We start from the raw sequence: 57,671 nt of genomic DNA, 5'->3' as shown, positions 1-57,671 counted from the left end.
TTTCCTTCCTCGGCATGACGGTGCCGCGCTTCCTGATGGCGCTGATCATCGTCTATCTGCTGGTCTTCCAGTTCAACGTGTCCGAAATCGGCAGCTTCTTCTCGCCGCAATATGGCGGGGCGCCCTGGTCCTGGGCGAAATTCGTCGATCTGGTCCACCATGTCTGGCCGGTCGTGGCGATCGCCACCTTCGGCGGGCTCGCCTATAATATGCGGGTGATGCGCGGCAATCTGCTCGATACGCTGAACGCCCAATATGTCGAGACGGCCAAGGCCAAGGGGCTTTCCGGCGGCGCGGTGGTGATGCGCCATGCGGTGCCGAACGCGCTTCATCCATTGGTGATGTACCAGGGCGTGGTGCTGCCCTACATGCTGACCGGCGAGATCGAAACCGCGATCATCTTCGCGCTGCCGACCGTCGGCCCGGCGATCGTCGGCTCGATGGCGATCGGCGACGTCTATGTCACCGCCACCTTCATGATGGTGCTGTCGGCGACGCTGATCGTCGGCAACATCATCGCCGATATGCTGCTGGCGCTGCTCGACCCGCGTGTCCGCCAATTTGAAGGAGCCTGAGATGCTGGCTTTCGACTCCTCGCCGCCACCGCCGACGACGACCGAACCCTCGGTCAGCAAGCCATCGCGCGGGCATGAGAGCTATATCGCCCTGGTCTGGCGCCGGCTGCGGCGCTCCTGGACCGGCATGGCTGGGCTCATCCTCGTCGGGCTGCTGCTGCTCATGGCGATCTTTGCCGATTTCGTCGCGCCGATGGACCCGAAGGCGACCGATGTCGGTTTCGCGCCGCCGCAGATGATGAGCTTCCACGACAAGGACGGCAATTTCGTCTTCCAGCCGCGTGTCTATGGCCTTGCCGATTCCGAGGCGCTCGACCCGGTGACCTTCCAGCCGATCGTCGGTGTCGATTACGACAATCCGCGGCTGCTCGGCTTCTTCGTCAAGGGTGCCGAATATCAGCTGTTCGGCCTGATCCCGGCTGAGCGCCACTTCTTCGGCACCACCGACGGCCAGCCGGTGCATTTTCTCGGCACCGACAAATTCGGCCGCGACGTGCTGTCGCGCGCCATCATCGGCTCGCGCATCTCATTGATGATCGCGCTGACCGTCGTCTTCATCGTCACCGTCATCGGCACCACGGTTGGTATGGTCTCCGGCTATTTCGGCGGCACTTTCGATGTCTGGCTGCAGCGTTTCGTCGAGCTGGTGCTCGCCTTTCCGCAGCTGCCGCTCTATCTGGCGCTGACCTCGCTGATCCCGGTGACGGCGCCGACCAATGTCTTCCTTGGCTTCGTCATCGTCGTCATGTCGGCGCTCGGCTGGGCGCAGATGTCGCGCGAGGTGCGCGGCAAGACCCTGGCGCTCGCCCGCATCGATTATGTCCGGGCGGCAATGGCGGTCGGCGCCACCGACCGGCGCATCATCCTGCAGCATATCTTTCCGAATGTGATGAGCCACGTCATCGTCGCGGTGACGCTCGCCATACCAAGTGTCGTGCTGCTGGAATCCTTCCTCGGTTTCCTCGGCTTCGCCGTCAAGCCGCCGCTGATTTCCTGGGGGTTGATGCTGCAGGATACCGCGACCTATTCGGTGATCGGCTCCTATCCCTGGATTCTCTCCCCCGTCGGCTTCGTGCTCGTCACCGTCTTCGCCTTCAATGCGCTGGGCGATGGACTGCGCGACGCGGTCGATCCTTATTGAGGTGATTGATATGGCTCTTTCCCTGGTCAATTCCTTCGCCCCGTCCCACCGCCACGATCATGACGGCCGCTCGGACACGCCTGTTATCGACGCCCGTAACGTCGCGGTGAATTTCAAGGTCGAGGACGGCATGGTCGAAGCCGTCAAGGACGTCTCCTTCCAGCTCTATCGCGGCGAAACCATCGCCATCGTCGGCGAATCCGGCTCCGGCAAATCGGTGACCGCAAGAACGGTGATGGGGCTGCTGTCGAAGCGCGCCGTCGTCTCCGACAAATCGACGGTTGCCTATGACGGCAGCAATATCCTGAAATTTTCCGAGCGGGAGCGCCGCAAGCTGCGCGGCGACCGCATCTCGATGATCTTCCAGGAGCCGATGAGCTCGCTGAACCCGATCTATACGATCGGCAGCCAGATCGTCGAGGCGATCCGCGTTCACCGCCGGATCAGCAAGCGCGATGCGCAGAAGCGCGCTCTCGAATTGCTCGAACATGTGCAGATCCCCGATCCTGCCGCGCGGCTGATGCAATATCCGCATCAGCTTTCCGGCGGCCAGCGCCAGCGGGTGATGATCGCCATGGCGCTTGCCAACGATCCCGACGTGCTGATCGCCGACGAGCCGACGACGGCGCTCGACGTCACGGTGCAGGCGCAGATCCTCAACCTGATCCGCAACCTGCAGAAGGAAATGGGGATGGCCGTCATCCTCATCACCCACGACCTGACGGTGGTGCGGCAGTTTTCCGATTACGTCTATGTGATGCAGCATGGCGAAGTGCGCGAGCACAACACCACCGAAGCTTTGTTTGCCAATCCGCAGCACGCCTATACCAGGCATCTGCTTGCCTCCGAGCCGCGCGGCGAGGCCAATCCGCTGCCGGAGGGATCGGATGTCATTCTCGATGCCAAGGGCGTGCGCGTCGCCTTCATGATGCGCCACGGCACCTTCCTGAAGCCGGCGATGCGCGAGCTTGTCGCCGTCGACAGCCTTGATCTGACGCTGCGCCGCCACGAGACGCTCGGTCTCGTCGGCGAATCCGGCTCCGGCAAGACGACCTTCGGCCAGGCGATCCTGCGGCTGAATACGCCTGAGAGTGGCGAGATCCATTTCGACCATCAGCCGATCCACGGGCTTTCCAGGGCCGAGATGCGGCCTCTGCGCGCCCGCATGCAGGTGGTGTTCCAGGACCCGTTCTCCTCGCTCAACCCGCGCATGACGATCGGCCAGATCATCGAGGAGGGCCTCGTCGTCAACCGGCTGGGCGCCACCAGGGGCGAACGGCAGGACCGAGTGCGCGAGGCGCTTGTTGCAGCCGGCATGCCCGGCAATATCCTGTCGCGTTTCCCGCATGAATTTTCCGGCGGCCAGCGCCAGCGCATCGCCATTGCCCGCGCCATCGCGCTCGAGCCGGAATTCATCCTGCTCGACGAGCCGACATCCGCCCTCGACCTTTCCGTCCAGGCCCAGATCATCGAACTGCTGCGCAAGCTGCAGGACGAGCGGGGCTTAAGCTACCTCTTCATCTCCCACGATCTGAAGGTCGTCCGGGCGCTCTGCCATCGCGTCATCGTCATGCAGCATGGCAAGATCGTCGAAGAGGGGCCTGTCAACGAGGTTCTCACCCATCCCAAGACCGCTTACACCGAACGGCTCGTCAAAGCCGCTTTCGAGGTAGCATGACTATCGAATGCCGGAGGTTATAATGGCAGCAAATCCCAAGATCACATTCATCGGAGCAGGCTCCACCGTTTTCATGAAGAACATCGTCGGCGACGTTCTGCAGCGTCCGGCCCTTTCGGGTGCGACGATCGCCTTGATGGATCTCAATCCGCAGCGGTTGGAGGAAAGCGCCGTCGTCGTCAACAAGCTGATCTCGACACTCGGCGTCAAGGCCAAGGCCGAGACCTATTCCGACCAGCGCAAGGCGCTTGCCGGCGCCGATTTCGTCGTCGTCGCCTTCCAGATCGGCGGCTATGAGCCCTGCACGGTCACCGATTTCGAAGTGCCGAAGAAATACGGGCTGCGCCAGACGATCGCCGATACGCTCGGCGTCGGCGGCATCATGCGCGGATTGCGCACCGTGCCGCATCTCTGGAAGATCTGCGAGGACATGCTCGCAGTCTGCCCCGAGGCGATCATGCTGCAATATGTCAACCCGATGGCGATCAACACCTGGGCAATCGCGGAGAAATACCCGACCATTCGCCAGGTCGGCCTCTGCCATTCGGTGCAGGGCACGGCAATGGAACTGGCCCACGACCTCGACATTCCCTACGAGGAAATCCGCTACCGCGCGGCCGGCATCAACCACATGGCCTTCTATCTCAAATTCGAGCATCGCCAGGCCGATGGCTCCTACCGCAATCTCTATCCCGATCTGCTGCGCGCCTATCGCGAGGGCAGGGCGCCGAAGCCCGGCTGGAACCCGCGCTGCCCGAACAAGGTGCGCTACGAGATGCTGACGCGGCTCGGCTATTTCGTCACCGAAAGCTCGGAGCATTTCGCCGAATACACGCCCTATTTCATCAAGGAGGGCCGCGACGATTTGATCGAGAAATTCGGTATTCCGCTCGACGAATATCCCAAACGCTGCATCGAGCAGATCGAGCGCTGGAAGGGCCAGGCCGAGGCCTATCGCAGCGCCGACAAGATCGAGGTGACACCGTCGAAGGAATATGCCTCCTCGATCATCAACTCGGTCTGGACCGGCGAACCCTCGGTCATCTACGGCAATGTCCGCAACAATGGCTGCATCACCTCGCTGCCGGAGAATTGCGCCGCCGAAGTGCCCTGCCTGGTCGACGCCTCCGGCATCCAGCCGACCTTCATCGGCGACCTGCCGCCACAGCTGACCGCGCTGATCCGCACCAATATCAACGTGCAGGAGCTGACGGTGCAGGCGCTGATGACGGAAAATCGCGAGCACATCTACCACGCCGCGATGATGGACCCGCACACCGCCGCCGAACTCGACCTCGACCAGATCTGGTCGCTGGTCGACGACCTGCTCGCCACCCACGGCGACTGGCTGCCCGAATGGGCCCGCACCAGTCGTAAAGTTCAAGCCGCCTGACCTTTTTCTCCCGGGTTAGGCGTTAAAGAGCCCCGCGGTGTGGCAACGACCGCGGGGCTTTTGTATGGGGGATAGGCGACATTGGATCGGAAACTACAAATTCCGGAGCCATCGAGTTGCTGGGGGTCGTCGTCTTCCCAGAGCCAAGGCATCGAGGCGCGATTGGAGAGGGCATCAGCATCCAACAACAAACTTCGGCTCGATGTCCGCTGGACAAGGTGTGACTCTTACATTGCGCATTGGGCGCGGACCATTGTAGGTTGCCCCACAGCAATGGCGATGAAGTGTACGTGAAAGCAGGTCCACGCCGGTCGTCTATCAACCTTCTAGTGCTACAAGGGTAGAAATTGACTATCACACCGGGACAGCAAGAAGAGATAAAAGCGGCGCGCTCGGGCGTCTCAAGAACACTACGCCCTACGGTGCAAGCAGTCGAAGATATCCTCTTCCATATTCGTCCGGTGTTGGACCACGGCTTCGTTCGCGTAATAGACTACATGGGCGACGATGCTGCTGTTATACAGGCTGCGCGGGTATCCTATGGTCGGGGAACGAAGAAGGTTTCCGAAGATCGTGGTCTTATTCGGTATCTCATGAGGCACTCTCATAGTACCCCGTTTGAGATGGCCGAAATCAAGTTGCACGTGAAGCTGCCGATTTTCGTTGCCCGGCAATGGGTAAGACATCGTACTGCGAGCTTGAACGAATATTCGGCTAGATATTCGATCCTTGATCGCGAATTCTATATTCCAGAAACAGCGCAGATTGCGGAGCAGTCCAAAATCAATCGCCAGGGACGAGGTAACGCGCTCAACGAAGAGCAGGCCGCTCAGATCATAGCTCTTTTGAAGGAAGATGCGGAGAGAAATTACAACAGCTACGCTTGGATGATCAATGAAGACGAGCGCGGCGAAATGATCGAACAGAACAGGTCAAGCCTCTCTCGAGAACTCGCCCGCATAAACCTTACCTTGAACACCTATACTCAGTGGTACTGGAAGGTGAATCTCCACAACCTCCTTCATTTTCTGCGCCTGCGGGCCGACCCTCATGCCCAGCACGAGATACGCGTCTACGCCGACGAGATACTCAAGATCGTCGCTTCCTGGGTGCCGCTAACCCACGAGGCTTTCCTCGACTTCAGGCTCAATTCGGTTACGGTTTCAGGGCAGGCGGTTAATGTGTTGCAAGCGTTCATGAGCGGCAACCATGTGTCGCGGGAAGAAAGCGGACTTTCCGCCCGTGAATGGGAAGAGTTGGTCTCCCGTTTCCCAGCGCTGAACAATCTGTCAAACCCATGAGTGCAAACGGGGTTCTGGCAGGCACTACGCTGCAAACGTCGAATGCGGCAACCGAGAATCCGCGAGCTGGTCGGATTTCCGGAGTGCGTGCGGGTGATGGGGGAAATCCCTGGGTTTCCTATCCAGTCGACACCAGTCTGGAATTCGACCGTTTTGTCGGCGACTATGCCGTTAACCAAGTGCCGATCCAAGTTTCATTTCGAAACCTGGTGCATTGGATTAAAGGGGAACGCGCCAGTCATTATATCCACCCGTATCCGGCGAAACTGCTAGCGCATATCGCGCACTTCTTCTTGGCCGCGCGGAGGCACGTTCCCCGTGGCGCTGTTGTATTGGACCCGTTTAGCGGGTCGGGCACGGTTGCCCTCGAAACAGTCCTCGCGGGCAATGTCGCGTATTGGTCTGACGTAAATCCTCTGGCGAGAGCCATCACCAAAGTGAAGATTACGCGTGTCGATCTTACCGCCCTCGATAGCGCATTTGCCAGAGTTCGGGCTAGGTATATCGAAGCGAAGGACGTCGCCCCGCCTGAAGTGATAAACATCGGTCTGTGGTATAGCGAAGGGACTACGCGTCGCTTGGCTCGACTGCGATGCGCGATCGGAGGAGAACTCGAAGGCGATGTAACCGACTTACTGTGGGTGATCTTCTCTGGTGTCGCCAGAACCTGTAGCCGCGCCGACCCTCGCTTCTCAGTTCCGGTTCGCCGCAAAGCCGGGATCGTTGCCCGTGGACGGACTGTTGAAGACGATCCCGACGTCTGGGAATTGTTCGAACAAACATTCAAGATAAACTCAGGCAGGATCTCCACCCTTGCACTTGAAGATGGTCTGGGAGCAAACGCCTGCGTCGGCGACGACGCTCGATGCCTCCGCGATCCGTTGGTTCAGGGGGGTAATCTGCCGGCTGCCAGCGTTGACGTCATCATAACGTCTCCGCCATACGCGGGAGCCCAGAAATATATAAGGTCCTCCAGCCTTAGCATCGGATGGCTGGGAATGGCGTCGGTCCGACAAATGAAGGCTCTGGACTCGAAAAGCATAGGGCGCGAGCGTTTTTCAAAAGACTCGCTTGGCAACTTCGCCGAGACAGGAATGCCGAAAGCCGACGTCTTCATCCGCAGGATCGCTGAGAAGAACCCCATGCGAGGTGCCGTCGTCTTCAACTATCTCGCGGAAATGAGCGAAGTCTTCGCCGAGTCGAGGCGGGTTCTACGCCCCGGCGGACGATTGGTGATGATCGTGGGCAACAACACGATCTGTGGAGAGAACTTCGAAACATCGGAATACATGAAGCTGCTGGCGCTCCAATCCGGCTTCGAGGTCCAGCTGGAGTTGGTCGATACCATTAAGGGAAGAGGATTAATGACGGCGCGAAACAAGACGTCAGCAGTGATAACGCGCGAATGGGTCCTTGTATTCGAGAGGCAGCCGGATGAGTCTGATCAGTGATATCAGTTCCATCCTTCCCGAGCCCGAGGACGACGAACCTGTTTCGACGAAGAACGGGCTGCTCGATAGAATAACTGTGCTGAACGACAGGCTTTGGGAAGGTAGGATTAACCGACCACTTGTCGAAGAATGGCTGAAGAATTTCGATGGGAAGACGGGAAATGACGTAGCCACAGAACGTCTGCATGCTCTCTACTGGCTTTCCCAATTCCTCTATTATGGCAGCGTGGAAATCAGGGTGCTGCTCAAGACCCTCTTCCGCGACCTATTTCTAGTTCCACTCATCCAGGAGATCAGGACATCGAATGGAGGGAGCCGTGACCTTGGGGTCTTGGGCCCACTGCTCACTGAGAAAATCAGGTCAACCAGATTTCTCGGTATAGGAAACCCGTCGGAAAGCGGGGTCCATCTGCTTTACTATTTCCGGCAGGAGAATTCGCTTTCCAAGGGAAATTTCCTGGACTCAGGGCAGATTATCGAGAGGGTTGCACTGCACGATGGAAAATTCACGCGAAAGATCGCCGACGAGAAGGTCGAGCAGTACGTATTCGTGGACGATGTCTGCGGATCGGGGCAGACGGCTATCGAGTATTCCCGAAATCTGCTCGCTGATTTGCGGGACCTGAAGTCGAACGCCAAGTTCTGCTATTATTCTCTATTTGGTACAAAGGCCGGTATCGACAAGGCGAGGAAAGACAGTCTTTTCGGTGACAACTGCTCTGCCGTCATCGAGCTTGACGACTCATACAGGTGCCTGTCCGACCAATCGCGCTACCTGAAAGTAGTGCCGTCCGGGATAGATGCCGGAATTCTTAAAACACTTGCGCTCCACTACGGACAGCTCATATGTCCAGGGCACGCCGGTGGGTTCGAGGACAGCCAGATGCTCTTCGGCTTCCACCACAATACGCCCGACAACACGCTCCCTATAATTTGGGGTGAGCGGGGCAACGGCGCGCAGGTGGAATGGGTTCCCGCTTTCCGGCGTTACCCGAAGATCGGAGCACTTACATGATCACCCGCCTTGAGGAAAATCCCTTTGATCTGGTCAAGGCCTCGGACTTTTCCGCAACGGAGATTGTCGATTACTGGGTGGACATTTCCAACAACGACGGCGGACTAGTGCAATTGCTTCAACCCAAATTGCGGACGCCGACGCTCATCCTTGGAGGAAAGGGAAGCGGCAAGACCCATCTGATGCGATATTGTTCGGCACCTGTGCGCGCTGCCTTGTGTGGTGGCGATTTGGGCGTGGCCGTAGCCAACGACGGTTACCTTGGTATCTACATTCCTGCCGAAGGGCTGAACTCCCACAAATTCGAGGGGAAGGGCCAGCACCCCGACCTTTGGCTGGCGATCTTCAATATGTACTTCGAGCTGTGGCTGGCGACGACCCTGTTGGCATCGATCGGCGAATGCGTACGCAGCACCACCGTTGGGAAATTCGACGAGAAGGCCTTCGTGAAAGGCATAATGGAGCTTTTCGACATAGAGGTTAATCTGGAATTCGATACTATCGACGGGTTGATCGCTTTTCTGACTCGGTTACGGAAAAAGATCGACTACGCGGCTAATAATGTTGCCGTCACCGGGCATATGGACCCTATTGAGATTCCATTCTCGCCCGGAAGACTGGTGTTTGGCATACCCGCGGCTCTGGCGAACGTAAGCGTAGCTTTCTCCGAGACGATTTTCACCTATCTCATCGACGAAGCGGAGAACTTCACGCCCGAGCAGCAGCGGTTCCTCAATACCTTGATTAGGTATCGATCCGGAAACACTACCTTCCGCATCGGCGCGCGACTTTACGGCATACGCACTTATCAGACTCTAGGCTCGGGAGAGCCAATTAAGCGTGGGTCCGAATTTCTGCAGCTGGAGCTGGATGCCTTTCTGCGCGACCACGAGCAGGAATATAAAATCTTCGCCTCCAAGCTCGTTATAAGACGTCTCCAGCAATCAGGCTCGACTGTCGCGACCGGTCAAGCAAATCTGAGCGGTTTTTTTGAAGAGCTCGATAGAGAGAACCATTATCAGAAGCCCCTTTTGAAGCTGCTGGAAAATCGGGACAAAGATGGAAAGGAAAGACCGTACTTTCGCAAACTGAAGAAGCAGCTCTCTGAGCATTTCGATCAGCCCGCCGAATGGCATAAGCGGTTGATCGACAGCCTCACCGTGCGTGACAATCCGCTGCTTGAAAAACTTAACATCTTCCTGCTCTATCGCGATTGGTCGGAAAGCGCGTCAAAATTGATGCTGACAGCAGAGGGCATCAAGGAACTGACGGAAGCATATCTAGCTGGCGGCGACCGTAAATCTCCAAAATACGGAGACGTCCTAGCCCATTTCGACTCGGACTTGCTTGCGCAGTTGTATAGGGATTGCGGGCAAAACGTACCTTACTGCGGTCTGGACACACTGATCCATCTTTCACAGGGAATTCCGAGAAACTTGATCGGGATACTGAAACAGATATACCGTCGTTCGCTGTTCAGCGGGGAGCGGCCGTTTGTCGGGGGCCACGTCATAAGTGTGGAATCTCAGTCTCTTGGCGTGCTGGATAGTGCTGCTTGGTTCTGGGAAGACGCTCAGCCAGATGCTTTCGGGGTCGAGGCGAGAGAGAGCGTCGAGGCGCTCGCGGTCCTGTTCCGCACGATCAGGTACAGCGACAAGCCGTCCGAATGTGATCTGTGCACATTCGCTGTCGATGAAGAGAAGTTGACCAGGAACGCGAAGGAAGTTCTGCAGGCTTCGGAAAATTGGTCTTACCTGATCAAAGTGCCATTGGGCCACAAGGGTAAGACCCATCGCGATCTTGCCGGAAAATATCAGTTGGGTCCGATGCTTGCTCCACGTTGGGGCGTGTCGGTTCACAGGCGTGGCACGTTGCAGCTACAGATGGATTTGGCGAACGCCATACTCGATCATGAAAAGAAGGATGACTTGCGCGCCTTCTTCCTAAAACGAGTAAGCGGAATGTTCATAAGCAGCACCTCTGACGAAAAGCAAAAGAGTCTGCTGTGATGCTGGACATTGGTCATCTCATAGACGCCAAGCGCGGGTTCGATGCCGCGGAGCAGGGGCGGCAGCGCGGCATATTCATTTCCGCGTATAACGAGAACGAACGGGTTTCACAACTTTTTACGAAGGTCTTGGCCAACCGCAAAGTCTGGTGGATTCTGCCTGAATATTCATATCTGGCGCACGAGTATCCTGCCGGAGAGATAATCGACGGCTTGCCGTCTTACGAGGCTGATCTCGTTCGGGTCGGATTAGAGAAAAGCGGGTTCGATCCAGCAGATCCACAGCCAATCTGCGTGGACATTACGGGCTTCCTTCATCCCCACATCTTGCTCTTCCTGAGGTATTTCAAGATGTACGGCGTGAAGGATGTAGAATTCGTCTATACGGAGCCCGAGCATTACTCTCAGAAGGTAGACACCCAGTTCTCGCTCGACGACAAATCGGACGTCAGACAGGTTGCGGGGTACGAAGGTGCTCATGTCCCTGAGATGGAGCACGATGTCCTTATGATGGGTGTCGGCTACGAACATAATCTGATGGGGCAGGTCATTACCAAAAAGGAATCGGCACGGCTGGTCCAGGTCCACTGTTTTCCGCCGCTAAGTCCGGATATGTACCAAGAAAGCATATTGCGGCTTGACCGATTGGCGTCTGCTTCAGCTAGGAGTACCGAAGACCTCAACTTCTTTACGACGGCCAATGACCCCTTCGTCACTGCCGCCGTTGTTGGCGAGGCAGTCAACTCCTTGTTTTTACGCAAGAGAGTTACCAATCTTTATCTGTGTCCGCTATCTACCAAGCCGCAGGCTCTAGGTTTTGGGCTTTACTATCTTTCTGCACTCGAGGGTCGACCTGCTAGCATCATATATCCCTTTGTGCAGAAGTATTCTCGACAACACAGCCAGGGCATAGGCAAATCTTGGATTTACCCCGTCTTTTTCTAGGTCGAACGCGCCCCAAAGCAGTTAGGAAATTGGCCGAATTCCCAGTAATTCTTAACGCCAACTTCAACTGTACGCCAAACGATGTGAATCTGAATCCATCCTCCCGAGAAGAGAGGTCGTCGAGAACTATTCATACGTTCGCTCGACGCTGTGACAGCACCCGTTGTCCGTCTTCGCAGCAGGATGGAACACGTCCTGCAAAAAATCGATGGTGCCGACTTGCGAAATTTACCTAAATCCATAGATTGCAGAATGAGATATTTTCCACTATCTGCTCGTCACACTACGCGGAGACTACTTGTCGTTGAAAACGACAAGTAGACAACGTATTTCGGTCCCTATTGCTCGATTTCTCCTAGCTCTATGTCAAAATGGATTCTGTAATATTCGCACTTAGTGCAGACGTTGCTCCGCAAAGAGATGATCAGCTGATCATAATATGCCCGTCTGGGGATCGATGGAATGACTTCGGCTTTCGCATTCGCGTCGACATATTTGTTCCCGACATCTACTCGCCAAGATCTCCGTTAAGGTTGCAGGGGTTTCTGGGTTTTTCTGAGAACAAAAGAACTCAGCCTGACGTCCGTATGCTGGTGGAGCGGCTTAACACGTCGCCCCAACAATGGCTCGATTCAAGCGAATTTCCATCGTTCTTCACGATGCTTCCGGAGATCGGCCTCTACCGAGAATTGGTTTCAAGATTCGGCCCTAAGGATGCAACATCGTTGCTGAACCGCGCGCATGACATGGTGGCCGCAACGCAAAAGGCGGGCAACGGCAGTTGGTTTCGAGAGGCTCAAGAAAGCAGTCTGTTCCGGAAGGCGTTTCTACGTACTTCTGAAGCTTTTTTTGCGTGGACGAACGCTGGCGTCCTGCTACAGGGGCTGGAATTCGAAGAAGTCGGGCGTATCTCAAAGACGTTCAATATCGGGTTCCAACTTGAAGGTCGCCCTAACGAACACAAGCTCAGTTTCGACTTTGATGTGAACGATAAAGTGTTGCCAAAGCGTTTTGCCGTGGTCATAGGAAAAAATGGGGTGGGTAAGAGCCAGACGTTGGGGCGGATCGCAAGAGCTGCACTCGACGGAGATGGATCGCTCACGGACGGAGATGGCGGACGTCCATCGCTCAATCGCCTTTTAGCTTTCGCGTCGACATCGACGAGCTCATCCGCTTTCCCGCCGGACCGCCGTCAAAATCCAAAAGTCTGGTATCGCCGCTTCACTCTTAACGCATCCACAGGCTCACGGTGGGCCTCCACCACGGCAAACATGATTGTCAGTTTGGCTCGTTCGAATGAACAAATCCAAACGATTGATCGGCTGGGAATTTTCCTGCAGGCGATCTCCGCCATCGACGATTGGCGCGAGCTGGGACTTCAAACCTTCCCAGAATATGGAAACATTGTGCCGATCGAAAGCCTCAGCCAAGGGGGAGAGATGGAAAGGCTTGATCGCCTGAGCACGATCGATCTTGCGCGCAGCCCATTGCGCTTGATAAACGGCCGAGCGTTTTCTCTAAGTAGTGGCGAAGAGGCATTTCTACGATTTGCTGCAATTGCCAGCCTCTATATCGAAAACAGCACCCTCGTTCTCCTGGACGAGCCTGAAACTCATCTACATCCGAATTTTATTAGCCAGTTTGTTGCGGTGCTGGACAACATATTGGAGCAGACGGGGTCGGCAGCGATCATCGCAACTCACTCCGTCTATTTCGTGCGTGAAGCGTTCGAAGACCAAGTGATCGTGCTAAGGTCAGGCGAGGATCGCGCTATTCTACCAGAGAAGCCGACGCTCAAGACATTCGGTGCCGATGTCGGCTCCATTTCATATTTCGTCTTCGGTGAAGATCAGCCATCCCGGCTTGCCAGCAAAGTAGAGACCCGTATCACCACGTCGTCGAAGACGTGGACTGAGACCTTCGAGGACTACAAAGACGAGCTCTCGTTGAAACTTCTAGGTGAGATTCGGTCCCGAATCGAGCCTCCTAAGGCAGCACGCGACCAGTGAACAGGCTTGACTTACAACCGTTCGACGACGACGCTGCGTTAGATGCGATTGCCGACAACCGCGCGTTGGCTAGCTATCCACGATTGAAACGGCATGTTCGGGCACTCAAAACCGCTTACGCTCAATATTTGCATGTAGATGGGAACGCCCGGGAAATTGCGCCCGTCAAACTCCCAAAGGTTACCGCGAAATTCCTGAGCGGTCATTTCAACTCGCCGCCTCAGGCAGTAAGAGAAATAGGGGATATCCGACGTAAGACAGGGTCAAGGACCTGCCCGATGTGCGGCTCATTGCACAGTGGTACACTTGATCACGTTATGGATAGAGCCAACCATCCCGCCTTCTCGATTTTTCTCCCGAACCTAGTGCCTGCTTGTAAGTGCAACAGCAAACGATCCAAGGCCCTGGTAGGTCAAAACCCCGGCGAACGAATTCTCCATCCATACTTCGACGACGTCCTTCGCGAGCGGATTGTCTCCGCGAGCTTCAGCGATCTCGGGCCTGCACCCCACATAGAGACAAGAATCATACTAGAAACTAATAACGAGAATTATTCCGCGGCTGTATTCCACCATGACAACATTCTCATGCGCACCGACATTCATAGCTATTTAATTGACCAGTGGTGTAAGCTGGTACAGATGCCCGACACTGTAGCGAGTGATCTCAAGATCAACCCAACCACTCGAGATGACCTTTTCGCGATTCTTTACGATGAACGCGATCGGATAGATCGTTCGAGAGGAAGTAAAAACAACTGGGACTCCGTGTTCATCTCGGGCCTGCTTGATGAGCACGTACTCGACTGGCTGTTCGAGAAATTCAGTCATCCAGGGCGGCTCTCAAACTCATCGCTTCTTTAGCTTCTCTCGTCGAACGTCACGTGCATTACACATTGTTTGATGGTGGTGGGCTTTCAGGAAACTGGCGCCGAGGGCGTATTATCTTTCCCATAGTTAGCGGGCAGTGGAGAATGGCGGATCGGTCGAGACCGACGGCGTGTGCTATATAAGAGGGACTCGGTCAAAGCGCTCTGAAACTGAACACCTCTGGCGCCTTGCAGCGGTTCAGGGCATCCTATGATGGCTGAAAATTGTGTTTAGGCAGTTGGAGGAATGCCGATGCGCTGCTTTACCGTGCTTGGACCTTCGCAGACCGGAAAATCGACAGTCGTGGAAAAGCTCGGCTCCCTGGAGGGGACGCCGAGAAAATCCAGTTCCCCTTATGGATTGAACCTCACAGAGTTCACCTTCGGAAACGAGGCGTGGTGTGCGCTGGATGCGCCAGGACCCAACGAAGCCTTGGCGCATGCGCAGCACGCGCTGCTTGCCAGCGACGCCTGCATATTGTGCGTTTCATCGGCACCCGAGGAGGCTGTGCTCGCCGCGCCCTATCTGAGGATAATCGAAGCCTCGGGGACGCCTTGCATCCTCTTCGTCAACCGGATGGACGAACCGAGAGGGCGGGTGAGGGACGTGATCGCCGCGCTTCAAGACTACGCCAGCCACACCCTTTTGCTTCGCCAGATCCCGATCCGCGAGGGGGACCGGATCATTGGCAGTTGCGATCTGATTTCGGAACGGGCGTGGCGCTACCGGGAAGGCCAGCCTTCGGCGCTGATCGCAATCCCCGAAAGCACTGCCGAGCGCGAGCACGAAGCGCGCACCGAGCTCCTGGAACAGCTGTCCGAATTCGATGACCGGCTTCTCGAGGAACTGATCGAGGACCGCGAGCCATCCAGCGACGCGCTCTATGCCATTTCATCACGGGTTCTCAGGGAAAACAGAATTATCCCGGTCCTGATCGGTGCTGCAAGTCACGGCAACGGCATGATGAGGCTGATGAAGGCGCTGCGCCACGAGGCGCCGCCGGTAGGGATTCTCAGGCAGCGTCTCGCGCAGAGGGGAACCGTCGATGAAAGCAAGCTGGTGGCCGTAAGCTTCCATGCCTATCATCGCCAGAATGTCGGCAAGACGGTGCTGGTGCGCGCACTTGGCGAGGGACTGCGGCAAGGCGCATCGCTGGGCGGCTCCAGCCTCGGCGCCGTCCAAAATCTCGCAAACGGGCGGTCCAATTCGGCGGTTCTGCCGGCACCCGGGGATGTCTTCGCGACCGTCAAGTCCGACCACCTGCCCGTCCCTTCGCTGTTGACCGCCGGCGCGGTGGTCGCCCCGCCTGAGTGGACGGAACCGCCCACGCCGATGCTTGAAAGGATCCTGGTTCCGGGCAGCGAGCGCGATGAAAACAAACTTTCCGAAACGCTGGCGAAACTTTCCGAGACGGATCGCGGCCTGAAAGTCTTGCAGGAGGAAGGCACGGGCGCCCAACTCGTCCGCGCCCAAGGGCCGGTGCATCTGCGTGAACTTTGCCGAACGCTGGCGGAAGTCTTTCACATCTCCGTGACCGACCGAACGCCCAGCCCAACCTACCGCGAGACGATCGCCAAACCATCGGAGGTTCATTACCGCCATCGCAAACAGACCGGCGGTGCCGGGCAATTCGCGGATGTGAAGTTGAGTATTCACCCCAACGAGCGCGGCCAGGGCTTCACCTTTGGCGAAACCATCAAGGGCGGCGCCGTTCCGCGCAATTACTTCCCCGCCGTCGAAGCGGGGGCGCGCGAAGCGATGGAGAAAGGACCGCTAGGCTTCGAAGTCATCGATGTCGGCGTAACGCTGTTGGATGGTCAGTACCATGCCGTCGACAGTTCGGAACACGCCTTCCGGACTGCGTCGAAAATGGGGGTGCGGCAGGCGCTTGCCGAAGGATCGACCGTCTTGATGCAGCCGGTCTTCCGCAGCGAGTTCCACATCCCGTCGGTCTATTCGGGCAGCCTCGTCCAGATCGTCTCCGCCCTCAACGGCCAGGTTCTCGGCTTCGACCGGGATGAAACCGCCAAGGGATGGGACATCTTCCGGGCGCTCGTTCCGGGCGGCGCACTTGACGATCTGGCGCGGGCGCTGCGCTCGGCGACGCAGGGCATTGGTTATTTTTCCAAGACCTTCGATCACTTCGAGGAACTATACGGCAAGGAGGCGGACGCCATTGTGAGGGCAAAGGAGAAATCAGGCAGCGCACACTGAAACCTCCGCGCCGCTTCATGCTCGCGCGCAGGTCTGCCGCCGGACGTCCGATACGAGCCGTTCTCGCGGAACGATTTCGCTCTGGACGCTTGCTGCCTCCTGGCCGATCCGCGCGGATAGTTTTGCGGCTGCCCGGACGAAGTTCCTTCCTGCTTGCCAAAAAACCACAATTGCCTCACTTAGTTCACACATCCACCCTCGGCATGAAGAATTGGATCAACGCTGCATGCGCATAGCTTACGTTTTTCTCGGTGCATTTCTTGCAATCGTACAGTCCGCCTCCGCTGAAGTCGCATCGCCGCCGGTTTTGGCGCCGCTGGAGCGACAGGCGGAAGCCGCTCAGTTGAGCGCGCAATTTCTCTCGCGCTATAGCTATAAGCCGGTTCCGCTCGACGACGCCTTGTCGGCGCGGGTGATGGATGGGTTCATCAAGTCGCTCGATCCGGACCGCATGCTGTTCCTGCAGACCGATATCGACAAGTTCATGGCGGAGCGCAGCGAGATCGACGATGCGATCGAGCGGAAGGATTTGAAGATCCCGTTTGCGATCTTCAACGCCTATGAACAGCGCGTTGTCGACCGCATGACCTATGCGCGCAGCCTGCTGAAGCAGGATTTCGATTTCAGCGGGCAGGATAATTATTCGGTGCTGCGCGAGAAGGCGCCCTGGCCGCAGTCGCAAGCCGAGAGCGATGAGCTGTGGCGCAAGCGTGTCAAGAGCGACTGGCTGCGGCTGAAGCTCGGCGGCAAGGCCGATGCGGCTATTCGCGAAACGCTCGACAAACGTTATGAAAACACGCTCGAGCGCGCTTACAAATTCAAGAGCGACGACGTTTTCCAGTCGTTCATGGATGCCTATTCGAACGCGATCGACCCGCACACGGATTATTTCGGCGCGGCCGCCTCGGCCGATTTCGATGTCTCGATGAAGCTTTCGCTGTTCGGCATCGGGGCGGTGCTGCAGGAGCGCGACGACTATACGACGATCCGCGAGCTGGTGCCCGGCGGGCCGGCTGAGCTTTCCGGCAAGCTGGCGGTCGGGGACCGCATCACCGGCGTCGGCCAGGGCAAGAATGGGCCGATCAAGGAAGTGGTGGGCACGCGGCTGGATGAAGTCGTGCAGATGATCCGCGGGAAAAAAGGCTCCGTCGTGCGCCTCGACATCCTGCCGGCCGATGCCGGCGCCGATGCCACGCATCGCGTCGTCAGCCTGGTGCGCGATAAGATCAGCCTGGAAAAGCAGGCTGCCAGGAAGACCGTGCAGACCGTGAAACTGGGCGATACCGAGCGCAAGATCGGCATCATCACCCTGCCGGTCTTCTATGAGGATTTTGAAGCCAAGGGCAAAGGCGACAAGGATTACAAGAGCGCCAGCCGCGATGTCGCCAAGCTGCTCGGCGAGCTGAAGGATGAAAAGGTCGACAGCGTTCTCATGGACCTGCGCAACAATGGCGGCGGCTCGCTGGACGAGGCGATCGATTTGACCGGCCTCTTCATCGGCAAGGGCCCGGTCGTGCAGCAGCGTCGCAGCGACGGCAAGATCGAGGTCAAAAGCTCGGATCTCGCCGAGCCTGTCTGGTCAGGCCCGATGGGTGTGCTGATCAATCGCGGCTCGGCCTCGGCTTCGGAGATTTTTGCCGCGGCGATCCAGGATTACGGCCGCGGCGTGATCGTCGGCGAAGGCAGCTTCGGCAAGGGCACGGTTCAGACGGTCGTCGATCTCGACCAGATGGTGCACAACAGCAAGCCCGAATATGGCGAGCTGAAGGTGACGATCGCCCAGTTCTTCCGGGTCAATGGAGGCACGACGCAGCTGCGCGGCGTCACCCCCGATATCAGCCTGCCGGGACTGTCCGATCCGACAAGCTTCGGCGAGACCAGCTATGACAATGCCCTGCCATGGGCGGAGATCAAGCCGGCGAAATACGCGCCGGAAGGCAATGTCGCGGCCTTGCTGCCGGCCTTGCAAAGCCGTCATGATGCGCGGGTCAAGGGCGATCCGGATTTCCAGCGCCTGGTGAAAGACATTGCCGACCTGAAGGCGCAGCGCGAGAAAGGCATCGTCTCCTTGAACGAAGCCGAACGCCGCAAGGAAGCGGCGGCACGCGAGAAGCGGTTCAAGGAGCGGGCGCAGGCGAGCGATGGCGATAACCCCGCTGGCGATGATGGCCTGGAGGCGGGCGAGCGCAGCCTGAGCGCCGATATCGCCCTGGAAAACGCCCGCAAGAACGCAAAAGACGCCCTGCTCGACGAGGCCGCCGCCATTCTTGCGGACGAGGTGGGTTTGCAGGACGGCGTGCTGAACGCAGCCACGAAACCATCGGGACAGTCGGACGGGAAATAGGCATATCGGCTGGGCGAGAGATAGCCGACAAAACGCGTAACGACGCCATCTTTACAGCGCTTGTAGAGATGAGTGTCGTTGCACTATGTGTCTGCTCCAGACAGGAGTTTCCCATGCCCTCCCTGCCCAGGAACAAAAGTCCGGAAGTGCTGCTCGAGCGGACCATGTTCACGGTCAGCCCCGAGATCTATGCCGAATACCTTGCCCGCTTCGACGCGCCAGCGCAGCCCAATGACCGCCTGAAACGGACCATGTCGACCAAGGCGCCGTGGGATGAGCCTACATCGCCGGGCTGAAATCCGCCGCCAGCCGCGACGTCCGCTAGTTGCCCCTCACCCTAACCCTCTCCCCGTTTTGACGGGGAGAGGGGACGTGCCCTGCGAGAGGTGGATGGAGACGGAGAGGTCGCGGCATACCCCTTCGCCCCGTTTACGGGGAGAAGGTGCCGGCAGGCGGATGAGGGGCGCCCTCGCCGATCTCCCAGCCGGGATGTCGCGTAGCTATTGAGATCCTGTTCGTTCCCGACCAGCGAAAAATGCAATCGCTTGGGCGCATCATCATGTTTTTTGCCGCTGGTGCAGAGCAGTCGCGTTGACGTTTCCGTAATCACGGGAAGTGCCTTTGCTTGCCGCAGCCGGCTCTTTCCTCGTAGGATTTCTGCGCCATGTCATGCCAGGGCAACCACACAGGGTTCGGTATGGACGCACTCGTCGAACAGCTTCTCAATCTTTCCGCACACACCGATACACTGATTGCGGTCTATGACGGCGATGACCGGCTGCAATATGCCAACGGCGCCTTTCGTTCGGCCTATTTCATCGAGCCGGAGGAGACGCCGCTCTGGCCGGATCTGATGCGGCGCAATTTCGAGCTCGGCCGCGGCACCGTCATTCGCACCGATAATTTCGAGGCGTGGCTGCGCTCGACCCAGTCGCGCCGCGGCAAGATCGGCTATCGCGCCTTCGAGACGGATCTCGGCGATGGCCGATGGCTGTGGATGACCGAGGCGGTGCAGAGTAACGGCTGGATGCTGTGCATCGCCAGCGACATCACCCGGCTGAGGGCGCAGGGTAGGACGGTCCGGCAGGATCGCGATCAGGCGATCAAGGCGTCCTATACCGACGAACTCACCGGCGTCGCCAACCGCCGCTTCGTCATGGCGAGGGTCGAAGACATGCTGGCCGCCGCCCGCAATGGCGGCAGCGGCTGCCTTGCCGTCTTCGACATCGACAATTTCAAGCAGATCAACGATCGGCTCGGCCACCACGCCGGCGATCTCGTGCTGCGCGATTTCGCCCATCGCATCCACCAGAATGTCCGCCGCAACGATTGTTTCGGCCGGGTCGGCGGCGAGGAATTCCTCCTCGTCATGCCGGCAACCAGCGCGGACGACGCCATCGCCATGATCGAGCGCATGCTGACGGTGATCCGCTTTTCCCGGCCGCTGCCGGACTCGCCCGATTTCAGCTACACCTGCTCGGCCGGCATCGCCGCCTGCCTGCCGACGGACAGTGCCTCGGAGCTTTACCGGCGGGCCGATGAGGCGCTCTATGCCGCCAAACTGAGCGGCCGCGACAGGGTGCGGGCGGCGTAGGGTGTCGGCGCTCGGACGGGCTAACCCCTGCGCTTATTGCCCGCGTTTTGCTGATTTAACGCCTTGACCTTTGCATCAAGGTTGTCGAGATCGCTTTGCGACACGGCCTTTGGTTTGGGAAACGTGATTTTCCCAGTCTCATCGAGTTCAACTGGAATTTCGTAATCGGAAGGCACAGGAGTGACATTTGGTACTGTCTCATAGACTGTGACGCCGCCAACGCCGTTTTTATGCCCGATCAATACATGGAACGTAGCGGATGGGTTTACTGCAACGTTCTCGAGTTTTGTACCCGTCTTAGTGTCCACGCAGGGCTTATCGCTAAGCCCGTCCTTTACTGTGATCGATGCGTAGGCTTTCGCAATGTAAACATCAACTTTATATGGCATAATTGCCCTCCCGTTGCTGTAGAATCGACCTACTCGTTATTGAGGCGACCATTGCGATGCGCCATCCTCAGGGTGATGGCGTAGGAACTAGGAGACCTCCTGCCAGGCAACTGCGAATCGAGAATGAGGGTCCTTGCGTTGCCAAAGGTAGTTGAGATTTCGAGGATTTGTTCAGATGCAGTGATCCGCCACATTTTGTAACCCAGCTTACGCAGCTCATCGTCAAAGCCGCAGCCCACTGCCTCCTCGGCAATCGGACCTGTAATAATAAAGATGCGGGTTGAATCCAGTCTGTAACAGTGGCCTTCGAAGGCGTAGCTATAAGCAAGCACTGTGTAGCCGGTTACTATTCCGGCATCAAGCTTCACTTGGAGCACTGCTTTGTTGACAAGCCCAACATCCAGATGGGCGACGCCGTTAGCGTCATTCAAGTCTATGCCGTAGAGTATGATCTCATCCGCGACATAGCGGGGTCCAGGCGGGGCTGGAATGCTGTCATCTGTCATCGATGCCTCCCGTTGGTTGGTTAAAGAATGCCACGCCACCTCATGCAATCGTCAAGCTGATCGAGATAAGAGATCCCGCGCCCGCGGCTGGCCGCCTCGAGCAAGGCCAGGGCCGCCGCCTCAAAAGTCAGGCTGTCGGGGTCGAGGTATCTCCAGGAGCGAATGAGCGCTTCGCCGATGATGTCGCGCGCCTCCTGCAGGGCGGCTTTCGATGCGAAATGCGTCAGCTCATACGACGCTGCCGAGACGTGAAGTCTTTCTTCCATCAGCGCCGGCGCCATCTGCTGGCGCAGATCGCTGAAGCGTCTCGGATCGATGTCGGATACGCCGCGCTCGAATAGCAGCGACTGGTAGACCTCGACGAGGCAGTCGAAGAGGCCCGCAGCAAAGGGCTTCGACTGGTCGTGCACTTCGCCGCTGACATCGCCGATGCGAAGCGAATTGTTGAGCGATCTCAGCTGCTTCTCGTCGCTGAGCTCGGCGAATTTGTCGAGTTCGTTGTGCAGCAGCAGATTGCCGCCGGTGCGGCGCAGCAGCCGGTCGAGCGCCGTGTCGAACTGCAGCAGTCCGAGCAGCGAGATGAAATCGGCGATCGCTTCGTGATAGGAAAAAAAACCGCAGTTCGATCCGTCGCCTTCGAGGATGCCGAGCTCGCTGAGCAGAATGAGATGGCCCATTTCATGGGCGACCGCGTCGAAATTCAGCGCGAAACAGGATGCCGTGCCATGCTCCTCGCTTTCGCCGAGCTCGAGAAAGCCGAAGCCGGATTGGGCGTTTTGCCAATGCGGGATGCGGGGAACGATTTCCAGCCGTTCCAGCATCGGCTGGAAGAACCAGACGATCGCGCGGCCGAGATAGCTCTCGCAGATATCGAGAACGCGGCGGGCGCAGGCATAGCTGTGGGTCGAAAGGAAGGCTGGTGCGCCCGGCCCGATGTGATCGAAATGGCCGTCGGGGCCGGGTTCGGCCGGCGGCTGCAGCAGGCCGGGATAGGGCGGGATGTAGGGCGCGGCATAGGGCAATTTCGGCTCGACCGGATTGGCGACATAGATGCGGCCGTCGGATGGCCCCGCCAGGATCGGTCCTGCCGATGGCCCGATCCACACGACTTCGGGCCTTTCGTAACCGGGAATGAAGGGGGGCTGGGGGAAGACAAGGAAACGTGTCCCGAGCGGCCGCTCTGGAGCTGCCCCGTGGCCTGCGCCCTCGTTCTGCGTGATGGCATCCACTGCTGCCCCCACCGCCCGTTGCCCAACGTCAAGCGATCGTTAACTATACCAGTACTACGTGCTATCAGGCAATAGACTATCGAGCATGTTGTAGTACTCCATGTCGTTGGCAAATGATTCCGTAAGTTCAAATACAAAAGGAAGGACTTCAGTCGGCCGGTTGATCTTTTGGTCGGCGAGATGTGTCAGAAGATTTACCGCATCGCGGTGTTTTCGGCTTGAAGATCCGGTTGGCAGCCAGGCCTTTAGTGCTTCGATTTCGCCGGCGGCGGCGCAATTGTTTTCAGCCGCCGCCAGGAGCTTCGGGAAGGATCTTTCGCTGAAGTGAAGCGCGCGCGCCAGAGATTCGAGCGCGCATCGCAGCCGTCGTTCGATGATGCCGGTGCGCTCGGCTCTTTTGAGCGTCAGCCTGATATCGATGAGAGCGTCGCCCAGGGCACGTGATCCGAGTGCCGCGGGGGCCATCGGCACCGTGACGTCGGCATCGTCGGCGAGCGGGTGCCTTCGGTACCATCGGTAGATCAGCCCGTGGCCGATCATGCCCTGGGGCGCGAGTTCGGCTGCCCTGAGCGCGCCGATGCTGGCGGCGCCATAGATGCGCACGCCGCCGGCCATCGCCCACAGGATTTCCTGGTGGCGGACGGCCGGAAGCTGGCCGAAGACGCCGTCGATCAGCACGATCGCCGCCGGCGCATATCTGGTGACGGCCCGCACGACATCGGCGCAGCCGACGGGGGGAAGATAGACCGCATCCAGATAGGTCCGGGCTTGCGCCTCAGAAAGGGTAGGCCCCAGAAAAACCACGATATCATCCCGCAAGATCGGCCTCCGGATTGGTTTCCAGCGGCGGAGCGACGACCCGGACGACGTGAAGCGGGACGCGGTCGTCCGAATGAAGAACGACAAGAGCGGCCGCTTTGGCGCCGGCCAGCTTCAAGGCCTCGATGATCGGCCGAAGGGATCGCGCTTCGGCCGTTGGACGGTCCGTGGCGAAGGAACGGCCTCCCTTTGCCAGTTGCAGACGCCAGGCGGCCAGCTCCCCGGTGTCGGCATGGGCGTAAAGCTCCGTCCTGATATCGTCGCGCGCCGCTGAAATGACGCCGAGGCGGGACTGGCAGGCTTCCAGCAAGGCGCTGGTCAGCGCCCTGTTATGGCTGATATCGCAGCCGAACCCTTCGGCCGGCAGCGGCGCAAAGGGGGCTCTGCCGCCATCTTCCATGACATGGCACCAGTAGATCGGCAGGGCGTGCGGCGCCGGGATCTGCCAGATGCCGACGACAAACCCTGCCTTGGAGAGCCGCCGCATGATGTCGCCCGCATTGCCCGATTGCACCGACCGGCTGTCGATCTGGCAGCGATCGAAGAAATGCGGGGTCTTCATCGCCGTGCATCGCGCCTGCCGCTCGAGGATCTCCAGGCAGGCATGCAGGACAGCGCTTTGCAGGCTCGTGCCGGCCGCCAGACCCGTCGTGTCCCGGGCGATCCAATGGGGATGCGGCGACGGGACGATGTAGGCGGTATCGACGAGGGCAAGCGGGACGGCCATTTTCCGCCCGGAAAAGAGATCGAGCCCGGCAATCCAGGAGAGCATCGCGTCGTCCCGGCCGGTACCGAGGTGCGACCAGTCTCCCCTTGCGTTCATGTCACGCAGGCTTGCCGTGAAGATCCTCTCCTGATCAATCCGCTCCGAGGCCCAGCCTTCCAGGGATTCCATCAGGCCCGATAGTGCCGCCAGGGGAAGGGTCAGCCCCTTGCCCTGGCTGACGGCGACGGAGCGTGAGCGCGGCCGCACGACCTGGACGACCGGAACGCCGATCCAGTCGAGCCCGGTGATCGAGCCGAGCCTGGTGATGCCATAGTCCTGTCTGCGCGCAAGGATGCGCGGCACCGTCTGCCGGGGATCGGGCGGTGAGGGCTGCCGGATATTGAGGATGGTATCGAGCGTCGCGTCGTCCATCACATCCTTCCGTCCGAGGTTAAAATACCGCCAGCCCGTCCAAAGTGCGCCTTGCCCTTGCGGCCAGCCAGCCGGCCTTCTGGCCCTCGGCAATCTGAATGGCGCGTGTCAGGTCCCTTTTTATCGACGCGGGCGGCTCGTTCAGATCACGCCTCAGCCTGGCACTGCGGCGGTAGAGCTCGGCAAGCCAGAAGGATTGGCCGCTGCTGCGCCCGACATTGATGGCATTCTGGACGGTCGCCAGGGCTTCGGCCGACCTGCCGAGATGCTGCAGCACCTGCGCATGCATGTCGCTGTGCATGGAAAAATTGTCGTCGGTGCCCAATTGCTGCTGGAGAGCCAGGCCGCCGGCAAAACGTTCTTCGCCGCCTGCCGCGGACGAGGTCATCAGCTCCGCCCAGCCGCAATACATGTTGGCCCGCGCCTGGCTTGCCGCCAGTCCGTGCCGCTCGGCGAGCGACAGCATCTGTTCGCCGAGCGCATGGACATCGTCATATCGGCTTTGGCAGCGGGCAAGCACCATGGCGTAATAGAGGGCGTGCACCATGCTGCCGGCATGATCGGTCGCGTTCGCCCATTCCAGGCATTGTTCGATCGCACTTTCACTCGCGCCGGTTTCGTCGAGCAGCAGGTAGGAGAGGGCGCTTTCGCCCAAGCCGCAGACTTTGGCATCATGTCCACCGAAGAAGGCTCGATTCCGCACCGCGCTTTCGGGATCATAGAGCGTAAGGCCTTCGGCGACACAATCGAGACAAAACTCATGCTCGCCGGCATGGAAGCTCGTCGCCCAGCCGCAATGATAGGACTGAAGCCTCGTCTCGCGATCCGCGACGATGCGCATGTCGCCGACGAGGATGCGCGCACGCGACTGCTGGGTCAAAATATTGGGGGCGGTGAACCACCATCCCCAATAGACCGGGAAATGGTTCACGCGCACGGCCGAGGACTGTTTGCGCAGAAGCTGCATGGCGCGGGCATAGACCCGCCGCGCGCTCTCCGATCCCTCGCCTTCGAGGGCGCTTGCCACCAGGCCTTGAAGTTCGAACAGGCTGAGCGCCAGTTCGGTGCGGTCGGGGTGGCGCCGGGAAAGGCTGTCGACCTCCTCGGCACAGAGTTCGAGCGAGACGTTTGCCTCCTGCATTGCCGAGCGGAGAACGCTTGCCTCAGCCGCCGCCAGGGCAAATCGGGCGGCCGCATCATGCAGTCCGGCCTCGGCGCACTGCCAGGCGGCGATTGCCGCCGGCAGGCTGGGTTTTCTTTCGCCGATCAGGAGATCTGCGATCCGCCGGTGGATGCGGCGCCGGTCGATCTTGAGAAGACTGCTATAGGCTGCTTCCTGCGCCAGCACGTGCCGGAACTGATAGGAGCCATGCGTGACGGTCGAGGGCTCGATGATGCCTTGAGACAGAAGCCGCTCGATATCGACGTCGACGGTGCGGCGGCTGCCCCCTTCGACGAGATAGGTGAGCAGCGAGACGCTGAATTCGCGGCCGATGACGCTGGCAAATTGCGCCGCCCGGCGTGCCGAACCGGTCGCGGCCAGCCGGGCGGACAGCAGATCGTTGAGCGAGGTGACGCCGCCTTCCCGCAGCAGCCCTTTCCATTCCGAGAGTGACTTGCCCAAAGGCTGCCTGCCGCGGAAGAAACTGGCCAGTTCTTCCGCATAGAGCGGCATGCCGTCGCATTGATCGAGAATGAAATCCGAGAGGCCGGGCGGGGGATGCTCTCGCCAGATCGAGGCGACCAGATCGCGAACCGCGGCAGCCGTCAGGCCCGGCAATTCGATCTCGCTTGCCACCGCGAGCGATCGTCGGATTCTCGATGTCTGAATGACGAGGATCGGAAGCCTGGCGGCCAGCGATCCCAGCCTGTCGATCAGCTCCAGCGTCATGTCGTCGGCCCAGTGCACATCCTCGAAGATGAGCAGCGTCGGGACCGCCTTGCATGTCAGAATGTCGGCGGCGGCTTCGATGACCTTCCGCCGGAAGGCGCGCCCGGAAAGATCGGAGACGCGGATATTGCGCGACGTTGCCGGCGAACGGTCGGCGGTGAAGGCGAGCATGGTGTCGGCGACGGCGGCATCGACGTCCCGGCCGGAGGTTTGAAGAGCCCGCATGAAGGCGTCGCTGTCGCCATCCTTCAGGACCGAGGGTTCGGCGGCCAGCCGTTCGAGAAACGAAACGAAGGGATGCAGCGGCTGGCTCTCCAAGCGCCTGCCGCACTGAAAGACCAGTGTCTCATGCGCCGTCTGCCGCAGGCTTTCGGCGAATTCGCCGACCAGCCGGGATTTGCCGATGCCGGCCTCGCCAACGACGGCGATCAGACTTCCCTTGCCGCCGAGGGTCGAATTCCAGGCGCCGGAGAGGGCGGCAAGCTCTTTCTCCCGGCCTCGGATCGGCCTCGCCTGCGCCTCGGACGGCGATGGCTCGGCGACCGATCGATCGCGCTCCTGCGGGCGCCAGAGGGCAATCGGATGTTCGAACCCTTTAAGCCTCGCCTCCCGCAGCAGGGTGTAGTCGAATTTCTGCCGGGTGAGCTGAACGGTGGAATCGGCGACAAGGACGGAATTGGGGTCGGCCTCGGCTTGCAGCCGCGCCGCCAGAACCGGCGCCGTGCCGACGATCTCATCGCCGGCCGTGGAGAAGACGACAAGACCGGTGGCCACCCCGATCCGCAGCCGGAACGGCCTGCGTGCCTTGGCCCTCGCCTGGGTTTGCGTCTGGGCACCGGCCACGACGCGCAGCAGTTCCAGAGAAGCGCGCACCGCGCTTTCTGCGGTATCTTCGGACTGTTCCGGATAGCCGAAGAAGCAGCATCCGCCATCGCCGAGCCGCTGATGAAGAAATCCCCCGTGCTTCTTGATGATCGTTTCGGCACTTTGATGTAACGCCGAGACAGACCGGAAGAATTTCTCCGGCTCGCTTCGCAACAAAAGTTCCGTGGAGCCGACGATGTCATAGAAAAGGGCAGTGACCTGTCGCCGCTCACCTGTGAACCGAATTCGTGCGTCGAGGGTTTTCATAGCGGGTCGCCCAACACCACAGAAGCCGTAGTCAGGACATCCGATTTATTGCCTGCATGCAAGCTTTTCCTGCGGGGATGCTAATATAGTGATCGGTTATTTCTGTCCGATGCTTCGGACAATTGTGATGGGCGCGGCCGCCCCATCAGGATACGGATGGATGAAACCGGTTCAGACAGGCTCCGCCGTCACGGCGCGCCCGCCTGTGCGAGCCATTGTTATGCCGCCAAGCAGGTTGCGAAGATCCGCCGCGATTTTGTTGGCGATGATGCCGAGCCCCAGGCCACCTGATATCGCCAGCAGATGAAAGAGGGGAGCCGGCAGCACGGCGGCTGCCTGCGGCATCAGCAGTTCCGGCACGAAACGGTGCAGCAGGTAGGTGGGAAAGGCCGAGACGGCGATCAGCGTCACCAGACGCCTGAGCCGCACGGGCAGGTGGATGCGCGGCAGGTAGAGAAGGGCGAGAAGTGCTGCGAAGATCGTCAGATATTTGACCGTCGTGCCGATCCAAAGCGTTTCCCAGAAAGCGAGATAACCGAGCACGACGGCGGCAACCGCCGACAGGACGAGCCGCTGCGCCTTCCTGCCGGCAAGGCCCGCGCACCAGCCGAACATGCCGAGATGCAGGCCCCAGTAGAGGGTGAAGATCTGCCGCCTGCCGATATCGAAGAGGAGCGGCAGGGAAAACCGCGCCGCGACCGCCAGCCCGAGCAGCGCCAGCGAGAAGGCAAAGGGTTGCGCCCGCGCCAGCCTGCGCACAGCAGGCACGGCGAAAACCAGCGAGAAGACGAGAAGCGTCTGCGCATAGGCCTCGATGAACCAGTAGAGATAGGGGAGCATCTCGTGGCGCTCCGGCTCGGCATGGCCGAAATTGCCGGTCAGCGTGACCGAGGCCCAGGGAATGGTGCGCCAGGCGAGCCCATAGGCGGCGACGATGAGAAAATAGGGAATAAGAACATGGATTGCCGGCCGCAGCGCAGGGCGGAAATTGCCGGCGAGGAAATGGCCCGACTGGAGGCGGGCCAGGCTGAAGCCGACAAGCAGCAGCATCACGCCCGATCCGCCGGGAATGGGCCAGAGCATCTCGTGATGGGTAACGACGAGCAGGATGGCGATCGCCCTCAGCACCAGATCGGTCGGCAGCCTCCTGACTTCGGCGATATCCGTCCGCGCAAGCTGCGGGGCGATGTCGAACTCGGCGATCGCCGTCCGCTCCCAGCCTTCCGGCAGCGCGATGCCCAGCCTGTCGAGTTCCATCGTCAATTGCAGGAAGCGCAGGGAATCGCCGCCGAGCGAGACGAAGCTGTCGCTACGACCAACACTGTGGGGGTAGAAGACCCTGGTATAGGCGTCGAGCACGCTGACGGCCGCGGCGCGGCACGTTTCGCGCGTCGCCAGCATCTCCTCGCGAAGGCCGGCATAGTCGATCTTGCCGGAGGCAAGCCTCGGAAGCTCTCGTCGCGTTCCGACGGAGACCAGGCTCGCCGGAAGATGGCTCGCTTCGACGAGCATATCAAGCGCCCGGTCGACGTCACGCGCATCGCTCACATAGGCCTGCAGACCGTGATCGTCACCGACAACGGCAGCCACGATTCCTTCCTCGGCCAGAACCTGCTCCATGATGTCGAAGCCGATCCGGAGCCCGGCGACCTTGGCGAAACGGCTCTTGCGGCCGACGATCCTGTAGAAACCGTCCTCGTCGCGCATGGCGATATCGCCGGTCTTCAATGCCGCGACCTCGGCGCCCCGCTGAAGATCGGCGCGGTCAGTGCCGTAGCCCATCATCACGTTCGGGCCGGCATAGACGAGCTCTCCGGCAACGTCAGGCCGGTCGAGCGGATGCCCGTCATCGCCGACGAGGCTGAGGCTGCCGCCGGGAATGGCGATGCCGATCCGTTCCTCATTGTCCGCGAGGCTTGCCGGCGGCACGAAGGCGATGCGGGCGGCTGCCTCGGTCTGGCCGTACATGACGAAGAGGCGGCCGCCGTTCGCGCGCATATGGTCGCGGTAGAGGCGGATGAGTTCGGGTGCCAGCCGTCCGCCGGCGACCGTCATGAAGCGCAGCGCCATCAGTTCATGGCTTCGGAAGCGCGTCCTTTCCATCAGTTCAAAGGAATAGGGCACACCCGAAAGATTGGTGCAGCCGCTTTCGCCGAGCAGCCGTGCAAATTCCTCGCTCACCACGGAGACGCCGGGAATGAAGATGCTGCCGCCGGCGACAAGATGCGAATGGAGGACGGAGAGGCCGTAGGAATAGTGAAGCGGCAGGACGAGCGCGGTTCTGTCGGCAGGGGAGAGCTCGAGATAGTGAGCGATCGAGCGCGCATTGGCGTCAAGATTGGCATAGGACAGGCGCACGGCTTTCGCGGGCCCGGAACTGCCTGAGGTCATCAGCAGCAAGGCCAGATCCGGATGCAGCGGCGCGGCACTTTGCCTTTGCCTTTGACTTTGACTGGGCCGGGTTTCCTCGACCAGCCGCCAGCGGCCGCCGGCGGGGCGGTAGGTGAAATCCGGCTGAAAGGCCGACAGAAACTCTCGCCACAGCCTGTCATCGCAGGGCGGCAGCATGGCCACCGCATGGCCGGCGCGCAACGCGCCGAGATAGGCGACGATCACATGTTCCGAGAGATCGGCCGAAATCGCCACAAGCCGCTTTTCCCCCCATCCCAGCCGCTCGGCAAAGCGCTGTGTCCGGGCGTCGAGGTCGGCATAGGAGAGCGCCCGTCCGTCGGCGAAGATAAGGACTGGGCGCTGATCGGCGCGAGCGATTTCAGAAAACAGGTCGGCGGGGATCATGCTTACGCTTCGAATGGCAGAAAACTGGCCGAAGCGGGTATAATCCTTGATAATCGCAGTCAAGTAATTTGCGGCTGTATAACCTCGGTGCGGCGCATTTCGAGCTCGGCCGCGGGAAGGGCGGCTCGCGCCCGGCTCAACGGCCGTTAGAACCTCAGGCCCATCTTATCACGCTCACCCGTCATACGACACCGGCCTTGCGTAACCCCTCTACGGCGAGCTCGAAATCGGCGGAATTCTTGAAGGGCAAGACTTTGCGGCGGTATTCCAGGGAGAAGTCGGGATTGATGCGCAGCACCTCCTGCCACGTCGCCCGAGCCTCTTCGAAACGGCCGAGGTGTCCGTAACAGGCGGCGAGAAGCGCGCGCGAGACATCGGTGACGGGATTGCGGCTCACGCGCTGCTGCAACAGGTCGACGGCCTCTTCGTACCGTCGCAGTTGAAACCAGGCCCAGGCCTGAAAGTGGAGAACGACATCCGGAAAGTACGGGTTCAGGACTCTTGCCCGATCGAAACAGGCGAGTGCCTCCTCGGATCTGCCTGAATAGAGCAGTGCCTCGCCGAGGCTGACCTGCCCTTCGGCGAAATTCGGATTGAGGACGATCGCACGCTCGGCCTCGCTGATGGCTCTATCGTGCTGGCGTGCGTAAAGCCTGACCACACTCAGTGCCCAGTGCGCCACGGGATCGCTATCGTCCCGCGCGACCGCCAGCGTCGCAGCCTCTTCGGCCTGCTCGATCGAGCGCTGCGGCGACGCGCTCCATCGGTTCAGGTAGTCGAGCCCGTGGGTCAGGGCGAGGAAGGCGTGCGCCGAGGCGAAGCCTGGGTCCAGTTCGACGGCCCGTTGCAAAAGGTCGCGGGCATCGCTGTTCGTCCGCTTCGTCAGCCGGTGCCACAGCTCCCGGCCACGCAAGAAGCAGTCATAGGCCTCGGGGTGCCCGGTCTGCCCCGGCGCCAGCCTTTTCCGATCGCGCTCCGTCAGGTTGACCGCCAACGCATCGACGATCTGCTGGGTGACATCGTCCTGAACCGCGAATATGTCGGTCAGGTCGCGATCGAACCGCTCCGCCCACAGATGCCCGCCGGTGGTCGCGTCGATGAGCTGCGCGGTGATGCGTACCCTGTTGCCCGATTTGCGGACGCTGCCCTCAAGCACATGCCGCACGCCGAGCTTCGTACCCACCTCCTGCACCTGGACGTTCTTGCCCTTGAAAGTAAACGAGGAATTGCGGGCGATGACGAAGAGTTGCGACAGTTTCGATAGCGCCGTGATGATATCTTCCGAGATGCCGTCGGCGAAGTAGTCCTGTTCGGCATCGCCACTCATGTTGACGAAGGGCAGGACGGCGATCGACAGCTTCGGCGACGCTGCCGCCGTCGGTTGGCCCCTCGCGGTTTCCGGGGTCGCGGCTGCCTTGATCCCGGCGCTGCGGACTTGCAGCGAATAGACCCGGATCGGCTCGGCGATGTTCTTGAGTTGCGTGTTGCCGAGATCGCTGACCGAGAGGTCGAGCCTCGCCTTGACTTGGCGATAGGCATCCTCGGACAGGCAGATCGCGCCCGCCGCGGCGACGCCCTCCAGTCGCGAGGCGATGTTGACGCCGTCGCCCATCAGATCGCCGTCGCTTTCCTCGACAACGTCGCCCAGATGGATACCGATCCGGAACTCGATGCGACGGTCCTGCGGCACGCCGTCATTGCGCTCCACCATACCGTTCTGCACCTCGATGGCGCAACGCACGGCGTCTACCACGCTGCGGAACTCGACCAGCGCACCATCGCCGGTCCGCTTCACCACCCGGCCGTGGTGCACGGCGATCGTCGGATCGATGAGATCGCTACGCAGTGCCCGCAATCTCGCCAGGATGCGCTCCTCATCGGCGCCGGCAAGCCTGCTGTACCCAACCACATCAGCGGCCAGGATTGCAGCCAGCTTTCGGGTCTCGCTCATGGCGCCGTCTCCTCCCTTTCAGGATAGCAGGGAGACAGGGGGCAAGAAAGAACTTTCAGCCGCTGCGGAGAGCGCTCTCGGTTGCGATCGAGCTGGACGCGGCCGGCGTTGCAGCCCGACGCATGGCATCCAAGCAAAGCCGATGTCGTCTACGCCGCCTACACCACCTCACCAAACTCCGCCGCCAGCACCGCATCCTTCAGCGCCCGCGAATAGGGATGCTGCGGATTGTCCAGCACGGGTCGGGCCGGGCCCCGCTCGACGATCTCGCCCTTGCGCATGATGATGATGTTGTCGCTGACGTAATAGGCGGTGGCCAGATCATGGGTGATGTAGATGATCGAGAGGCCAAGTTCGCTCTTCAGCCGGCCGAAGAGGTTGACGATCGCCATGCGCAGCGAGGCGTCGACCATCGAGACCGGTTCGTCGGCGACCAGCAGGCGGGGCTGCGGGATGAGCGCGCGGGCGATGGCGACGCGCTGCAGCTGGCCGCCGGACAGTTCGTGGGGGAAGCGGCCTTTTACTTCTTCGAGCGTCAGGCCGACATGCACCAACGCTGCATCGGCCATGCGCTCGGCTTCTTTCCGGTCTATGCGCTTTCCCGGGCCCGACAGATTGCGGGCGGTTTCGAACAGGTAACGGTCGACCCGCTTCAGCGGATTGAAGGCTTCGAACGGGTTCTGCAGGACCGGCTGCACCTCCTTCATGAAGGCCTTGCGTTCGGATCGGCTGTGGATGTGCACGGCCCTGCCGGAGAACTCGAGCTGCCCTTCCGTCGGTTCGGTCTGCCCGAGGATCATCGCGGCGATCGTCGATTTGCCCGAGCCGGATTCGCCGACGATCGACAGGATCTCCGGTTCCGCCCCGACTTCGAAGCTGACATCCTTGACCGCGGTGATCAGGCGCCGGCCGAGCATGCCGCCCTGGCGATAGACTTTCGTGACATGCGAGAGGTGAAGCAGAGCGTTCAAAGCTGATCTCCCGTAACGGCAAAACAGGCGACGCGCCGCTCAGGCTCGACGGTGACGAGCGGCGGCACCTTCTGCGAGCAGATCGCCATCCGTTTGGGACAGCGCGGGTGAAAGCGGCAGCCTTCCGGCGGCATGGCAAGGTTCGGCGGACGTCCCTCCAGTGACGGCCGCGTCGTCGCATCGCCGATCTTCGGCAGGCTGCCGACCAGATGCTGTGTATAGGGGTGGAGCGGCTTGCTGAAGAGTTTGGCGGTCGGTGCCTCCTCGACGAGGCGCCCGGCATAGACGATGCCGATGCGGTCGGAGACTGTGGCATGAACGCCCATATCATGGGTGACGAACAGAAAGGACGAGCCCATCTCGCGCTGGATTTCGCGGATCATCGACAGCACGTCGCGCTGGACGATCACGTCGAGCGCGGTCGTCGGCTCGTCGGCGATGATGAACTCAGGCGTCAGGATGGTGGCAAGCGCAATGGTCATGCGCTGGCGCATGCCGCCGGACAGTTCGTGGGGATAGGCATCGAGCAGATGCGGATCGAGCTTCAGCCGCTGCAGATGGGCGGCGACCTTTTCGAAGAAGACCGATTTGCTGACCTTCATGTGGCGGAAGGCGAAATCGGTGAAGGAATGGCGGATCCGGCGCACCGGATTGAGCACATTCATCGAGCCCTGCATGATATAGGACAGATGCTTCCAGCGCAGCGCCATGCGCTCTTCCGGCTTCATCGCGTAAATATCCTGGGTGCCGCCGTTGAAATGGAATTTCACGCTCCCCGACACGACCCTCAGCGGCGGCCGGATGGCGCCGGCGATGGTTTTGATCAGGGTCGTCTTGCCGCTGCTCGATTCACCGGCGACGCCATAGACCTCGCCGCGGCCGATCGTCAGGCTGATATCGTCGACGGCGCGCACTTCGCGATCGACGCCAAAAAGGAAGGCGCGGTAATAGGCTTTCAGATTCTCGATTTCGACCAAAGGGTCCATGCTAACTTCCCATCCGGTTCAGCCGGCTGCGCGGATCATTGTATTCGTTCATCGACATCGACAGCAGGAAGAGCGCCAGGAAGAGAATGACGATGACGGCGACGGGCGCGGCCACCCACCACCATATTCCCGATATCAGCGCCGAATGCGCATTGGCCCAGTAGATCATCATGCCCATGGTCGGCGTCTCGATATCGGTGAACCCGAGCACCGACAGGGTGATCTCCATGCCGATCGACCAGATCATGTTGTTCATGGTGGTGGCAAAGACGATCGGCAGCACATAGGGCAGGTGCTCCTCGACCAGGATCTTGCGCATGCTCATGCCGGAATAGACACTCTGGGTGGTAAACGGCCTGGTCTTCAGGCCGATCGCCACCGAGCGGATCAGGCGCGCATCGTAGGACCAGCCGAGCGAGGCCATGATGACGATCAGCACCGTCCAGGTCATGCTGTCCTTCAGCACGAAATAGAAAAGGATCAGCAGCGGAAATTGCGGGATGACCATGACGCTGTCGTTGATCGCCATCAGCACCCGGTCGACCGCGCCGCCGGCATAACCGGCGACCAGGCCGACGACCAGCGAGATGATGCGCGAGAGAAAAGCGACGCCGATGCCGAAATACAAGGTATTGCGGAGGGCAGTCGTCAGCTGCCAGAAAACGTCCTGGCCGCGCGATGTCGTGCCGAGCCAATAATCGCCGTCGGGCGGCATGTCGGGCGGCAGCAGATAGATGTCCGTCGGGGCGTAGGGCGAAAAATAGGAGAGGATGATGAACCCGACGATGACGGCAAACAACAGCAGGCCGCAGAGAAATTCCAGGTTCTGGCGGGCGAGGTCGCGGACGATGGTAAACATGGCCTATTCCACCTTGATGCGCGGGTCGATCAGCGGGCTCAGAATGTCGATGATGAAGACGGCGGCGGCGACGCCGACGATCGACAAGGCGCTGAGGCCGAGCACCAGGCTGTAGTCGCCGGCATGCACCGCCGAAATCAGCAGGTTGCCGATGCCGGGATAGCCGAAGACGATTTCGGTGATGACGGTGCCGTTGAAGATCGCCCCGAGCGACATGGCAAGCCCGGTGAATTGCGGCACCATGGCATTGCGGGCGATATAGGAACGGAGAATTTTCCGCTTCGGTACGCCGCCGAGCTCGGCGAAGACGACGTAGTCATCGGTGATGATGTTGGACACCAGCGCGCGCATGCCGATCAGCCAGCTGCCGGCGCCCACCAGGATCAGCGACAGGGCCGGCAGGATCGAATGTTCGAGAATATCGAGCACCAGCGCAAAGGAGAGATCCAGATTGGCGTTCATCTCATAGCCGCCATTGATCGGCAGCACCGGCCAGAGATAGCCGAAGACGATGAGCAGCACGAAGGCCAGGATATAATAGGGAATGGGAAGCAGGGCGATGCAGACGAGGCTGACGGCCTTCAGCACCATGTTCTTCCGGTAATAGCCGGCGAGCGCGCCGAGCGCGTTTCCGAGCACGAAGGTGATCAGCGTGGAGACCGTCATCAGCCCGATCGTCCAGGGCAGGGACCGCAGAATGATCGTGGAAACGGGCGTCGGAAAGGCCGACAGCGAGGGGCCGAGATCGCCGGTCGCAAGCCGCAGCCAGAAATGCACATATTGCTGCCAGATCGAGCCCTCCATGCCGTAAAGCTCGCGCAGCGACTGGCGCATCAGTTCGATCGCATTCGGATCGGACTGCCCCATCTGGGTGATGGCGCCTATGCTTTCTTCGACCGGATCGATCGGGGTCAGGTGGGTGACGAAGAAGGTGATGCTGACGCCAAGAAAGACGACAAGCAGAAACTGACCGAACCGCTTCAGCACAAAGATCAGATAGGGCGTCATAAGGCAGTGGTTCCTCTCTGGTTTTCCTTTGATCGATTGGACGGCATCGACGGGAAAGGATCGGCGGGCGGAGCCCGCCGATAAGGGGCCGGCGCGTGGCTAAAGCGCCGGCGTTGGGAGGATTATTTCGGTTGAGCCGGCTTCAGCTTGACCATCATCAGCCGGGAATTCGCCCAGTTCGGCACCGGGTCGGTATAGGGGTCCTTGATCGTCGGATAGCCGGTCCAATAGGTCGTATCCATCGAGGTGAAGACGTTATAGGACATCAGCGGGATCGACGGCATTTCGCGGGCGACGAGCTTCAGATAATCCTTGCCGAGCTCGATGCCCTTCGGATCGTCGGCGCTGATGCCGCGGATGCTCTCGATGATCTTGTTGAGCTCCGGATTGGACCAGCGCTGCCAGTTGCGCGGCGGCTGATTATCACCCTTCTTGGCCACGAACTGCGAGTGCCAGCTGTCGAGGAAGAAGGAGAGGTCGGGATCGCCGCCCCAGGTTTCGACGCTCCAGGCGATCGCCACCTGGAAATCGCCGGGCTGCAGCGCCACCTGCCACAGTTTCTCGGTGGGCACCGCCTTGGCGTCGATGCCGAAGGCGGCCCATTGCTGGGCAATCAGCGTGCCGGCGCGGGTGAAGACGGAGCGCGTGTCGCCTTCCACCGTCATCCGGATCCGGAACGGCTGGCCATCCGGGGTCATCCACTTGCCGCCACTCTTCTTGAAGCCAGCCTTTTCCAGCAGTTCGGCAGCTGCTTTCGGATCCGGCTTCCACCAACCATAGCCGAAGGCGTCGCTGATCGCCTGCGGGTCAGTCGGAATCTGGTCCTTGAATTTCGGCTGCTTGCGCAGGAGGTCGGCGATCTGCTGGCCGACCGTCGGATCATAGGGCTTGATCTTGCGTTTGCCGGTATCGACCTCGAAATCCTTGAGCCAATCCTGCATCGGCGCCTGATAGTCTTTCATGGCGCTTGCCGTCGGCGGCACGCCGAGCGCAGAGAGCGTCGCTGCCCCGCGGTAGCTCGCCATGTCGACGGCCTTGATGTCGATCAGGAGGGCAAGCGCCCAGCGCACATCGGCATTGTCGAACGGCGCATCCTGGGTGTTGAAGATCAGGGCCGGCAGCGTCGGGTCCGGGTGGGCGAAGGGGAAGCCCGGGAACCAGGTGTCGATGGTCTTCGACTTCTCCTTGAGGGTGAACATGCCCTCCGGCGTGTTGTCGTGAATGATATCGAGATTATGCTCGAGCTGGGCGATCGTCCGCTTATCCGGCGGGCCCGGATCGGTATAGGTGACATATTTCGGAGCCGGCTCGCCGAAGCGGGCAAGCGAGGTCCGCTGCCAGTCGTCGCGCTTCTCCCAGGTATACCATTTGCCCTGCGGGTCATAGGCCTTCAGCTTATAGGCGCCGAGCGAGACGGGATTGGCGAAATCATAGCGAAGCGGATCCTCCACCTTTTCGAATACATGCTTCGGCATGATCCAGGCGCCGTTCCAGCGCACGGTGAAGATGGCGTGGAAGCGCGAATTCGGCTTCTTCAGCTTGAACACCACGGTCTGGGGATCGGTCGCCTCGACACTTGCTACCTGCACCGTGAAGGCAGCGCTCCAGATCATGCCGGGATGATCCATCTGCGTCTTGACGGTATAGACCACGTCGTCGGCCGTGAATTCGACGCCGTCGCTCCAGAAGAGCCCCTTGCGCAGTTTCACGGTCATCTCGGTGAAGTCGGCATTATATTGCGGCTTGTCGGCGGCGAGCGAATTGTCCCAGGCCGCGCCGCCAAGCCCCTGTTCGGGGTCGATATACCAGAGCGTATCCATGGTCAGCTGCTGCAGACCGGTGGAAACCCCGCCGCCGCCATTGACCCAGATGTTGAACCAGCCGGGATTTTTGATCGTCCCTTCCGGATTTTCGACGATGAGCGTCTCCTTGCGCGGCAAGGAGGTATAGTCATCGGCCTTGGCCGCCGCCGTCAGGCCGAGTGCGGCCAGCGCGACGCCAAATGCGAGCCTCTTCCACTGTTGCATGAACTCCTCCCTAGAAAGCGACGATACGGCGGCCGCAAGGGCACGCATGGGCACGTCGCGGTTGTCGGTTTGCAAAGGCTCGGGACGTCAGGTCCAGGGCTCTCGCGAACCATCCCTCCGGCCCGCCTGCCTCCTCGCAGTCGAGCCGAGTCTCTTAAGCCGGGGCCAATCGGCCTTAGCCGGCAGCGGCTGTCACACCGACAGCCGGATGACGTTGTAGGACAGCGGCTTCAGCGCCGCCCGCAACCGTCCATCCTCGATCTTCGCGCTCTCGACATTGACCGGCGCGACCGTGTCTTGCCGCTGAGCCGTGTTGACGGCTTCGAGATCGCTGTGGGTCATCTCCACCTGTTCGATCACCCGCGCGGATCCGAAGCCTTCCAGCCGCACATCGAGATCGAGTGCTGCCTGCGGATGGCGGTTGACGGCAAAGAAGGTCAGGCTCCTGCCGTCTTCGGAATGGACCGCCGAGACGTCGAGATAGGGAACGTCGTTCTCCTCGTCGCTGTCATAGGTCGGGCCATCGACGACGAGCTGCAGCGCTGCGCCGCGGCCATAGCGGGAGGCGTAGTAGAAGGGATAATAAATCGTCTGGCGCCAGGCGGCTCCGCCATCGTCGGTCATAATCGGGGCAATGACGTTGACGAGCTGGGCGATGCAGGCGATGCGCACCCGGTCGGAGCGGCGGATGAAGGTGTTCAGGATACCGCCGACCTGCAGCACGTCCTCGAAATTATAGACGTCCTCGAGCAGATGCGGCGCATCCGGCCATTCGTCACGCGCCAGGATTTCCTTGTCCTGCTGGTTGGAATGGTACCAGACGTTCCATTCGTCGAAGGAAATGCCGATCGTCTTCTTCGAGCGCTTTTTCGCCTTGATGTAGTCGATCACACCGCCGATCGTGGTGATGTAGCGGTCCAGCTTCGTCGCGCGGGCGAGATAGTTCAGCGTATTCTTCTCGCGGTTGGCAAAATACATATGCAGCGAGATATGGTCGGCGCTGTCGTAGCACTGCTCAAGGACCTGAGCCTCCCAATCCGGATAGGTCTTCATGTCGGAATTGGACGAGCCGCAGACCACGAGCTCCAGCGACTTGTCGAAGCCGCGCATGGCCTTGGCCGTTTCGTCCGCCAGCCGGCCATATTCATAGGCCGACTTGTGGCCGACCTGCCAGGGGCCATCCATCTCATTGCCGAGGCACCACAGTTTGACATCGTGCGGATTGGCCCAGCCGTGTTTGCGGCGCAGATCGGAATAATAAGTGCCGCCGGGATGGTTGCAATATTCGAGGAAATTGCGGGCCGCATCCAGGCCGCGCGACCCCAGATTGACCGCAAGCATCGGCTTGGTATTGGCCTTCTTGCACCAGTCGACAAATTCGTTGACGCCGATCTGATTGGCTTCGCGGGTGCGCCAGGCAAGGTCGAGACGAACAGGGCGCTCCGAACGGGGGCCGACGCCATCTTCCCAATTATAGGCCGAGACGAAATTGCCGCCGGGATAGCGGCAATAGGGCGTGTCGAGATCCCGGACGAGATCGAGCACGTCACGGCGGAAACCGTCCTCGTCGGCTGTCGGATGTCCGGGCTCGTAGATGCCGCCGTAGATCGCTCTGCCGAGATGCTCGAGAAATGAGCTGTAGAGCCTGGCGTCAATGGTCGCGATGCGGAAATCGCGGTGGGCAACGACATTCGTCTTCAACGGATCCTCCCGTTTATGTATCAGGAATTTTGTTTTCTTGCCTCTAACTTGATATCAGGAATGTCGTTCTGTCAACCAACCCGAATCTTTTATCATACTAATTTGAATTTTATAAAAAATCGTTGTATTACAATATGTTATATTGATTTAATGACGGTGAAATCCGGAAAGCAGCGCCATTTTTAAATCAATATTTCCGATATTGATTTGTCACACATGCAGCCGCATGATGATGTCGCGCCCGTGATTGCCGAAGCCGCGGCCGAAAATATTGACGCCGCCGGTATGACCGGCATTTTCGGCGATGCCGACCCGCAACCGGATGGAGGAGTGCTGGCCGAGCGCCAGATCGCCGAGCGTGACATTCGATGCAGCGAGGCCATCGATGAAGGTGCCGCGCGTCGAGATGCGCCAGGTCTTCATCATCCCATATTGCGAGCCCTCGAGCTTCCACCAGGCCGGTGTGAAGGCGCCGCGCTTGTCGCCGTAATCGCCGGGCGAGGTCCAGGTGCCGATCGCCATGCCGTTGACCCAGAGCGTGATGTCGGAGGGCCAGTCCGCATTGGTGCCGGGCACTTCCGACGACAATTCCAAGGAAAATTCGATGGCGCGGATATCCTTGTTCAACACCTTGGCATTGTTGGGGAATTTATATTCGACATAACCCCGGCCGAACCAGACGAGCCCGGCCTGCATGCGCTGCGGATCAAGGAAATAATCGGGCACATCGAGAGGACCGATGACGCTTTCGCTGGAGCAGAGGCCGCACGGCGCATGCACATCGCAACTGGTATAGAGCCCCACCGGCATCTCGACTTCGATGATATTATTGGCCCGCTGGGCGGCGCTCTCCTCGAAGCTGATCAGGATTTCGCTATAGACCGCCGAGCAGATCTTCTGGTTCCCCTTCCGCGCCTTCGCCAGCCGGGATTCGACGAGGCCGGCCTCTTCCAGGATCTGGATGCCGGTCGCGACAGTCGATTGCGGCAGGGAAAGCGCCTGGGCGATATCATTGATATTCATCGGCCCTTTGGCGCAGAGCAGCTTCAGCATCTCGACCCGCGCAGGCGCCGAAAGCGCCCGGATCGCCTCATTATTTTCGCCGGCGGCGATCGTCAAAAATGAACGTTCCATCATCCCCCCAAGAATTCCCGGAGAAATGATGTATATCAGAAATTGTGATACATCAAGGGCCTCGCACCGGGCATTTCTTCGAATTGTCTACTCTTGAAGTAGGGCCGATCGTCGACTCGAGATCGGTGAGAGCAGGCGCGTGGCTATCGCACTGGAACAAAAGATGACGACGTTGCATAGCGAGTTGAAATAGCCGAATGGATTTAGCGTTCTGTGTGAGGCCCAGGTCAAAAGTGAGCGGCAATTTCGGGGATGAGATATTAGGATTTTACGAGCGCCGTTCTTCGCGCCCTTGTGACCACAGCCAGCATGTCATTCGAAGAGATTTCCAGATGATTCAGGATGCTGAAATGCCACTCAGGAAGGTCAAATCTGAGTTGGATAAAACAATGGCCGACATTGATTTCATGAAAATCAGCGATCTCCTCTACGGTCGGAAGGGTGACGGTGAGATCCAGACGCTTGTTGAATGGAACCTGTTCGGCAAGCCGATCAACAACTTCGCATGCGATTTCGGTCTGCGAAACTCTGATGCCCTGAAATTTTCTGAAGAGTGTTTGAAGCTTTATAGTGGAGCGTTTTTCGGATCCGAAATTCAGGCGAATAGGCCATTCAATGTGCGATGCCAACTCGGGCAATATTATTCATGGGGGGTGCGCAGCTCGTTACGGCTGAGCGACTACAACCACGACCTGCTGCTGGTGCTCGACAAAACCCAATCCGATATCCAGAGATTCATCGGCGAAAAAGCAGGATCGGTCAGCACGATAGAGGAGTATTGCGATTTACTGATCGGCAACCCCGATTGGATGCCATGGGATTGGTCGCATGGCGCGGCAAGAGCAGCTGAATATGTCTTTGTCGCATCAAAGATCGGCATAAGTCCATCTGATATGCGGGGTAATCTCGCGCAATATGAAAATGTAAACATCAAATCGGGACTCAACAGAAGCGTTAACGTTCATGAATATCTGGAAAAAGTAATTCGCCACCTTGAGATAAGTCGTGGGGTGGCGAAATGACAGAAGATGAGCGTGAACTGATCATGGAGCTCGTTGCGCTGCCTTACACCAAATTCGCCAGGGAAGCGATTTCGAAACAGGCGTTCCTCGGGCGATTTCGGGACGGGGGAGACGGGAAGGTTCTAGCAAAGGAACTCTTAGCCGAGGCGATCGAATCGAAGATTGCAGATGACGTGGAATGCGTATTGATCGTTGGCTTCAGCTTCGGCTTTACCAAGGAGAGTATGGGCCTGCTTTTGCAGTTGCTACAGGAGGGCTGGCATTTCAAGCATGAGGATGTTGTCTCTGCTCTGGCCGATCTGAAAGCACCGGAAGCCGTCGAGGCCCTTTACAAGGTCACTCATTGGGTCCCGAGTTATCTGGAGTTTGACGACGCCCGAGCGCTTGCCGTCAAAGCTATTTGGGCGCTCGGCGCGGTTGCCGGGCCTCGAGCGCAGACCGTCTTGCTTGCGCTAAGCAAAGATCAAAATGCCATTATCCAGCAAAACGCATTAAAGCAGCTGTGGATGCGGGCGGGGAGGTTCACGTAGCGGATAGGTTTTGCTGAAGCTCACTCGATCTTATAGGCAGGATTATCGTCAGCGGAAGGGCGCACGGGCAATGAAATATATGAAGGTCAAATGGCTGCATTCGCTGCCGGACAGGCCCGTGCTTCTCTACAGCGAATTGGATCCTGATATGTGGGAGGTCCGAAAGGTCGAGGCCTACGCCGACGGCACGACAGACTTTGCCGATTGTGATGAGAGTTCGGGCAGCATCGAACTGGGGTACGAACCTTGGCCTTTATTGGAGGTCATCGCGGCCGATCCCGAGTTTGAACCGGAGGTGATATCGAGAGAAGAGTTTGAGGCGGTGTGGCAACACGCAAAAGGGACGGCTAGAGCGAAGGGCGTCCGGAATGATCGGACGAACCTCAGCACCGGCTCAACAGCTGACGACGACGGATAGCACCCTGACAGATCGGAAGGCAGATCACTATGGATTCTATTTCAAGGCTGTGCGCCTGGTTCGAGCGCCAATGCGTGGGCGAATGGCATGAGGACCATGGAATCAAAATCGATACCATCGACAATCCTGGTTGGTCGATGAAAGCCGATCTCGCGGGAACGGGCCTTCAGGACAAGGAGTTTCCGGAGATCCGAGTTGAACGATCGCAGCATGACTGGTTTGTTGCTCGCAGAAATGATCAAGCCTTTGAGGCATTCGGCGGGCCAATGAACCTCAATGAAATGGTTGAAAGTTTCCTCGCTTGGACGGAATAGTTGCCGCTGAGAGCGTGAGGGTGGCTTTGCAAGGAATGGAATGTCAATGCCGACTGGACGTAAAATAACCCTTGTGCCACGCAGCCTTACCTCGGCCGATTTGCCTGATCCATTCTGGGAAATCGATCTTCTCAAGGAGCAGGGTTATGAAGCTCCGGATCCCGCCAGGGTGAAATTTCAACTATCGCTAGACATTGGACCAGTTGGCTCCGCGGCGGCAGATACCTTTCAATGTATAGTTGTTACGGAGGAGCTGAAGAACACTCTGAGGGGAAATGCTAATATTATCTTGATGGATACATATAGCTACGGCAAATTCAAGGAGAATATTCTCTCAATAATTGCCAATTGCGAGGCTGATACCTGGTACGGCTGCATAGTAAATCTTCGAAGATATTTCTCATGGGAATACGAAGGCATGTATAGCGAAGCAGAAATTCGAAGGCTTAACGATCGATAGTTGCATATGCTAGAAGGTGTAATGGCCTGGGGATGTTGAAATGGCTTACATTGCTGCGACAAGTGAATGCGGGTTGATAATAAGAAAAGCCGCTCTGATTGAAAAGAAGCTTTCCCGCCAAGTCCTTGTCGAAGTGATGCAGGGCATCGATCTCATTGCGGAAAACGGGGATCTCCTGACGTTCGGACCTTTGTTCGGGGAAGAAGCCTACCGGGCAATCATGGGGCGCCTCGAAGCGGCTGGTCTTGCCTATGTGGACGATTATTTCGGCCTGGACATTCCACTGCCTTCCTGGATCGAAATTGGCGTTCGAGCTTCGCCGATCTCGTGCGCAGCCGAGGACGGTTGGTGATGGATGCGGCCTTGAGTGGCGGCTCTGTCCTTGAATGCGGCGCCGCGGCTGCCGTACCTGGTGCTGGCGTAAGAGCTGTACTGGAAGGTACGGGTGGTGGCGGATCATGGCCTTTATCTGCATGCGATGATCGGGGTCGACGCCGACGATGGCGCGATCGTCGGGGCGATCCATGGACAGTTTCTAAGCCGCGACCAGGGTAAGCGCGGCACCCAGCGCGCGCGTCCGATCGAGGAGAAGGAGAGCTATCGCTGGCTGGAGGGTGCCGATCATGCGGCAAAGGTTTGCGCAGCCGCGCGCCACATCACCGTCATTGCCGACCGCGAAAGCGATATCTACGAAGCCTTCACCCGAAGGCCTGCCAATGTCGACCTTGTCGTGCGCGCCGCCAAAGACCGCAGTTTCGGCAAAGACCAGCCCTCGCTATTTGCCATGGCGGATGCCTTGCCGGTTGCGATGCCGGAGCGGAGAATTGGGCGACCATCGCTTCGCTCGTCGAGACCTGCAAGCTCAACTCTATCGATCCCCTTGCTTATCTGACCGTAACGCTCACCGCCATCGCCAGAGGCAGAGCCAGATCGAGGAACTATTACCGTGGAATATGATCCAAGCGTCCGAAGGGATAAAGATAGGTGTCGGGCCCTTGCTGCGGGCTTGATGCAAGAGTTGATATCGGACCGCCTTGCTGTTATTGCGGGTGATCGTCACAGATGCGGCACGCGGTGCCCGCTTTTCTTATGTCAATCGACTATAGCTTTGTAGATGGGCCGCGAGGCGGGCTCACCTTTGATTTCATTCCTTGCGATCACGACTTTCTCGGTCAATTCAGCTATGATCGCTTAAACCCGGCCGTATTCAACATACGAGAAGAAGCTTTCTTGTTCATTGAGGGGTCGGTAGCCCGTTCCTTCCCGGATTGGTCGAACGCCTATCGTCACTGGGGCACCACATGGATAGGGCGAGATACTTGGCTAAATATTCTCGCTCGCCTTGACGAACTCCGTCGTGACGTGAGGGGGAATGTGCCCTGGAGTGCGATAGTCGGCAAGTACGTTCTGTACGCCGGTTTGATGCCGCGCAAACATAAATTCCATCGGAAAGCCCTGCTGACATTCCTTGACCGGTTCGAGGAACGCGTATGGTCAGTGATCCAACAGCATCCTTATTTGCTGATCAGCGGCATTTGACGCCTAGCAACGCGATCCCATCATGTCAGACGTCGACCACGCTACCTTTGAGGGCATTGCCGATCTAGTTTTGGAAGTGCCCTATCCGAACAATCACGTGCGGATGATCGTCAACGATACATTGCCATGGACGGCCGATCAGGCTCTGTCGTTCCATGGATGGTCAGACGAAGAGATCATAACTTTTCATATGGATTTCCTAGGGCAAAAGATAGACGCCTGCATAGGTGTTGCAGGAAGCGAGGCGTTCCGGCTCAGGCATCCGGGCACGACCCCGGACAACATTCGGCTCGTGCTCAGGCTCAGGCATTTGCCTACACCCAGCGCGGAGGGATTTCTGATGCTCATCGAAAAGCGAGTGAAGAGCGAAGAAATGCAATTCCGCTACGGTTATGGTGGCGACTCCATGTAGCGCTTGACACAATGGAAAAAATGACCTTGTCGTCTTTCCAAAAATTTTGGCGGCGTCCAACACCTTCCGCCTAATGAAAGATCGCAAGGATTTGGGTTCGCTAAATCTGCTCGTTATCACGATCTGCTCGATCACATTGCCGAGAAAATTCCATTTTTGAAGCGGTCGGTTGCCGGGGGGTACCCGATGTGGCACCTGAAACACCGATCCTATCAGGGACTACCGAACCAAATTCAACTCAGCAACTTTAACATAGTCCCATGAACGACCAGTCGAAGATTGAGCATTTCATTGAACGAATCGTGGCCGGCGCTTCACAAGCTCAGCTGGAAATCGAGTCCCGGGAACTCGACTTGAACGAAGTCGGCCTACATGGTCGAACACCGCTCATGGTCTCGGCGGCTGAAGGTTTGCTTGCAGCGGTTGAGACGCTGGTGCGGAACGGTGCATCGGTACACGCGACTGGTCGCGGTGAAATGACGGCGTTGCACGAGGCATCTGCGAATGGCGAAGCAGCCGTCGCAAACTATCTACTATCCCTTGGCGCGGACGTGAACGCCGAGACCGTCGATGGGGTGACCCCGCTGATGTGCGCGGCGGCCTGGGGAAACACGGAAGTTGCAAAGCTATTGTTGGAGAACCATGCGGATATGACAAAGACCGATCGCACTGGTGCAACGGCCGCCGATATTGCGCGCGAGAAAGGTGAGGACGACACCGCGGACCTGATCAACTCATACTCGTCGCGGAGGCGATTGTTGGGATCATGAGTCGATGTCGACTGGAAGTAAAATAACCCGCGTGCCACGCAGCCCTACCTCGGCCGGCTTGCCATCGGCGATGATCCCAACCCAGCGTCGCGAGATTGATGACTTAAACGCGTGGTTTGGCGATGGGGCGGAGCAGGACTTCTCATCGAGGTGGTGAAACCATGAAATCCGTAGTTATGATGTTCACGGCCGAGCCCGATCTCAGCCGCATTGCTGAAGCCTATGGAGACATAGGATCAACGGATCTGCAATCACCCGGACGCCTTGTCGTGGAAGGTGATTGGGGATGGTTTGCGGTCGGCATAGACCGCGACCTTGAAGGTGAGTTCTCCGACCTTGAACGAGCAAGAATAGCGCGACTCGTCGCTGAACCGGTCTATGCGCAGCTTGAATACAGCAACTCGGCGGCAGCGGATTTGGCGATCAAGCTAATGCCGGCGACAGCCGAGACGCTGATCGACAACGATCACGGGATGCTTCGGTCGATCGCGGAGGTGCGGGACCTGATCTGCAGGGGGATAAAGTGGCAAACGAATTCGGTCTAGGAATGCCGGCATGAGCTTGACGGACGTCACTTCCATTGACCTTGACGCGGCTATCCTTGATTTACTTAAGCGAGATGTCTTCGAGAGAATAGGGCCGCTCCAGGGGTAGCTTGCTTTGCGCCACGTCCAACTTCCCTTGGAGAACAAGCGCATGAATGTCGCGGGCCTCCGAGGTGATGTCGGTAATGTGTTTGATCCATTGCCCAACATAGAGCGCCACTGCCTGCTCACCCAAGCCAATTTGAACGGCGCGATGCGTTTGTGGCTGAAGCTGCAAGTCCCTCTCGGGATCCCACTGGACGCGCACAGGTGTCGCCTCTTTGAAGCGCAGCCATTCGTCCTTGCTCATCGATTCATCGGGGTGGCTCGGGCAGCTATGCCTCAAGGCCCATTCAAAGCCCTCCCGCGAAATATCGATCGCCAAAATGCGGGCCTGTCCGGCATCCTTCAGGCCCCATCCCGCGCGATACATCATCCATAGGAATGACGGCTTGATCCAGGTCATGCGCTCCATCTTGAAGGGCGGTGAAACGAATGTGCCGTGACGCAGGGCAGCATCGGCGATCTGGTCGCTATAGGCCTGGTATACGCGAATTGTCTGTTCGTCGTAGACGGCTCGAATTTGACGCTCAGGAATAAGGTTCATTGGTTTCATTCAACATGGTCTGCGGTTCAGGGAAGGTGACCTGCGACCGAATTTTCATCCGTGGCGATCAGCGCCTCGGCCGTGTGATTACGCCAGATGGCGAGGTTTAAGCAACCGGCGGAAATTCGAAGCTTCCATCTTGCACGGAGTTGATAAAGATAACCGCTGGACGCTGCTTCGTTGCGTAAGTGGTAATGGGTTTTAAGAATGGTTGAACCGCCCCGGCTTTGCCGGAGACCGTTTGGTTTAAGTTAAGCGGCCCATGCTGGTGCGTCCAGCATGGCGTAGTTTCGTTCCTCGGCCTCGACTGGCGGAATGTTTCCGATAGGCTCCAGAAGGCGATGTTTGTTGAACCAGTCGACCCATTCGAGCGTGGCGACTCCACGGCTTCGAAGTTACGCCACGGCCCTCGCCGGTGGATGACCTCGGCCTTGTAAAGACCGTTGATCGTTTCGGCGAGCCTGAGAGGCGGAGCTTCAAGATCGAAAAAACGAAGAGAAGAAAAGGAATCAAGATAAAAAAGGTGGGAATGATGATAGACACAACGAAAGCGAGAACAACACAAATGGCGGAACCTGGGGCCAAAAATCAAGACAGGTATGGTCTCTCATCCCATTCAACGGCATCGTTGCTTGACTTGATAAAGGATGAAAAGATCGCCGACGAGGACTTAAAATTTGATGCTCACCTACACTTGTTCAGAAGGTGGCAGGATGGCCAAGATTTGGACTTCCTTGTTGGGTTCTTGATTTCTCCAATTACTGAGGAACGATTGAAGGGCGCTTACTATCTCGGTGAATCGGTGCCCAAAAACGAGGTCGTGAGGGATGCCGCAATCGAGCTTGCCGATGACCCCCTCGGCTATTGCCGACGGATATTCGTCCAATACGTTTTAATTTCGAATCTTTATGATGACGTCGTTGCTGTTCGCTTGGCAAGCGGCCTATACGATTTCGACATCCACGTTCGAATTGAAACAATAAATTGGGCAGCCTACACGAACGACAAAAGATTCGACCATTTTTCCAAATTGGTTTTGTCGGGGGCGGGCGCCAGAAAGTCCAAACCCTGGCGGGCCTTCGACCTCAAGCGCGGTGCGAGAGGGCTGGAAATTGCACGACGCATAAGAGACGGCGAGGTCATCGAGAAAATTGCGGAGGACACGCCGGGCGAGGATAGCTTCACCTTCGACTACCTGAAGAATTTTGAGGGCCGGTTATCGCGCTATCGAGAAAAACGCAAGGCACACCCGTTGCACTAGGATCCGTTGAGATTCATCGTGAGTTTATGACTGCTGCGCTCGCCTCCGGTTGCAGATCTGCATCCGTCAGCGTCCCCAGAAAGGCGACGATGTCGTCGATATCGGGGTCGGTCAGCGCCGGTGCGTCGCCCGGTTTCCGGCCGAAGGGCGGGTCCTGGTTGAGGTTGTCCCAATAGGCCTGCGGTAGGTCGTCATACCTGCGGATCGTGCCGTCGGCATTTTTCGGATACCAGCGGCCGGGATCGCTGTCGCGGCTGGCATAGAAGGAGACGACGTCGCGCAGCGTGTGGAAATAGCCGTTGTGGAAGAAACTCTTCTTCAGCGCGACATTGCGTAGCGTCGGCGTGCGGAACAGGCCACAATATTCGCTGTGTCCGGCAAGGTCGGTACGCTGAGGGCCGCAGAGGCCGAGATCGTGATAGTTGGGGTCGCTGTTGGCCGGGATCGCCATGTTGCGCGGGGCGGCAAGGCCGAGGAAACCGAAATCGGAAAATTGCGGCGGCTCGCCGTCATTGGCGGGTTCGCTCAGATGGCAGCTCGAACAGTTGCCCTTTGCGGGATCCTCGAACAGCTGGCGGCCGTGCAATTCCTGTGCGCTCAGCGTCGCCTTGCCGGCGAGAAAGGCGTCGTAGCGGCTGGAATAGGGATAGAAGTCCGAGCCGCTCTGCTCGAAGGTGGCGAGCGCCTCGGCGGCGGCGTCGAAGGTATCTTCAGGATTGTCGAATACCGTTTCGCCGAAGGCCGCCTTGATGGCGTCGGCATAGGGCGCCTTGCGCAGCTTGGCCGCGACTTCGGCCGCATCCTTGTTGCCCATTTCGAAGGGCGAGAGCAGCGGGATCTTCGCCTGGTCGGCGCCGTGGTCGACCCGGCCGTCCCAGGTCAGACCGCCGGTCGGGCCGTTGTCGACGCTTTCGTCGCCCTCGTCCTCGGAATCATAATAATGCTCGCTGAAGGACGGCACCGCCTGCAGATAACGCAGCGTCGGCACGGCGCGCAGGCCCGGCTGGTGCATATGCTTGCCGCCCATCTCGACCGGTTTGGCCGAGGCCGGGCCGAAGGCGTGGAGGGGATCATGGCAGGAGGCGCAGGCCTGCAGCCCCGAGGCCGATAGCGACGGATCTGAGAATATCTTGCGGCCGAGCGTGGTCAGCGTTTCGGCCCGAGCGAAGGCCTCGGCGCGCGACATCGGGCCGGGATGCACGCCGAGGGCGACCGCCGCGCTGCTTTGCCGCAGGGGCAGAATGACCAGACAGAGCGCCGCCGCACCGATTCCGGCCGCCAGACTGGAGCGCGTCAGCCAGGTGATTTTCGTCGTCATGATAAGGATTCCAATAGCTTGGGACTGCCACCCATCATGATCGAACCTCGCTGCAACAATTTGATGACGGCCTTCTGCTGCGACCTCACGGCAAGCCAGACGTCACAAAGTTGATAGATGGCGGGAATAGCGTCGGTGCGCCCCCGAGCGTTTCCCGCTCCCTCTAGCCAACGCTCCCAGCCATGAGGTTATCCCGTGAAAAGACTGAAACTCCTCAACGCCCTCTGTCTCGCCGGATCGGCGATGGTGCCGCTCGCGATAGTGACGGCAGCCGATGCCGCGCCCGCCGGTTACGACAAGATCGACAACATCGTCGTCATCTATGCCGAAAACCGCAGCTTCGATAATCTCTACGGCGGCTTTCCCGGCGCCGATGGTCTTTCCAATGTCAGCGCCGAGCAGGCGCGCCAGCTCGACCGCAATGGCCAGCCGCTCGCAGAACTGCCGCCGGCCTGGGGCGGCCTGACCGCCAAGGGTGTCACGCCTGCCATCACCGAGGCGCAGTCGGCCCATCTTGCCAATGCCAGCTTCGCGATCGACGATCCCGAGGGTTTTGCGCAGGCGCCGTCGGTCATCACCCGCGATCTCTGGCACCGCTTTTACCAGGAGCAGATGCAGATCGACGGCGGCAAGAACGACAAGTTCGTCGCCTGGGCCGATTCCGGCAGCCTGGTCATGGGCCATTATGACGGCTCCATCCTGCCGATGTGGCAGGTGGCGAAGAAATACGTCCTTGCCGACAACTTCTTCCAAGGCGCCTTCGGCGGCTCTTTCCTCAATCACTTCGCGCTGGTCTGCGCCTGTGCGCCCTATTACCCGGATGCCGACAAGAGCCCGGCCAAGCCGGTGATCGCCAAGGTCGATGCTGACGGCACTTCCTTGACCGTGGCGGAGAACGCCCCGAAATCGGCGCTGGAAGGCGCCCCGAAATTCGTTTCCGACGGCACGCTGACGCCCGATTTCTACGCCGTCAACACCATGCAGCCGCCCTATCAGCCAAGCGCCAATCCGCCGGCCAAGGATGGCGATCCGGCCCTGGCCGACCCTGCCGCGGCGACGACGCTGCCGCCGCAGCATGCGGTGACCATCGGCGACCTGCTGTCGCTAAAAGGCGTCAGCTGGGCGTGGTACAGCGGTGCCTGGCAGGCGGCGCTGGACGGCAAGAATGCGACGCCGGTGCCGAACTTCCAGTTCCACCACCAGCCCTTCAACTATTTCGCCAATTTCGCGCCCGGCACGCCGGCGCGCGCCGAACATCTCAGGGATGGCGGCCTCGCCGGCGAAGCCTTCCTTGGAGATATCGACGCAGGCAAGCTGCCGGCGGTTTCCTTCTACAAGCCGCAGGGCAACCTCAACGAACATGGCGGTTATGCCGATGTTGCAAGCGGCGACCAGCATCTTGCCGATATCGTCTCGCACCTCGAGAAGAGCCCGCAATGGGGCCATATGCTCGTCATCGTCACCTATGACGAGAATGGCGGCTTCTGGGATCACGTCGCGCCGCCGAAGGCCGATCGCTGGGGCCCGGGCAACCGTATCCCGGCCTTCATCATCTCGCCCTTCGCCAAGGGCGGCAGCGTCGATCACACCCAGTACGACACGACCTCGATCATCCGCCTGATCACCGCCCGCTACGATCTGCCTGTTTTGGCCGGCATCGTCGCCCGCGACGAGGCGCTACGCAACAACGGCCAGCCGCCGATGGGCGACCTGACCGCCTCGCTCGACCTGACGCATTGACACTTGCGGACGGCCTTGGCGCTGACCGGGGCCGCCCCTTTCCCGTGCATGGCGTCACCGGCGCAGCAGCGGTCGCAAGGCGGCCTGGGTTTCCTTCAGCAATGGCAGATAGCGCGCCTTCATCTCTGCGGCCGGGACGAGGGCGGCCGGGGCGCCGATATTGATCGCCGCGACGGTTTCGCCGCGGTCGTTTTCAACAGGCACGGCGATCGAGCAGAGGCCGATCTCCAGCTCCTGGTCGATGATGGCATAACCCTCGACGCGCACGTGGCGGAATTCGGCGATCAGCTCGTCCGGATCGGTCTTGGTGCTCGGAGTATTTTGCTTCAGCTCGCTGCGGGCGAGGATGGCGCGTGCCTCGCTTTCGGGGAGCGCCGCAAGCAGCACGCGGCCCATCGAGGCGCAATAGGCGGGCAGGCGGCTGCCGGGGGTGAGATTGATCGACATGACGCGGCGCTGTGAGGCCCGCGCGATATAGACGATGTCGGTGCCGTCGAGCACCGAGGCCGAGGCGCTCTGGCCGGCCTTTTCCGAGAGATGATCGAGATGCGGCTGCAACAGCGCCGGCAGCGGCGTCGCTGAGAGATAGGCATGGCCGAGCCGCAGGATTTTCGGCGTCAGCGTGAAGAATTTGCCGTCATAATCGGCGTAGCCGAGCTCGGCGAGCGTCAGCAGCGAGCGGCGCACCGTGGCGCGGTCGAGCTCCGTCAGCTTCGAAGCCTCGGCGATCGACAGCCGCTGCCGCGTCTCGCCGAAGGCTTCGATGACTTTCAGGCCGCGGGCAAAGCCGCTGACGAAATCTGATTCGCGCATGTGTTCCAATCTCCATCGAGCCTGGCGTTATGTGCGATATATGAACAAATGTCAAATAACGCACAAATTATCTTGCAGAATGCCCCTGCTGCGCTTTATCTCTGAGCAAGAGGACGGGACAGGCAGGTGTCTGGCCGGATCTACCCAAGGAGAAATCCGCATGGATAAGACAGTCGGGAGCACGGCGGAGGCCGTCTCCGAGATCGGCGACGGCGCGACCGTGATGATCGGTGGTTTCGGCGGTTCGGGCGCGCCGATCGAGCTCATTCATGCCTTGATCGACAAGGGCAGCAAGAACCTCACCGTGATCAACAACAATGCCGGCAACGGCCGCATCGGCATCGCGGCGATGATCGATGCCGGCATGGTCAGGAAGATGATCTGCTCGTTTCCGCGCTCGTCGGATCCGCGCGCTTTCACGGATAAATATCTCGCCGGCGAAATCGAACTCGAACTGGTGCCGCAGGGAACGTTGGCCGAGCGCATCCGCGCCGGCGGGGCCGGCATTCCGGCCTTCTACACGCCGACGGGTTATGGCACGGAACTCGCCGAGGGCAAGGTCATCGCCGAATTCGACGGCCGCCATTACGTGCAGGAACGCTGGCTGAAGGCCGATTTCTCCATCGTCAAAGCACAGATCGGCGATATCAATGGCAACCTCACCTACAACAAGGCCGGCCGCAACTTCAATCCGCTGATGTGCATGGCGGCGGCGAAGACCATCGTCCAGGTCTCCTCGATCGTGCCGGCCGGCGGCATCGATCCCGAGCATGTGGTGACCCCCGGCATCTTCGTCGACCGCGTCGTTGCCGTTCCCCATCCGCAGCAGGAAGAAGAGCTCATTCGAGCCGGAGTGGCCTACGTATGACCGTCGATACCAGAGAAGACATCAAGCTTACCAATGCGCAGATCGCCTGGCGCGCCGCCCAGGACATCGCCGACGGCGCCTATGTGAATCTCGGCATCGGCTTTCCCGAAATGGTCGCCCGCTATCAGCCGCCCGGCCGTGAAGCGATTTTTCACACCGAAAACGGCATCCTGAATTTCGGCGAGCCGCCGGCCGAAGGCGAGGAGGATTGGGATCTGATCAATGCCGGCAAGAAGGCGGTGACACTGAAGCCGGGGGCTGCCTTCTTCCATCACGCCGACAGCTTCGCCATGGTGCGCGGCGGCCATCTCGATGTCGCGATCCTCGGCGCCTACCAGGTCGCCCAAAGCGGCGATCTCGCCAACTGGCGGGTCGGCAGCAAGGGCGTGCCGGCCGTCGGCGGCGCCATGGACCTGGTGCACGGCGCCAAGCAGGTCTGCGTCATCACCGAGCATGTCACCAAGACGGGCGAGCCGAAGCTGGTGGAAAAATGCACCTTCCCGCTGACCGGTGTCGCCTGCATCACCCGCGTCTATACCAGCCATGCCGTCATCGACATCGTCGACGGACGCTTCGTCCTGCGGGAGAAGCTGGCCGCCATGTCGCTCGAGGAATTGCAGGCGATGACCGGCGCGCCGCTGCATGTCGACGGGCCGGTTGCTGACCTCGTCGTCCCAAAACTCTGAGGAAAAGCCATGACCGAAGCCTTTATCTGCGACTATATCAGGACGCCGATCGGCCGCTTCGCCGGCTCGCTCGCCCCGGTGCGGGCCGATGATCTCGGCGCCATCCCGCTGAAGGCGCTGATGCAGCGCAACAGCGGCGTCGACTGGGAGGCCGTTGACGATGTGATCTTTGGCTGCGCCAACCAGGCAGGCGAAGACAACCGCAATGTGGCGCGCATGTCGGCGCTCTTGGCCGGCCTGCCGATCGCTGTCCCGGGTACGACGATCAACCGGCTCTGCGGCTCCGGCATGGATGCGGTGATCACGGCGGCGCGTGCCATCCGCGCCGGCGAGGCCGAGTTGATGATCGCAGGCGGCGTCGAAAGCATGTCGCGCGCGCCCTTCGTCATGCCGAAGGCCGAGACGGCCTTTTCGCGGGCCGCCGAAATCCACGACACGACGATCGGCTGGCGCTTCGTCAATCCTGTGATGAAGAAGCAGTATGGCGTCGATTCCATGCCGGAGACCGGCGAGAACGTCGCCGAGGATTATCAGGTCAGCCGCGCCGACCAGGATGCCTTTGCGGTGCGCAGCCAGGCGAAGGCGGCGGCCGCCCAGGCAAGCGGACGGCTTGCGAAAGAGATTGTCGCGGTCACAATCCCGCAGCGCAAGGGCGATCCCGTCATCGTCGACAAGGACGAGCATCCGCGGGCGACGACAATCGAGACGCTGGCGAAACTCGCGACCCCTTTCAAGAGGGAAGGCGGCACGGTGACCGCCGGCAATGCCTCCGGCGTCAATGACGGGGCGGCGGCGCTGGTTATCGCTTCGGAAGCGGCGGCGCGAAAATACGGTCTGACGCCGATCGCCCGTATCCTCGGCGGCGCCTCCGCCGCCGTTCCGCCACGCGTGATGGGCGTCGGGCCGATCCCGGCCTCGCGCAAGCTGATGACCCGGCTCGGCATGAGCCAGGAACAGTTCGACGTGATCGAACTCAACGAGGCCTTCGCCAGCCAGGGGCTGGCGGTGCTGCGCGCGCTCGGCATTGCCGACGACGATCAGCGGGTGAACCGCAATGGCGGCGCGATCGCGCTCGGTCATCCGCTTGGCATGTCGGGCGCCCGGATCACCGGCACGGCGGCGCTCGAGCTCCGGGAGACCGGCGGGAAATATTCGCTGTCGACCATGTGCATCGGCGTCGGGCAGGGCATTGCGATCGCGCTCGAACGGGTCTGAGAGCGTTGCGCCCGGTGCCCGGCTTCTGTAGAAATCGGGCATGCTGATCCGACCCGCGGAAAACGACGATCGAGATACCATCTGGAGGATCATCGGCCCGACGATCCGCGCCGGCGAGACCTATGCGCTCGACCGCGATCTCTCGCAAGTCGATGCGCTCGCCTATTGGATGGGGCCGGACCGCGAGACCTTCGTCGCCGAAGAGGATGGCGTCATTCTCGGCACCTATTACATCAAGGCCAATCAGGCCGGCGGCGGCCGGCATGTCTGCAATTGCGGCTACATGACCGATCCCGCAGCAAGCGGCCGCGGCGTCGCCCGCCGGATGCACAAACATTCGCTGGATCATGCCCGCGCCAGGGGCTTCCGCGCCATGCAGTTCAATTTCGTCGTCAGCAGCAACCGCCGCGCCGTCGAGCTCTGGCAATCGCTCGGCTTCGACATCGTCGGCCGTCTCCCCGGCGTCTTCCTTCATCCCACTGAGGGTTATGTCGACGCATTGGTGATGTTTCGGACTCTGTAGGACTGCCCGGCGAAAAAAGATGGAAGGGCGCTGTCGAAATCGCCGCGGTTCGAACGTCTTATGATCGCGAGGCGCGGATTGCGGCAGAGGAGCCGCAGGCGTCGCGATCACTTCTGTCGACAGGGAGGTTATGAAGCCATGGGTGTTTCCTATCGTTGGGTCATTGTCGCCTTGGGCGCATTGATGTCGTGCGTGGCAATCGGTGCAATGTTCTCGCTGGCGATTTTCCAGGAACCGATCGCCACCGCCACCGGCTGGTCGCATGTCGGCATCGCCAGCGCGATGACGCTGAATTTCATCGTCATGGGCTTCGGTGGTTTCCTCTGGGGGGCGGCCAGCGACCGATTTGGCCCGCGCGTCGTCGTGCTGATTGGCTCCGTGCTGCTCGGCCTGGCGCTGGTTCTCGCGAGCCGCGCCGAGACGCTGTTACAGTTCCAGCTGACCTACGGCATCCTCGTTGGCCTTGCCGCCAGTACCTTCTTTGCGCCGATGATCGCGGCGACGACCGCCTGGTTCGACGAAAACCGTGGACTTGCCGTTTCGCTGGTTTCGGCCGGCATGGGAGTGGCGCCGATGACGATCTCGCCTTTCGCGCGCTGGCTGATCTCGGCCTATGAATGGCGGCCGGCGATGCTGATCATCGGCATTGCAACTTGGGTGCTGCTGGTGCCGGCCGCCCTCTTGGTCAGGCAGCGCGCGTCTGCCGAGACCGCCGATGCCGGCACCGAGTTTGCCGCGGAGGGCGCCCGGCCACAGCTGTCGAAAGTCTTCCGGTCGCCGCAATTCATCGTGCTCGGCCTGACCTTCTTTGCCTGCTGTGCGGCTCATTCCGGCCCGATCTTCCACATGGTCAACTATGCGACGATCTGTGGCGTCGCGCCGATGGCCGCCGTCAGCATCTACAGCGTCGAGGGTCTGGCGGGCCTCGGCGGCCGGCTGCTCTATGGCAGCCTGGCCGACCGGATCGGGGTGAAACCGGTGCTGGTCGCCGGCCTGTTGGTGCAGGCGGGCGCACTCGCGACCTATCTCCTGGTCAGCGAGTTGACGGAATTCTATGCGCTCGCCATCGTCTTCGGCAGCGCCTATGGCGGCGTGATGCCGCTCTATGCCGTGCTGGCGCGGGAATATTTCGGCCAGCGCATCATCGGCACGGTGCTCGGCGCGGCGACGATGCTCTCCAGCCTCGGCATGGCCTTCGGCCCCCTTATCGGCGGCTGGATCTTCGATACCTTTGCCAATTATTCCTGGCTGTTCATCGGATCGGCGATGGTTGGACTCGGGGCTGCGGCGATCGCGCTGGCATTCCCGCCGCTCGTGCGCCAGAAGCCGCAGCCGGTCTTTGGGATGGCGCCTTGATGCAATGGAGATCGGTGAGGTCAGCCTTTCATCCTGCGGCTTCCCCTCCCCAACCCCTCCCCCTTGTGGGCAGGGGAATCGCATATAAGTATTGCGTCTTTGGATGTGCTGGATTCAGTAGGGGCTTTCTCTGATTTGGGGAGAGCCGATGACTTTGTTGAT

50 protein-coding genes and 3 pseudogenes (1 of these 53 running past the window's edge) are annotated in these 57,671 nt (G+C 59.7%); 34 read left to right on the top strand and 19 right to left on the bottom strand.

Features of this window, described 5'->3' with window-relative positions; all coding sequences use genetic code 11:
• From BBJ66_RS17915 to BBJ66_RS17845, 15 genes and pseudogenes are all read left to right on the top strand, one after another.
• Positions 1-575, top strand: partial view of an ABC transporter permease gene (locus BBJ66_RS17915; protein ID WP_049733028.1) — the 3' portion only. The gene continues 433 nt to the left of window position 1, outside the view; 575 of the gene's 1,008 nt are visible here — the last part of the coding sequence; its start codon lies off the left edge, out of view; its stop codon occupies positions 573-575.
• Between the two features lies 1 nt (position 576).
• On the top strand, positions 577-1,716 hold the full coding sequence (locus BBJ66_RS17910) for an ABC transporter permease (protein ID WP_071088675.1): 1,140 nt from the start codon (positions 577-579) through the stop codon (positions 1,714-1,716).
• Positions 1,717-1,726: 10 nt separating this feature from the next.
• Positions 1,727-3,394, top strand: coding sequence for an ABC transporter ATP-binding protein (locus BBJ66_RS17905; protein ID WP_071088674.1), 1,668 nt, complete (start codon positions 1,727-1,729; stop codon positions 3,392-3,394).
• 22 nt (positions 3,395-3,416) lie between these two features.
• The gene (locus BBJ66_RS17900) at positions 3,417-4,787 is read left to right on the top strand and encodes an alpha-glucosidase/alpha-galactosidase (protein ID WP_071088673.1); all 1,371 of its coding nucleotides are present in this window, start codon (positions 3,417-3,419) and stop codon (positions 4,785-4,787) included.
• Between the two features lie 347 nt (positions 4,788-5,134).
• Entirely contained in the window at positions 5,135-6,088 is a 954-nt protein-coding gene (gene thyX / locus BBJ66_RS17895; protein WP_071088671.1) for an FAD-dependent thymidylate synthase, read from the top strand.
• Positions 6,089-6,171: 83 nt separating this feature from the next.
• Complete coding sequence (locus BBJ66_RS17890) at positions 6,172-7,539, top strand: hypothetical protein (RefSeq protein WP_071088669.1); 1,368 nt, start codon at positions 6,172-6,174, stop codon at positions 7,537-7,539.
• Positions 7,523-8,554, top strand: coding sequence for a phosphoribosyltransferase-like protein (locus tag BBJ66_RS17885; RefSeq protein ID WP_071088667.1), 1,032 nt, complete (start codon positions 7,523-7,525; stop codon positions 8,552-8,554). Before BBJ66_RS17890 ends, BBJ66_RS17885 begins: the two co-directional genes overlap by 17 nt.
• Positions 8,551-10,563 (top strand): ORC-CDC6 family AAA ATPase, encoded by a 2,013-nt coding sequence (locus BBJ66_RS17880; protein WP_071088665.1) that lies wholly within the window; start codon positions 8,551-8,553, stop codon positions 10,561-10,563. The genes BBJ66_RS17885 and BBJ66_RS17880 overlap by 4 nt, the downstream gene beginning before the upstream one ends.
• Positions 10,563-11,507 (top strand): hypothetical protein, encoded by a 945-nt coding sequence (locus tag BBJ66_RS17875; RefSeq protein WP_071088663.1) that lies wholly within the window; start codon positions 10,563-10,565, stop codon positions 11,505-11,507. The genes BBJ66_RS17880 and BBJ66_RS17875 overlap by 1 nt, the downstream gene beginning before the upstream one ends.
• Before the next feature lie 587 nt (positions 11,508-12,094).
• Positions 12,095-13,516 (top strand): AAA family ATPase, encoded by a 1,422-nt coding sequence (locus tag BBJ66_RS17870; RefSeq protein ID WP_071088661.1) that lies wholly within the window; start codon positions 12,095-12,097, stop codon positions 13,514-13,516.
• Positions 13,513-14,379: a hypothetical protein gene (locus BBJ66_RS34600; protein WP_128146180.1), complete on the top strand. Its 867-nt coding sequence runs from the start codon at positions 13,513-13,515 to the stop codon at positions 14,377-14,379. Before BBJ66_RS17870 ends, BBJ66_RS34600 begins: the two co-directional genes overlap by 4 nt.
• Positions 14,380-14,637: 258 nt before the next feature.
• A complete protein-coding gene (locus tag BBJ66_RS17860; protein ID WP_071088657.1) occupies positions 14,638-16,599 on the top strand; it encodes an elongation factor G in 1,962 nt (653 codons plus the stop codon).
• 226 nt (positions 16,600-16,825) lie between these two features.
• Positions 16,826-18,943, top strand: coding sequence for a carboxy terminal-processing peptidase (locus BBJ66_RS17855; RefSeq protein WP_071088655.1), 2,118 nt, complete (start codon positions 16,826-16,828; stop codon positions 18,941-18,943).
• Between the two features lie 137 nt (positions 18,944-19,080).
• A pseudogene (locus BBJ66_RS17850) lies at positions 19,081-19,239 on the top strand (type II toxin-antitoxin system TacA family antitoxin); the annotation flags it as partial.
• Between the two features lie 401 nt (positions 19,240-19,640).
• Positions 19,641-20,537 carry a GGDEF domain-containing protein gene (locus BBJ66_RS17845; RefSeq protein WP_071088651.1) on the top strand — a complete coding sequence of 299 codons (897 nt, stop codon included), beginning with the start codon at positions 19,641-19,643 and terminating at the stop codon, positions 20,535-20,537.
• A 20-nt stretch (positions 20,538-20,557) separates the two neighbouring features.
• Here the strand turns inward: BBJ66_RS17845 and BBJ66_RS17840 are convergent, their stop codons facing one another.
• From BBJ66_RS17840 to BBJ66_RS17770, 15 genes are all read right to left on the bottom strand, one after another.
• Entirely contained in the window at positions 20,558-20,926 is a 369-nt protein-coding gene (locus BBJ66_RS17840; RefSeq protein ID WP_071088649.1) for a hypothetical protein, read from the bottom strand.
• A gap of 29 nt (positions 20,927-20,955) precedes the next feature.
• Positions 20,956-21,432: a hypothetical protein gene (locus tag BBJ66_RS17835; protein WP_071088647.1), complete on the bottom strand. Its 477-nt coding sequence runs from the start codon at positions 21,430-21,432 to the stop codon at positions 20,956-20,958.
• Positions 21,433-21,452: 20 nt separating this feature from the next.
• On the bottom strand, positions 21,453-22,673 hold the full coding sequence (locus BBJ66_RS17830; protein ID WP_071088645.1) for a hypothetical protein: 1,221 nt from the start codon (positions 22,671-22,673) through the stop codon (positions 21,453-21,455).
• Positions 22,674-22,715: 42 nt separating this feature from the next.
• A complete protein-coding gene (locus BBJ66_RS17825; RefSeq protein WP_338012720.1) occupies positions 22,716-23,339 on the bottom strand; it encodes a TfuA domain-containing protein in 624 nt (207 codons plus the stop codon).
• A 130-nt stretch (positions 23,340-23,469) separates the two neighbouring features.
• Entirely contained in the window at positions 23,470-24,618 is a 1,149-nt protein-coding gene (locus BBJ66_RS17820) for a YcaO-like family protein (protein WP_071088641.1), read from the bottom strand.
• Between the two features lie 19 nt (positions 24,619-24,637).
• Positions 24,638-27,640, bottom strand: a complete 3,003-nt coding sequence (locus tag BBJ66_RS17815; RefSeq protein WP_071088639.1) for an ATP-binding protein — start codon at positions 27,638-27,640, stop codon at positions 24,638-24,640.
• A 171-nt stretch (positions 27,641-27,811) separates the two neighbouring features.
• Positions 27,812-30,436: an AMP-binding protein gene (locus BBJ66_RS17810; RefSeq protein ID WP_071088637.1), complete on the bottom strand. Its 2,625-nt coding sequence runs from the start codon at positions 30,434-30,436 to the stop codon at positions 27,812-27,814.
• Positions 30,437-30,617: 181 nt separating this feature from the next.
• A complete protein-coding gene (locus tag BBJ66_RS17805; RefSeq protein ID WP_071088635.1) occupies positions 30,618-32,387 on the bottom strand; it encodes an adenylate/guanylate cyclase domain-containing protein in 1,770 nt (589 codons plus the stop codon).
• Positions 32,388-32,545: 158 nt separating this feature from the next.
• Positions 32,546-33,358, bottom strand: a complete 813-nt coding sequence (locus BBJ66_RS17800) for an ABC transporter ATP-binding protein (RefSeq protein WP_071088633.1) — start codon at positions 33,356-33,358, stop codon at positions 32,546-32,548.
• Complete coding sequence (locus BBJ66_RS17795) at positions 33,355-34,344, bottom strand: ABC transporter ATP-binding protein (protein ID WP_049732976.1); 990 nt, start codon at positions 34,342-34,344, stop codon at positions 33,355-33,357. The genes BBJ66_RS17800 and BBJ66_RS17795 overlap by 4 nt, the downstream gene beginning before the upstream one ends.
• A gap of 1 nt (position 34,345) precedes the next feature.
• The gene (locus BBJ66_RS17790) at positions 34,346-35,203 is read right to left on the bottom strand and encodes an ABC transporter permease (protein WP_049732975.1); all 858 of its coding nucleotides are present in this window, start codon (positions 35,201-35,203) and stop codon (positions 34,346-34,348) included.
• Between the two features lie 3 nt (positions 35,204-35,206).
• Positions 35,207-36,211: an ABC transporter permease gene (locus tag BBJ66_RS17785; RefSeq protein WP_049732974.1), complete on the bottom strand. Its 1,005-nt coding sequence runs from the start codon at positions 36,209-36,211 to the stop codon at positions 35,207-35,209.
• A gap of 122 nt (positions 36,212-36,333) precedes the next feature.
• On the bottom strand, positions 36,334-38,238 hold the full coding sequence (locus BBJ66_RS17780) for an ABC transporter substrate-binding protein (protein WP_071088631.1): 1,905 nt from the start codon (positions 38,236-38,238) through the stop codon (positions 36,334-36,336).
• A 192-nt stretch (positions 38,239-38,430) separates the two neighbouring features.
• A complete protein-coding gene (arfA, locus tag BBJ66_RS17775; RefSeq protein WP_071088629.1) occupies positions 38,431-39,939 on the bottom strand; it encodes an arabinosylfuranosidase ArfA in 1,509 nt (502 codons plus the stop codon).
• A 210-nt stretch (positions 39,940-40,149) separates the two neighbouring features.
• Complete coding sequence (locus tag BBJ66_RS17770; RefSeq protein ID WP_049733024.1) at positions 40,150-41,073, bottom strand: ArsR/SmtB family transcription factor; 924 nt, start codon at positions 41,071-41,073, stop codon at positions 40,150-40,152.
• A gap of 332 nt (positions 41,074-41,405) precedes the next feature.
• On the opposite strand from BBJ66_RS17770, the gene BBJ66_RS17765 reads away from it, so the two are divergent.
• From BBJ66_RS17765 to BBJ66_RS17715, 12 genes and pseudogenes are all read left to right on the top strand, one after another.
• The gene (locus BBJ66_RS17765; protein WP_128146181.1) at positions 41,406-42,095 is read left to right on the top strand and encodes a hypothetical protein; all 690 of its coding nucleotides are present in this window, start codon (positions 41,406-41,408) and stop codon (positions 42,093-42,095) included.
• Entirely contained in the window at positions 42,092-42,625 is a 534-nt protein-coding gene (locus BBJ66_RS17760; RefSeq protein WP_071088626.1) for a HEAT repeat domain-containing protein, read from the top strand. The genes BBJ66_RS17765 and BBJ66_RS17760 overlap by 4 nt, the downstream gene beginning before the upstream one ends.
• Positions 42,626-42,695: 70 nt before the next feature.
• A complete protein-coding gene (locus BBJ66_RS17755) occupies positions 42,696-43,043 on the top strand; it encodes a DUF6881 domain-containing protein (RefSeq protein WP_071088625.1) in 348 nt (115 codons plus the stop codon).
• A 29-nt stretch (positions 43,044-43,072) separates the two neighbouring features.
• A complete protein-coding gene (locus tag BBJ66_RS17750; RefSeq protein WP_071088623.1) occupies positions 43,073-43,357 on the top strand; it encodes an immunity 53 family protein in 285 nt (94 codons plus the stop codon).
• A 46-nt stretch (positions 43,358-43,403) separates the two neighbouring features.
• The gene (locus tag BBJ66_RS17745; protein WP_071088621.1) at positions 43,404-43,817 is read left to right on the top strand and encodes an Imm8 family immunity protein; all 414 of its coding nucleotides are present in this window, start codon (positions 43,404-43,406) and stop codon (positions 43,815-43,817) included.
• 40 nt (positions 43,818-43,857) lie between these two features.
• On the top strand, positions 43,858-44,169 hold the full coding sequence (locus BBJ66_RS17740) for a hypothetical protein (protein ID WP_071088619.1): 312 nt from the start codon (positions 43,858-43,860) through the stop codon (positions 44,167-44,169).
• Positions 44,170-44,262: 93 nt separating this feature from the next.
• Positions 44,263-44,709, top strand: coding sequence for a hypothetical protein (locus tag BBJ66_RS35000; protein ID WP_071088617.1), 447 nt, complete (start codon positions 44,263-44,265; stop codon positions 44,707-44,709).
• Positions 44,616-44,827 (top strand): annotated as a pseudogene (locus BBJ66_RS33270) (transposase domain-containing protein); the annotation flags it as partial. The gene BBJ66_RS35000 and the pseudogene BBJ66_RS33270, both read left to right, overlap by 94 nt.
• A 52-nt stretch (positions 44,828-44,879) precedes the next feature.
• A complete protein-coding gene (locus tag BBJ66_RS17730; RefSeq protein ID WP_071088615.1) occupies positions 44,880-45,356 on the top strand; it encodes a hypothetical protein in 477 nt (158 codons plus the stop codon).
• Between the two features lie 22 nt (positions 45,357-45,378).
• Positions 45,379-45,768, top strand: a complete 390-nt coding sequence (locus BBJ66_RS17725) for a hypothetical protein (RefSeq protein ID WP_071088614.1) — start codon at positions 45,379-45,381, stop codon at positions 45,766-45,768.
• A 260-nt stretch (positions 45,769-46,028) separates the two neighbouring features.
• Complete coding sequence (locus BBJ66_RS17720; protein ID WP_071088612.1) at positions 46,029-46,538, top strand: ankyrin repeat domain-containing protein; 510 nt, start codon at positions 46,029-46,031, stop codon at positions 46,536-46,538.
• A gap of 161 nt (positions 46,539-46,699) precedes the next feature.
• Positions 46,700-47,083: a hypothetical protein gene (locus tag BBJ66_RS17715; RefSeq protein ID WP_128146182.1), complete on the top strand. Its 384-nt coding sequence runs from the start codon at positions 46,700-46,702 to the stop codon at positions 47,081-47,083.
• 61 nt (positions 47,084-47,144) lie between these two features.
• Here the strand turns inward: BBJ66_RS17715 and BBJ66_RS17710 are convergent, their stop codons facing one another.
• Together BBJ66_RS17710 and BBJ66_RS33265 are read right to left on the bottom strand one after the other, a co-directional pair.
• The gene (locus tag BBJ66_RS17710; protein ID WP_071088608.1) at positions 47,145-47,729 is read right to left on the bottom strand and encodes a DUF4291 domain-containing protein; all 585 of its coding nucleotides are present in this window, start codon (positions 47,727-47,729) and stop codon (positions 47,145-47,147) included.
• A 251-nt stretch (positions 47,730-47,980) separates the two neighbouring features.
• A pseudogene (locus BBJ66_RS33265) lies at positions 47,981-48,189 on the bottom strand (IS3 family transposase); the annotation flags it as partial.
• On the opposite strand from BBJ66_RS33265, the gene BBJ66_RS34995 reads away from it, so the two are divergent.
• Positions 48,145-48,990 (top strand): hypothetical protein, encoded by an 846-nt coding sequence (locus BBJ66_RS34995; protein ID WP_190238089.1) that lies wholly within the window; start codon positions 48,145-48,147, stop codon positions 48,988-48,990. The pseudogene BBJ66_RS33265 and the gene BBJ66_RS34995 overlap by 45 nt on opposite strands.
• A 13-nt stretch (positions 48,991-49,003) precedes the next feature.
• Here the strand turns inward: BBJ66_RS34995 and BBJ66_RS17700 are convergent, their stop codons facing one another.
• On the bottom strand, positions 49,004-50,308 hold the full coding sequence (locus BBJ66_RS17700) for a cytochrome-c peroxidase (RefSeq protein WP_071088606.1): 1,305 nt from the start codon (positions 50,306-50,308) through the stop codon (positions 49,004-49,006).
• 195 nt (positions 50,309-50,503) lie between these two features.
• Here BBJ66_RS17700 and BBJ66_RS17695 point away from each other — a divergent pair, with 195 nt between their 5' ends.
• Positions 50,504-52,048, top strand: coding sequence for an acid phosphatase (locus tag BBJ66_RS17695; protein ID WP_071088604.1), 1,545 nt, complete (start codon positions 50,504-50,506; stop codon positions 52,046-52,048).
• Between the two features lie 54 nt (positions 52,049-52,102).
• On the opposite strand, the gene BBJ66_RS17690 is transcribed toward BBJ66_RS17695, so the two are convergent.
• The gene (locus BBJ66_RS17690) at positions 52,103-52,861 is read right to left on the bottom strand and encodes an IclR family transcriptional regulator (protein WP_071088602.1); all 759 of its coding nucleotides are present in this window, start codon (positions 52,859-52,861) and stop codon (positions 52,103-52,105) included.
• A gap of 160 nt (positions 52,862-53,021) precedes the next feature.
• Between BBJ66_RS17690 and BBJ66_RS17685 the strand changes: the two genes are divergently transcribed.
• The 5 genes from BBJ66_RS17685 to BBJ66_RS17665 all read left to right on the top strand — a co-directional run bounded on the left by BBJ66_RS17685 (position 53,022) and on the right by BBJ66_RS17665 (position 57,509).
• Positions 53,022-53,729, top strand: a complete 708-nt coding sequence (locus BBJ66_RS17685; protein WP_071088600.1) for a 3-oxoacid CoA-transferase subunit A — start codon at positions 53,022-53,024, stop codon at positions 53,727-53,729.
• A complete protein-coding gene (locus BBJ66_RS17680) occupies positions 53,726-54,415 on the top strand; it encodes a CoA transferase subunit B (protein WP_071088598.1) in 690 nt (229 codons plus the stop codon). Before BBJ66_RS17685 ends, BBJ66_RS17680 begins: the two co-directional genes overlap by 4 nt.
• Before the next feature lie 9 nt (positions 54,416-54,424).
• The gene (gene pcaF, locus BBJ66_RS17675) at positions 54,425-55,630 is read left to right on the top strand and encodes a 3-oxoadipyl-CoA thiolase (protein WP_071088596.1); all 1,206 of its coding nucleotides are present in this window, start codon (positions 54,425-54,427) and stop codon (positions 55,628-55,630) included.
• 40 nt (positions 55,631-55,670) lie between these two features.
• Positions 55,671-56,153: a GNAT family N-acetyltransferase gene (locus BBJ66_RS17670; protein ID WP_071088594.1), complete on the top strand. Its 483-nt coding sequence runs from the start codon at positions 55,671-55,673 to the stop codon at positions 56,151-56,153.
• Between the two features lie 138 nt (positions 56,154-56,291).
• Positions 56,292-57,509 (top strand): MFS transporter, encoded by a 1,218-nt coding sequence (locus BBJ66_RS17665; RefSeq protein WP_071088591.1) that lies wholly within the window; start codon positions 56,292-56,294, stop codon positions 57,507-57,509.
• Positions 57,510-57,671: the final 162 nt, after the last annotated feature.

The organism is Rhizobium sp. RSm-3 (genome assembly GCF_001854685.1).
GTDB classification, from domain to species: domain Bacteria; phylum Pseudomonadota; class Alphaproteobacteria; order Rhizobiales; family Rhizobiaceae; genus Rhizobium; species Rhizobium ecuadorense.
This window is presented reverse-complemented; position numbering and strand designations above follow the sequence as displayed.

Coding starts and splice junctions, on each gene's coding strand:
- BBJ66_RS17885 (WP_071088667.1), top strand. CDS start 7,523: ATGAGTCTGATCAGTGATATCAGTTCCATCCTTCCCGAGCCCGAGGAC.
- BBJ66_RS17780 (WP_071088631.1), bottom strand. CDS start 38,238: ATGCAACAGTGGAAGAGGCTCGCATTTGGCGTCGCGCTGGCCGCACTC.
- BBJ66_RS17805 (WP_071088635.1), bottom strand. CDS start 32,387: ATGAGCGAGACCCGAAAGCTGGCTGCAATCCTGGCCGCTGATGTGGTT.
- BBJ66_RS17795 (WP_049732976.1), bottom strand. CDS start 34,344: ATGGACCCTTTGGTCGAAATCGAGAATCTGAAAGCCTATTACCGCGCC.
- BBJ66_RS17880 (WP_071088665.1), top strand. CDS start 8,551: ATGATCACCCGCCTTGAGGAAAATCCCTTTGATCTGGTCAAGGCCTCG.
- pcaF (WP_071088596.1), top strand. CDS start 54,425: ATGACCGAAGCCTTTATCTGCGACTATATCAGGACGCCGATCGGCCGC.
- BBJ66_RS17685 (WP_071088600.1), top strand. CDS start 53,022: ATGGATAAGACAGTCGGGAGCACGGCGGAGGCCGTCTCCGAGATCGGC.
- BBJ66_RS17750 (WP_071088623.1), top strand. CDS start 43,073: ATGGATTCTATTTCAAGGCTGTGCGCCTGGTTCGAGCGCCAATGCGTG.
- BBJ66_RS17840 (WP_071088649.1), bottom strand. CDS start 20,926: ATGCCATATAAAGTTGATGTTTACATTGCGAAAGCCTACGCATCGATC.
- BBJ66_RS17810 (WP_071088637.1), bottom strand. CDS start 30,436: ATGATCCCCGCCGACCTGTTTTCTGAAATCGCTCGCGCCGATCAGCGC.
- BBJ66_RS17875 (WP_071088663.1), top strand. CDS start 10,563: ATGCTGGACATTGGTCATCTCATAGACGCCAAGCGCGGGTTCGATGCC.
- BBJ66_RS17905 (WP_071088674.1), top strand. CDS start 1,727: ATGGCTCTTTCCCTGGTCAATTCCTTCGCCCCGTCCCACCGCCACGAT.
- BBJ66_RS17765 (WP_128146181.1), top strand. CDS start 41,406: ATGATTCAGGATGCTGAAATGCCACTCAGGAAGGTCAAATCTGAGTTG.
- BBJ66_RS17770 (WP_049733024.1), bottom strand. CDS start 41,073: ATGGAACGTTCATTTTTGACGATCGCCGCCGGCGAAAATAATGAGGCG.
- BBJ66_RS17860 (WP_071088657.1), top strand. CDS start 14,638: ATGCGCTGCTTTACCGTGCTTGGACCTTCGCAGACCGGAAAATCGACA.
- BBJ66_RS17710 (WP_071088608.1), bottom strand. CDS start 47,729: ATGAACCTTATTCCTGAGCGTCAAATTCGAGCCGTCTACGACGAACAG.
- BBJ66_RS17730 (WP_071088615.1), top strand. CDS start 44,880: ATGCGGCACGCGGTGCCCGCTTTTCTTATGTCAATCGACTATAGCTTT.
- BBJ66_RS17855 (WP_071088655.1), top strand. CDS start 16,826: ATGCGCATAGCTTACGTTTTTCTCGGTGCATTTCTTGCAATCGTACAG.
- BBJ66_RS17680 (WP_071088598.1), top strand. CDS start 53,726: ATGACCGTCGATACCAGAGAAGACATCAAGCTTACCAATGCGCAGATC.
- BBJ66_RS17670 (WP_071088594.1), top strand. CDS start 55,671: ATGCTGATCCGACCCGCGGAAAACGACGATCGAGATACCATCTGGAGG.
- BBJ66_RS17690 (WP_071088602.1), bottom strand. CDS start 52,861: ATGCGCGAATCAGATTTCGTCAGCGGCTTTGCCCGCGGCCTGAAAGTC.
- BBJ66_RS17745 (WP_071088621.1), top strand. CDS start 43,404: ATGCCGACTGGACGTAAAATAACCCTTGTGCCACGCAGCCTTACCTCG.
- BBJ66_RS17720 (WP_071088612.1), top strand. CDS start 46,029: ATGAACGACCAGTCGAAGATTGAGCATTTCATTGAACGAATCGTGGCC.
- BBJ66_RS17740 (WP_071088619.1), top strand. CDS start 43,858: ATGGCTTACATTGCTGCGACAAGTGAATGCGGGTTGATAATAAGAAAA.
- BBJ66_RS17835 (WP_071088647.1), bottom strand. CDS start 21,432: ATGACAGATGACAGCATTCCAGCCCCGCCTGGACCCCGCTATGTCGCG.
- BBJ66_RS17815 (WP_071088639.1), bottom strand. CDS start 27,640: ATGAAAACCCTCGACGCACGAATTCGGTTCACAGGTGAGCGGCGACAG.
- BBJ66_RS17700 (WP_071088606.1), bottom strand. CDS start 50,308: ATGACGACGAAAATCACCTGGCTGACGCGCTCCAGTCTGGCGGCCGGA.
- BBJ66_RS17725 (WP_071088614.1), top strand. CDS start 45,379: ATGTCAGACGTCGACCACGCTACCTTTGAGGGCATTGCCGATCTAGTT.
- BBJ66_RS17910 (WP_071088675.1), top strand. CDS start 577: ATGCTGGCTTTCGACTCCTCGCCGCCACCGCCGACGACGACCGAACCC.
- BBJ66_RS17785 (WP_049732974.1), bottom strand. CDS start 36,211: ATGACGCCCTATCTGATCTTTGTGCTGAAGCGGTTCGGTCAGTTTCTG.
- BBJ66_RS17760 (WP_071088626.1), top strand. CDS start 42,092: ATGACAGAAGATGAGCGTGAACTGATCATGGAGCTCGTTGCGCTGCCT.
- BBJ66_RS17715 (WP_128146182.1), top strand. CDS start 46,700: ATGAAATCCGTAGTTATGATGTTCACGGCCGAGCCCGATCTCAGCCGC.
- BBJ66_RS17790 (WP_049732975.1), bottom strand. CDS start 35,203: ATGTTTACCATCGTCCGCGACCTCGCCCGCCAGAACCTGGAATTTCTC.
- BBJ66_RS17755 (WP_071088625.1), top strand. CDS start 42,696: ATGAAATATATGAAGGTCAAATGGCTGCATTCGCTGCCGGACAGGCCC.
- BBJ66_RS17870 (WP_071088661.1), top strand. CDS start 12,095: ATGCTGGTGGAGCGGCTTAACACGTCGCCCCAACAATGGCTCGATTCA.
- BBJ66_RS17820 (WP_071088641.1), bottom strand. CDS start 24,618: ATGGACGACGCGACGCTCGATACCATCCTCAATATCCGGCAGCCCTCA.
- BBJ66_RS17900 (WP_071088673.1), top strand. CDS start 3,417: ATGGCAGCAAATCCCAAGATCACATTCATCGGAGCAGGCTCCACCGTT.
- BBJ66_RS17845 (WP_071088651.1), top strand. CDS start 19,641: ATGGACGCACTCGTCGAACAGCTTCTCAATCTTTCCGCACACACCGAT.
- BBJ66_RS17665 (WP_071088591.1), top strand. CDS start 56,292: ATGGGTGTTTCCTATCGTTGGGTCATTGTCGCCTTGGGCGCATTGATG.